This is a genomic window from Helicobacter sp. TUL, assembly GCF_002287135.1.
Taxonomy (GTDB): domain Bacteria; phylum Campylobacterota; class Campylobacteria; order Campylobacterales; family Helicobacteraceae; genus Helicobacter_F.
Genome location: NZ_NESU01000010.1, coordinates 1 through 57,671, shown reverse-complemented (window position 1 = coordinate 57,671; position 57,671 = coordinate 1). Strand labels below are relative to the sequence as shown.

Annotated in this window: 54 protein-coding genes (1 of these 54 running past the window's edge); 23 read left to right on the top strand and 31 right to left on the bottom strand. The window is 38.4% G+C overall.

Annotation, left to right across the window (positions count from 1 at the left end; genetic code table 11):
• The 5 genes in view from B9T66_RS05850 to B9T66_RS05830 are tightly spaced (at most 29 nt apart) and all read left to right on the top strand, a layout consistent with a single transcriptional unit that may run on beyond the window.
• Positions 1-54, top strand: the 3' end of a protein-coding gene (locus B9T66_RS05850) for a hydrogenase small subunit (RefSeq protein ID WP_095628053.1). 1,104 nt of this gene lie to the left of the window's left edge; the window shows 54 of its 1,158 coding nt (coding positions 1,105-1,158); its start codon lies off the left edge, out of view; it ends in the stop codon at positions 52-54.
• A 15-nt stretch (positions 55-69) separates the two neighbouring features.
• The gene (locus tag B9T66_RS05845) at positions 70-1,797 is read left to right on the top strand and encodes a nickel-dependent hydrogenase large subunit (protein WP_095628052.1); all 1,728 of its coding nucleotides are present in this window, start codon (positions 70-72) and stop codon (positions 1,795-1,797) included.
• Between the two features lie 12 nt (positions 1,798-1,809).
• Complete coding sequence (gene cybH, locus B9T66_RS05840) at positions 1,810-2,556, top strand: Ni/Fe-hydrogenase, b-type cytochrome subunit (protein WP_095628051.1); 747 nt, start codon at positions 1,810-1,812, stop codon at positions 2,554-2,556.
• A 4-nt stretch (positions 2,557-2,560) separates the two neighbouring features.
• A complete protein-coding gene (locus B9T66_RS05835) occupies positions 2,561-3,112 on the top strand; it encodes a HyaD/HybD family hydrogenase maturation endopeptidase (protein ID WP_095628050.1) in 552 nt (183 codons plus the stop codon).
• A gap of 29 nt (positions 3,113-3,141) precedes the next feature.
• Positions 3,142-4,881 (top strand): hypothetical protein, encoded by a 1,740-nt coding sequence (locus tag B9T66_RS05830; RefSeq protein ID WP_095628049.1) that lies wholly within the window; start codon positions 3,142-3,144, stop codon positions 4,879-4,881.
• A gap of 3 nt (positions 4,882-4,884) precedes the next feature.
• Here the strand turns inward: B9T66_RS05830 and B9T66_RS05825 are convergent, their stop codons facing one another.
• Entirely contained in the window at positions 4,885-8,517 is a 3,633-nt protein-coding gene (locus tag B9T66_RS05825) for a glycosyltransferase (protein ID WP_180763347.1), read from the bottom strand.
• Between the two features lie 67 nt (positions 8,518-8,584).
• On the opposite strand from B9T66_RS05825, the gene B9T66_RS05820 reads away from it, so the two are divergent.
• The 3 genes from B9T66_RS05820 (at position 8,585) to hypB (ending at position 11,641) form a co-directional block, all read left to right on the top strand.
• Positions 8,585-9,028 (top strand): low molecular weight protein-tyrosine-phosphatase, encoded by a 444-nt coding sequence (locus B9T66_RS05820; protein ID WP_095628047.1) that lies wholly within the window; start codon positions 8,585-8,587, stop codon positions 9,026-9,028.
• 66 nt (positions 9,029-9,094) lie between these two features.
• The gene (traF, locus tag B9T66_RS05815; protein WP_095628046.1) at positions 9,095-10,906 is read left to right on the top strand and encodes a conjugal transfer protein TraF; all 1,812 of its coding nucleotides are present in this window, start codon (positions 9,095-9,097) and stop codon (positions 10,904-10,906) included.
• Between the two features lie 18 nt (positions 10,907-10,924).
• Positions 10,925-11,641, top strand: a complete 717-nt coding sequence (gene hypB / locus B9T66_RS05810) for a hydrogenase nickel incorporation protein HypB (protein WP_095628045.1) — start codon at positions 10,925-10,927, stop codon at positions 11,639-11,641.
• Between the two features lie 14 nt (positions 11,642-11,655).
• Here hypB and B9T66_RS05805 read toward each other — a convergent pair whose 3' ends face one another.
• The 5 genes from B9T66_RS05805 to B9T66_RS05785 form a co-directional block, all read right to left on the bottom strand.
• Positions 11,656-12,399 (bottom strand): glycosyltransferase family 25 protein, encoded by a 744-nt coding sequence (locus B9T66_RS05805; protein WP_095628044.1) that lies wholly within the window; start codon positions 12,397-12,399, stop codon positions 11,656-11,658.
• A gap of 25 nt (positions 12,400-12,424) precedes the next feature.
• Complete coding sequence (locus tag B9T66_RS05800) at positions 12,425-12,688, bottom strand: HypC/HybG/HupF family hydrogenase formation chaperone (protein WP_095628043.1); 264 nt, start codon at positions 12,686-12,688, stop codon at positions 12,425-12,427.
• A gap of 155 nt (positions 12,689-12,843) precedes the next feature.
• Positions 12,844-14,178: an outer membrane family protein gene (locus B9T66_RS05795; protein ID WP_095628042.1), complete on the bottom strand. Its 1,335-nt coding sequence runs from the start codon at positions 14,176-14,178 to the stop codon at positions 12,844-12,846.
• 128 nt (positions 14,179-14,306) lie between these two features.
• On the bottom strand, positions 14,307-15,260 hold the full coding sequence (locus B9T66_RS05790; protein WP_095628041.1) for an aspartate carbamoyltransferase catalytic subunit: 954 nt from the start codon (positions 15,258-15,260) through the stop codon (positions 14,307-14,309).
• A gap of 20 nt (positions 15,261-15,280) precedes the next feature.
• Positions 15,281-16,330: a CapA family protein gene (locus B9T66_RS05785; protein ID WP_095628040.1), complete on the bottom strand. Its 1,050-nt coding sequence runs from the start codon at positions 16,328-16,330 to the stop codon at positions 15,281-15,283.
• A 173-nt stretch (positions 16,331-16,503) separates the two neighbouring features.
• On the opposite strand from B9T66_RS05785, the gene B9T66_RS05780 reads away from it, so the two are divergent.
• From B9T66_RS05780 to B9T66_RS05770, 3 genes are all read left to right on the top strand, one after another.
• A complete protein-coding gene (locus B9T66_RS05780) occupies positions 16,504-17,787 on the top strand; it encodes a citrate synthase (RefSeq protein ID WP_095628039.1) in 1,284 nt (427 codons plus the stop codon).
• Complete coding sequence (locus tag B9T66_RS05775) at positions 17,729-19,171, top strand: aldehyde dehydrogenase family protein (protein ID WP_219350218.1); 1,443 nt, start codon at positions 17,729-17,731, stop codon at positions 19,169-19,171. Before B9T66_RS05780 ends, B9T66_RS05775 begins: the two co-directional genes overlap by 59 nt.
• A 107-nt stretch (positions 19,172-19,278) precedes the next feature.
• On the top strand, positions 19,279-20,439 hold the full coding sequence (locus tag B9T66_RS05770) for an FtsW/RodA/SpoVE family cell cycle protein (RefSeq protein ID WP_095628037.1): 1,161 nt from the start codon (positions 19,279-19,281) through the stop codon (positions 20,437-20,439).
• Here the strand turns inward: B9T66_RS05770 and B9T66_RS05765 are convergent.
• Positions 20,436-20,906: a tRNA (cytidine(34)-2'-O)-methyltransferase gene (locus B9T66_RS05765; RefSeq protein ID WP_095628036.1), complete on the bottom strand. Its 471-nt coding sequence runs from the start codon at positions 20,904-20,906 to the stop codon at positions 20,436-20,438. The genes B9T66_RS05770 and B9T66_RS05765 overlap by 4 nt on opposite strands.
• A gap of 92 nt (positions 20,907-20,998) precedes the next feature.
• On the opposite strand from B9T66_RS05765, the gene B9T66_RS05760 reads away from it, so the two are divergent.
• On the top strand, positions 20,999-22,270 hold the full coding sequence (locus B9T66_RS05760) for an Opr family porin (RefSeq protein WP_095628035.1): 1,272 nt from the start codon (positions 20,999-21,001) through the stop codon (positions 22,268-22,270).
• A 2-nt stretch (positions 22,271-22,272) separates the two neighbouring features.
• Here the strand turns inward: B9T66_RS05760 and B9T66_RS05755 are convergent, their stop codons facing one another.
• Entirely contained in the window at positions 22,273-22,941 is a 669-nt protein-coding gene (locus tag B9T66_RS05755; protein WP_095628034.1) for a uroporphyrinogen-III synthase, read from the bottom strand.
• An 11-nt stretch (positions 22,942-22,952) separates the two neighbouring features.
• Positions 22,953-23,468, bottom strand: a complete 516-nt coding sequence (locus tag B9T66_RS05750; RefSeq protein WP_095628033.1) for an HdeD family acid-resistance protein — start codon at positions 23,466-23,468, stop codon at positions 22,953-22,955.
• Between the two features lie 216 nt (positions 23,469-23,684).
• Here B9T66_RS05750 and feoB point away from each other — a divergent pair, with 216 nt between their 5' ends.
• The 3 genes from feoB to B9T66_RS05735 all read left to right on the top strand — a co-directional run bounded on the left by feoB (position 23,685) and on the right by B9T66_RS05735 (position 29,038).
• Positions 23,685-25,565 carry a ferrous iron transport protein B gene (gene feoB, locus B9T66_RS05745; RefSeq protein ID WP_095628032.1) on the top strand — a complete coding sequence of 627 codons (1,881 nt, stop codon included), beginning with the start codon at positions 23,685-23,687 and terminating at the stop codon, positions 25,563-25,565.
• 64 nt (positions 25,566-25,629) lie between these two features.
• Entirely contained in the window at positions 25,630-27,630 is a 2,001-nt protein-coding gene (locus B9T66_RS05740) for a glycosyltransferase (RefSeq protein ID WP_095628031.1), read from the top strand.
• The gene (locus B9T66_RS05735; protein WP_095628030.1) at positions 27,623-29,038 is read left to right on the top strand and encodes a glycosyltransferase family 9 protein; all 1,416 of its coding nucleotides are present in this window, start codon (positions 27,623-27,625) and stop codon (positions 29,036-29,038) included. Before B9T66_RS05740 ends, B9T66_RS05735 begins: the two co-directional genes overlap by 8 nt.
• Here B9T66_RS05735 and B9T66_RS05730 read toward each other — a convergent pair.
• Genes B9T66_RS05730 through folE form a run of 11 tightly spaced genes read right to left on the bottom strand, consistent with a single transcriptional unit; the run spans position 29,035 to position 37,581 of the window.
• The gene (locus tag B9T66_RS05730) at positions 29,035-30,702 is read right to left on the bottom strand and encodes an autotransporter family protein (protein WP_095628029.1); all 1,668 of its coding nucleotides are present in this window, start codon (positions 30,700-30,702) and stop codon (positions 29,035-29,037) included. The genes B9T66_RS05735 and B9T66_RS05730 overlap by 4 nt on opposite strands.
• Positions 30,686-31,015 (bottom strand): hypothetical protein, encoded by a 330-nt coding sequence (locus tag B9T66_RS05725; RefSeq protein WP_257874627.1) that lies wholly within the window; start codon positions 31,013-31,015, stop codon positions 30,686-30,688. The genes B9T66_RS05730 and B9T66_RS05725 overlap by 17 nt, the downstream gene beginning before the upstream one ends.
• Entirely contained in the window at positions 31,015-31,632 is a 618-nt protein-coding gene (gene hisG / locus B9T66_RS05720) for an ATP phosphoribosyltransferase (RefSeq protein WP_095628027.1), read from the bottom strand. Before hisG ends, B9T66_RS05725 begins: the two co-directional genes overlap by 1 nt.
• Positions 31,629-32,276 carry a type III pantothenate kinase gene (locus tag B9T66_RS05715; protein WP_095628026.1) on the bottom strand — a complete coding sequence of 216 codons (648 nt, stop codon included), beginning with the start codon at positions 32,274-32,276 and terminating at the stop codon, positions 31,629-31,631. Before B9T66_RS05715 ends, hisG begins: the two co-directional genes overlap by 4 nt.
• Positions 32,276-33,289, bottom strand: coding sequence for a plasminogen-binding protein (locus tag B9T66_RS05710; protein ID WP_095628025.1), 1,014 nt, complete (start codon positions 33,287-33,289; stop codon positions 32,276-32,278). Before B9T66_RS05710 ends, B9T66_RS05715 begins: the two co-directional genes overlap by 1 nt.
• Before the next feature lie 14 nt (positions 33,290-33,303).
• The gene (locus B9T66_RS05705; protein WP_095628024.1) at positions 33,304-33,918 is read right to left on the bottom strand and encodes a hypothetical protein; all 615 of its coding nucleotides are present in this window, start codon (positions 33,916-33,918) and stop codon (positions 33,304-33,306) included.
• A 21-nt stretch (positions 33,919-33,939) separates the two neighbouring features.
• Positions 33,940-34,392, bottom strand: a complete 453-nt coding sequence (dut, locus tag B9T66_RS05700) for a dUTP diphosphatase (RefSeq protein WP_095628023.1) — start codon at positions 34,390-34,392, stop codon at positions 33,940-33,942.
• 9 nt (positions 34,393-34,401) lie between these two features.
• Positions 34,402-34,893, bottom strand: coding sequence for a transcription elongation factor GreA (greA, locus tag B9T66_RS05695; protein ID WP_180763346.1), 492 nt, complete (start codon positions 34,891-34,893; stop codon positions 34,402-34,404).
• Positions 34,894-34,948: 55 nt separating this feature from the next.
• Entirely contained in the window at positions 34,949-35,602 is a 654-nt protein-coding gene (locus B9T66_RS05690) for an HAD family hydrolase (protein ID WP_257874626.1), read from the bottom strand.
• Entirely contained in the window at positions 35,602-36,975 is a 1,374-nt protein-coding gene (locus tag B9T66_RS05685; protein ID WP_257874625.1) for an MATE family efflux transporter, read from the bottom strand. Before B9T66_RS05685 ends, B9T66_RS05690 begins: the two co-directional genes overlap by 1 nt.
• A gap of 48 nt (positions 36,976-37,023) precedes the next feature.
• Entirely contained in the window at positions 37,024-37,581 is a 558-nt protein-coding gene (gene folE / locus B9T66_RS05680) for a GTP cyclohydrolase I FolE (protein ID WP_095628021.1), read from the bottom strand.
• 65 nt (positions 37,582-37,646) lie between these two features.
• Between folE and B9T66_RS05675 the strand changes: the two genes are divergently transcribed.
• The 3 genes from B9T66_RS05675 to recG are packed head-to-tail and all read left to right on the top strand — an operon-like array spanning position 37,647 to position 41,829.
• On the top strand, positions 37,647-38,777 hold the full coding sequence (locus tag B9T66_RS05675) for a tyrosine-type recombinase/integrase (protein WP_308201221.1): 1,131 nt from the start codon (positions 37,647-37,649) through the stop codon (positions 38,775-38,777).
• 39 nt (positions 38,778-38,816) lie between these two features.
• A complete protein-coding gene (gene gap, locus B9T66_RS05670) occupies positions 38,817-39,830 on the top strand; it encodes a type I glyceraldehyde-3-phosphate dehydrogenase (protein ID WP_095628020.1) in 1,014 nt (337 codons plus the stop codon).
• A 13-nt stretch (positions 39,831-39,843) separates the two neighbouring features.
• Positions 39,844-41,829, top strand: a complete 1,986-nt coding sequence (gene recG / locus B9T66_RS05665; protein ID WP_257874624.1) for an ATP-dependent DNA helicase RecG — start codon at positions 39,844-39,846, stop codon at positions 41,827-41,829.
• A gap of 2 nt (positions 41,830-41,831) precedes the next feature.
• Here the strand turns inward: recG and B9T66_RS05660 are convergent, their stop codons facing one another.
• The 9 genes from B9T66_RS05660 to B9T66_RS05615 all read right to left on the bottom strand — a co-directional run bounded on the left by B9T66_RS05660 (position 41,832) and on the right by B9T66_RS05615 (position 50,001).
• Positions 41,832-42,158, bottom strand: a complete 327-nt coding sequence (locus B9T66_RS05660) for a hypothetical protein (protein ID WP_095628019.1) — start codon at positions 42,156-42,158, stop codon at positions 41,832-41,834.
• On the bottom strand, positions 42,158-43,210 hold the full coding sequence (locus B9T66_RS05655; protein ID WP_095628018.1) for a lysozyme inhibitor LprI family protein: 1,053 nt from the start codon (positions 43,208-43,210) through the stop codon (positions 42,158-42,160). Before B9T66_RS05655 ends, B9T66_RS05660 begins: the two co-directional genes overlap by 1 nt.
• A 259-nt stretch (positions 43,211-43,469) precedes the next feature.
• Positions 43,470-44,009 carry a hypothetical protein gene (locus tag B9T66_RS05645; protein WP_095628016.1) on the bottom strand — a complete coding sequence of 180 codons (540 nt, stop codon included), beginning with the start codon at positions 44,007-44,009 and terminating at the stop codon, positions 43,470-43,472.
• Positions 44,010-44,060: 51 nt separating this feature from the next.
• A complete protein-coding gene (locus B9T66_RS05640) occupies positions 44,061-44,531 on the bottom strand; it encodes a hypothetical protein (protein WP_095628015.1) in 471 nt (156 codons plus the stop codon).
• A 64-nt stretch (positions 44,532-44,595) separates the two neighbouring features.
• Positions 44,596-45,351: a hypothetical protein gene (locus B9T66_RS05635; RefSeq protein ID WP_095628066.1), complete on the bottom strand. Its 756-nt coding sequence runs from the start codon at positions 45,349-45,351 to the stop codon at positions 44,596-44,598.
• A 29-nt stretch (positions 45,352-45,380) separates the two neighbouring features.
• On the bottom strand, positions 45,381-45,674 hold the full coding sequence (locus tag B9T66_RS05630; protein ID WP_095628014.1) for a hypothetical protein: 294 nt from the start codon (positions 45,672-45,674) through the stop codon (positions 45,381-45,383).
• Between the two features lie 44 nt (positions 45,675-45,718).
• Entirely contained in the window at positions 45,719-46,534 is an 816-nt protein-coding gene (locus B9T66_RS05625; RefSeq protein ID WP_095628013.1) for a hypothetical protein, read from the bottom strand.
• 313 nt (positions 46,535-46,847) lie between these two features.
• On the bottom strand, positions 46,848-49,409 hold the full coding sequence (locus B9T66_RS05620) for a molybdopterin guanine dinucleotide-containing S/N-oxide reductase (protein ID WP_095628012.1): 2,562 nt from the start codon (positions 49,407-49,409) through the stop codon (positions 46,848-46,850).
• Positions 49,410-49,425: 16 nt separating this feature from the next.
• Positions 49,426-50,001 (bottom strand): hypothetical protein, encoded by a 576-nt coding sequence (locus tag B9T66_RS05615; RefSeq protein ID WP_095628011.1) that lies wholly within the window; start codon positions 49,999-50,001, stop codon positions 49,426-49,428.
• 241 nt (positions 50,002-50,242) lie between these two features.
• On the opposite strand from B9T66_RS05615, the gene B9T66_RS05610 reads away from it, so the two are divergent.
• The 4 genes from B9T66_RS05610 (at position 50,243) to B9T66_RS05595 (ending at position 54,889) form a co-directional block, all read left to right on the top strand.
• Positions 50,243-51,697 carry an LLM class flavin-dependent oxidoreductase gene (locus tag B9T66_RS05610; RefSeq protein ID WP_095628010.1) on the top strand — a complete coding sequence of 485 codons (1,455 nt, stop codon included), beginning with the start codon at positions 50,243-50,245 and terminating at the stop codon, positions 51,695-51,697.
• The gene (locus B9T66_RS05605; RefSeq protein ID WP_095628009.1) at positions 51,687-52,685 is read left to right on the top strand and encodes an ATP-grasp domain-containing protein; all 999 of its coding nucleotides are present in this window, start codon (positions 51,687-51,689) and stop codon (positions 52,683-52,685) included. Before B9T66_RS05610 ends, B9T66_RS05605 begins: the two co-directional genes overlap by 11 nt.
• On the top strand, positions 52,685-53,704 hold the full coding sequence (locus B9T66_RS05600; protein ID WP_095628008.1) for an LLM class flavin-dependent oxidoreductase: 1,020 nt from the start codon (positions 52,685-52,687) through the stop codon (positions 53,702-53,704). The genes B9T66_RS05605 and B9T66_RS05600 overlap by 1 nt, the downstream gene beginning before the upstream one ends.
• A 90-nt stretch (positions 53,705-53,794) precedes the next feature.
• Positions 53,795-54,889 (top strand): cation diffusion facilitator family transporter, encoded by a 1,095-nt coding sequence (locus B9T66_RS05595; protein ID WP_374220128.1) that lies wholly within the window; start codon positions 53,795-53,797, stop codon positions 54,887-54,889.
• An 80-nt stretch (positions 54,890-54,969) separates the two neighbouring features.
• Here B9T66_RS05595 and B9T66_RS05590 read toward each other — a convergent pair whose 3' ends face one another.
• Positions 54,970-55,611, bottom strand: coding sequence for a tetratricopeptide repeat protein (locus B9T66_RS05590; protein ID WP_095628007.1), 642 nt, complete (start codon positions 55,609-55,611; stop codon positions 54,970-54,972).
• A gap of 12 nt (positions 55,612-55,623) precedes the next feature.
• Positions 55,624-56,247, bottom strand: coding sequence for a tetratricopeptide repeat protein (locus B9T66_RS05585; protein WP_143429104.1), 624 nt, complete (start codon positions 56,245-56,247; stop codon positions 55,624-55,626).
• 149 nt (positions 56,248-56,396) lie between these two features.
• On the opposite strand from B9T66_RS05585, the gene B9T66_RS05580 reads away from it, so the two are divergent.
• Positions 56,397-57,656, top strand: coding sequence for a CCA tRNA nucleotidyltransferase (locus B9T66_RS05580; RefSeq protein WP_095628006.1), 1,260 nt, complete (start codon positions 56,397-56,399; stop codon positions 57,654-57,656).
• Positions 57,657-57,671: the final 15 nt, after the last annotated feature.

The window sequence follows — 57,671 nt, the reverse complement described above, 5'->3', positions numbered from 1 at the left end:
GTAGGCATAGCTGCTCATGCTGTAGTTAGCGCCATAAAGAAAAAACAAGATTAATCTTAGGAGAGAATGATGACAAAACGAATCGTAGTTGATCCAATCACAAGAATCGAAGGGCACTTGAGAATAGAAGTCATTGTCGATGAAAATAATGTTATAAAAGATGCGTTTTCTAGCTCGACACTTTGGCGTGGGCTAGAAACAATCGTAAGAAATCGCGATCCAAGAGATGCTGGTTTTTTAATGCAAAGAATCTGCGGAGTTTGCACTTTCTCACATTATAAAGCTGGAATTGTTGCGGTAGAAAAAGCATTAGGTATCACACCTCCACTTAATGCTATCCTCACACGAACACTTATGAATATAGCACTCTTTTTGCATGATCATGCCGTGCATTTTTATACCTTGCATGGATTAGATTGGTGCGACATTACATCAGCTCTCACAGCGAATGAAAAAAAGGCTTCAGAACTTGCCTTTAAATACACAAAAAACCCAATTTATACTGGAGAAGATGAGCTAAAAGCCGTAAAAGAGCGCGTGAGCAATTTTGTCAAACAAGGTAGCTTAGGACCATTTGCGAATGCGTATTGGGGACATAAAACTTATAGATTCACACCAGAGCAAAACCTCATTGTGCTTTCACATTATTTGCGACTTTTGGAGGTCCAACGCGTCATCGCTCAAATGATGGCAATTTTTGGTGCTAAAAATCCACATCCACAAAGCCTCACCGTTGGTGGAGTAACTTGTATTATGGATATTACCGATCCAACTAGACTTGGTGAATGGCTCACAAAATACAAAGAAGTAGCGGATTTTGTTAATCGTGCATATTGGGCAGACATCATTATGGCAGCAGAAGCCTACAAAGGTGAAGATTCTGTGCTTAAAGGTTGTGGTCTCACAAACTTCCTAAGCTTCCAAGAGATTCAAGTAGGACCTGATGAGTGGTTACTAAGTAGTGGTATTGTTAAAAATGGTGATCTTAGCAAGGTTTATGAAGTAAATACTGACAAAATTACTGAAGATGCTACACACTCTTGGTATAAAGATAATGGTCCATTACACCCATATGATGGTGAAACAAATCCAAATTACACAGGATTTGTTGATGGTGTGTCTATAGGAATTGATGGCAAAGAAGTCAAAACTCCACTTATCAATGAAAATGGGAAATATTCTTGGATTAAATCTCCTCGCTATGATGGCGAACCTATGGAAGTAGGACCTCTAGCAAGCGTGGTTGTAGGATATGCAAAGAAAAATCCTTACATTACAGCTGTTGTTGATGAATTCCTAGCAAAAACTGGACTTACTCCGGCTCATCTCTTTAGCACATTAGGGCGCACTGCGGCAAGAGCAATTGAGTGCAAGGTTATCGCGGATTATGGTATAAAAGCATTTAATGCGCTTGTTGAGAATCTAAAAACCGATAAAAATACTTGCGCGCCTTATAGCATTGACAAAGAAAAAAGCTACAAAGGGCATTTTATCGGCAATGTTCCACGCGGTATGTTAAGCCACTGGGTGAGAATAGAAAATGGCGTGATCAAAAACTATCAAGCGGTAGTCCCAAGCACTTGGAATGCTGGACCAATCGATCAAAATGGCAAGAAAGGACCTTATGAGATGAGTCTCATTGGCACTAAGATTCAAGATCTCACACAGCCATTGGAAATTATTCGCCATATCCATTCATTTGACCCATGTATCGCGTGTGCGGTGCATGTTATGGATACCAAAGGCAATAAACTTAGCGAATACAAAGTTCAGCCTTCTGCTTCAGGATTGCGCTAGAAAGGAGACATTATGCCAGATACTATTCCTTTTGAAAAAAAAGAGTTTCATGTCCATAAGGAATTCTCGGGACTTACGAGAATCTTCCATTGGATTAGAGCCTTTAGCATATTTTTGCTTATTGCAACTGGGTTTTATATCGCATATCCGTTTTTACATGCAATAGGATCATACGAAGTGGTTACTGTCGGTAATCCAGAGATTGCATCAAACAATGTCAATGCGTTTGTAGGCTATCTCAATGCTTATATGCGAAGTTTTCATATTATTTTGGGATTTTGTTTGATTGCTATCTCGTTTTTTAGGGTGTATTTGTTTTTCTTTGACAAAGAATCTAAGCCTGAACGCACATCATTCCGACAGGCTATATCACCAAAATGTTGGATTGACCAAATTAAAGTTTATCTCTTTATCGGTAAACATCCTCATATTGATGGTGCATACAATCCTTTGCAATTTGCTACATATTTCTTACTCGCAATCCTTGTATTGCTCATATCACTAAGTGGTATAGTGTTGTTTTATAACTCCTATGATGATGGATTGGGTGCAGTGTGTAAAGTGCTTTTTATGTGGTTTGAGAAAATGTGTGGAGGCTTATCAAATGTGCGTAATCTCCACCATATTCTTACTTGGGCATTTATGATATTTATTCCTGTCCATATTTATATGGCGGTTTGGAATTCAATCAAATATCCAAATGGCGGTGTAGATGCGATTGTGAGTGGTATGCGTTACACCGATGATGTAAAAGTGTGAAAACTTGAAGATTCTCATACTTGGCATTGGTAACATTCTCTTTGGAGATGAAGGCATTGGCGTTCATCTCTCCAACTACCTAAAGGTAAATTATACCTTTACCCCTAGCGATCCATCTAATCCAGTAGAAGTAGAAATTGTCGATGGTGGGACTTTGGCGCAAATGCTTATTCCACTTATTACTTCATATGATAAAGTCCTCATTCTTGATTGCGTAAGTGTAGATGGCGCAGAAATTGGCGATGTCTATGCCTTTGACTTTGATGATGTCCCAAATATCATCACTTGGGCAGGAAGCGCACACGAAGTGGAAATGCTCCAAACACTACGCCTCGTAGAAATCAATGGGGATTTGCCACCTGTTCATATCATTGGTATTGTGCCTGAAGTCATAGGTGAAGATACCGCCTTTGATCTAAGTCCCAATGTCAAAGAGGGCGCTAAACTTATGGAATCTCAAGCCATTGCTTATCTTGCAAAAAATGGAGTATGTGCCACCAAAACAAATGACCGCGATCTCCAAGAAATCGCTAACCTTTCTTTCCGCGGATTCTAAGCCCTAAAACATTCTAGCAAGGTTTATGTATGACACAATATTATGATTTTTCTTTTTCTTTACAACCGCCTGTGTTTTCTCCTACACAAATCTTTTTTACACAAATTTTATCCACACAAGCGCAGATTATCGCTAGCCAACATCTCACAGATACAAGCCATACACAATCCCCAGATGAACACACTACACAATCTTGTGAGAAAATCTATACATATGGATTTTATGCAAACCCAGATTTCACACAAGACCAAAAGCCAACATTGCATTTCATCATACATACCAACCAAACACAAGCCCTCCTTGATTTTGCAGAATCTCTTGCTACCACCCTACCACTTTCACTTGGCTTTTCATTTATTGATTTGCAAGTATGTGATTCACTACAATCACTCCAACCAATCACAATCCCAGAATATGAAGCACAAACGCATTTTTACACCGCCACCCAAACGCAAGATTTTCTCTCTGATGAGCATTTTGGGGATTTTAAACTTTTTAGCTTTGCCAAATCTCTCATGCACACGCAAGACATTTCTTCCTACCTCACGACCATACTCCATAATCTCAAATCCAATCAAAGCGTAGTGCTTGACACAGCTAGAGGCTTTAAGGAATGCTCGCTTACGCCATTTAAAGACACGACACAATCGCTTTGTGTAATGTGTGATATATCTAGCCTCAAAACATTTTTCCGCATTCACACAGCGCAAGTGGATATCCTCGCTTCATTTGAAAAGCCATTTGTGTCTCTAGCACCAAAAGAGGTTTTTGCAGATAAATTCCCCTTAGATTCTCATGGGCTTATGCTTACTGCTTTGCCTTATGATGCGATTTTACAGCTTATGAGTGCTTTATTGTTGCGTGAAGAGATCACACACTTTTTTTTACACGATACAGATATGACCCCTGCACGTGTATTCTCACACACACCTAGAGATTCTCACACGCTTTGTGTGAGTGAAAGCGGATTGTTTGTCGATACAGCACAAACCCAATGTGATTTTAAAACCCTTTTACATACCAATCTTGCTCACCACATACGCCAATCACACGATGATTCTAAACCTACCTCAAGTGTGGTATTTTATATAAGCTCTAAACACCCAAGCGCGATCTTACTTCGGACTGGAGAAAGCTTTAAACAACTTTTGGATACAACTTTTGAGGCAAACCCACAATGTCTTATAGAATCTATCCGCACAAATTATAAAAGTGGCGCAGAATTGGTAGAAAACTTTACAAAAAAACTCAATGCCCCACTTTTTGCGAACTTCACAACCACCCCCATACGCACAGATAACCTCACACATATTTTTGGTATCGCTGCCCTGCTTTTAGGTATGCACCCAAACACTGATCTTAATGAAGAGACATTGTTGCAGACTTTGCCTCACGCCTATGATTCACTCCTTGCGTGTGCTAATCAATTTTTGCGATCCAAAGGACCAAGGATTGATTATATTCTCTTGCGCGACACAGATAATACACTCACACTAGATTATCCTAGAATCTTCCGATCTTCGATGAGTTTTAAGTGTGCAGATATGGAAAATATTATCTTAGCCTATGGTTTTATCGATAGTTTTTGTGAATTTCTTGCTACGCTCGTGCGTGATGTGCAAACAAATTATGCCTTTGGGGAAAATCTTGAAGTTTTATTGTGTGGAGATGTGTTTGGGCAAAGCATATTTTTGGAGCGAATCTTGGGATTTCTACCAAAAAATATCACACTCACCCTCCCACAAGATGGCTTTTTGGATTATTGTTGATAATTATAAAAACCTTCGTAGTATAGGCATATGGTAATACAAATGATACTTGCCTCGCATATATCGCACATAAGGCTTAAGCTCTTGTTTAGAAATACCATTACCATACCCACCACTTACACTTAAAAGCTCAAAGATTCGCTTAAAGCACCATGTGATATTGTGTGCATAAAATTTTTGCAAAATGGCAAGATCTTGTGTATTATGATTGTGTGTTGTATCTTGCTTTTTACTTTCTTCAAGATACATAACAAAAAATTGCAAGATCCTTATCCAGCTTTCAAAAGCTTTGCGCCTCTTTTGTGTGTCCATTACTCCTCGCATTGTGGAAGTAGGTGAAAGAAAATAATAATACCACGGCACAAAACTCACATACACATTTTGTGCAACAAGTATGCTTTGTGTGCAAAATGGCACATCTTCATAGAATATACCCTCGATAAATCGCAAACGATGTTTGCATAAAAATGGTGCTCTATATACAAACGCCCAAGCACTTGTTATAAAGCCTCTCAAATTTTGTATAAGCTCGGTTGGAATATATACTCTAGATTCGCGTATGTGTGAAAAAATCCTGTAATCATGGATTGTAGCCTCTGCAAACTCTTGTGTAACATAATGATTGTTATACACACATATATCTACATCATTCTTCTTAAAATCTGTGATAATTATCTCCAAAGCATTGGGCGAAATATAATCATCAGAATCTACAAACATTATATAATCTATCACTGGAATATGTAGAAGTTGTGTATGTATCACATCTTGCAATGTAACTTGCACTTCTTCTACCAAAGCACCGCCTCGCTCCAAAATATCAAGTGCTTTGTTGCGGACACTAGCCTGACCAGCATTAAAAAGCGCATCTACAAAAACAATCCTTTTATCCTTTGATTGGTATGCAAGGCATATGTCACGGCTAGAATCTGTGCTTGCGTCATTAACAAGCACAATCACAAAATTTTCATAGCTTTGAGCAATAATAGAATCTAAACATCGCGCGAGATATGACTCCACATTATACACAGGCACGACTATTCCGATACATGGTTGCGTATTTTCTAGCATAGGTTGTGTGTGCTGTTTGCCTCCTAGCATTTCTTCCCATAAAGGCGCGATAGCTTCCTTGCTAAAATGTTCTTGCACTCTCTTTTTGGCATGCAATCCAAATGTGCTCCGCAAATTCTCATCACACATAAGCTTATGAAGTTTATGTGCGTAATCTTGTATAGCATTATCCGCTACGAGATAGCCTGTGTGAGAATCCACGATAATATCACTAGGACCAGTAGCGACATCAAAGGCTATGGCAGGTAACCCATAAGATCCAGATTCTATAAGCACCATACCAAAACCTTCATAATGACTACTCATCACATAAATACTCGCACTAAGATATACAGATTCTATATCTTTTGTAAAAGGACATACAATAATGCTCTCTTCTAAATTTTTGGCTTGAATTTTAGCTTGTATTTGCTCTCTTATCACACCATCGCCAACGATATGAAGCTTCCACTCACTTGCACCCTCCATTTGTGATACTTGCTCCCAAATATCTATGAGACGCAAAAATCCCTTTTGATCACCATTATCCATTCTGCCCACACTTAGGACAATTTTTTGCGAATAATCCGTGCGTTGCGTGGAGGTTGTAGGAAGAAAATTAGGAATAACCTTGATATGCTTATGAAAAGGACGATACAGAGCAATTTCAGCATAAGAGAGTAGCACGAGTGTATCAAAATAATTATTACGCTTATTATATTTCGTAAAATTTAAATGCAAAATCTTAATATACTTAGTATCTTGATGCTTTAAAAACGGCGTATATGTCCAATCATTAGCAATCACATAATCCACACGATAACGCCACCACACACGCACACTAAGCATAAACTTAAAAATATTTTTGATATAGAATCTCTTGAGTGCGTTTGTATCTTTGGAATTCTTCTCATCTCGTGTATAAAAAAACTTAACACGCACCCTCTCATCTATCGTATAAGGCAAAATAGGATTTGCTCGAAAAAAACTCACAATCTCTACACTATGTCCTAATTGCACAAATAAATTAGCGAGATTCACCACCACGCGTTCAGCACCACCGGTAATACTAACATCACCAATAGTAAGCAAAATACTAGAATGTGCACTAGGAGGACTTTGAAAAATATTTTGTGAATTTCCACGATGTGAATAGGCAGACACTTTGGCACGACAAAACCCCACAACAGCACCCAAAAAAATAAACAATACTTCTAAAATATTGGGGTACAATATATCAAAAACACTTTGTGTACATATCCCTACAAGACATACAAAAGCCCATAATGCTATAAAATCTCTTGTGGTATCTTTGGCATTACTAGCTAATTGTTTGTAACATATATAAAAAACAAATCCCAAAAAAAACAAAATCGCTATAAATCCTATGATTCCATAGCAAAACAACATACTCACAGCAAAGTTATGAGGACTATTGTATCCATTGTGTTTGGGGTTATCGACAGACACATACATTCTATTTGCTTGTTTATCTGTATGCGCTTCATAGTATTGCCAGAGATATTCTCCTATTTGAAACACTCCCACAAGGCGTGGCATAAATGGTGAATCTAAAAATGCTTCAAAAGTAGATTTGCTCATTGCTATGCGCGAAAGTGATGAATGCTCCCAAAAAAACTCTGCTTTACCATTTTTGGTGCTTTGGGGATTGCATAGAGCCCCATTAAAACACCACTTGTCATACTTACCCATTTCCACAACAGGTGTTTGAATCACTTCCCAAAAGTTATCAATCATATGTGCAAAATTATACCGATCAGGAAGTGTTTTTGTCTGTGTATAAACTCCTCCTAGAGCCAAAACTCCGGCAACAAAAACCAAAGGTAAAATCTTGCCCTTATGCCTATAACGCCACACCACAAATGGCACAAACACCATTACAAATGAAGAAACCAAAAAACTCCGCTCACCATTAGCAAACATAGCTCCCAATGTAAGGACAACTCCAAGCACACACAATATCTTTAAAGCCTTATGCTTACAAGCTACCATTCCACTAATGCACAACGCCATAGGAGCCAAAAGCCAAATATTGTATGTAAAGACCGCCTTAAAACCAAATGGCACATGATGAGTTTTAAAGTCATATCGCCAAAACTCTATCAAGCTTCCAACAACATTTACCATACACAACAACCCAAAAATACTAAACAAAATTAGCACATTACGTCGCTTTGCATAGCGGACATACAAAAACACTATCACAAACAATACAAGATACTTAACAATATGCGTATTTACAGACCCAAAGACCTTGCCAAAACTTCGAGGCATAATCTCATCAAAATAGCTAAGAAGCCCCAAAACAATCACCACACCAAAGCTTATAAGCGGTATGCGCAACAAACGCAAATCATCTCTCAACACAAAATGCTTATAAGCAAAAATAATATACAAAACTCCGCCTATCTGAAAAAAGCCCTGTGCTTTAAAATTCGCACCTAAATCAAGTCCAAAACCATACAAACAAAGCCCTATACCAAACAACACAAGCACAATTTCCTCATAATAACGAGGCATAAAAGAAAAAATCTTATTTTTCACAATATTTTGCATTTTTTGCATACGCATACCTACCCCAAAACCAAAATTAAAGCTACAATTCTATCTAAAAAATCCTTAGGAGCATACTATGCACTCTATCTTATTTGTTTGTCTAGGCAATATCTGCCGATCGCCACTCGCAGAGGGAATCGCACGCGAAATGATTAAGCAAAAAAATCTCGCTATCAAAGTAGATTCTGCTGGGACAAGCGGGTGGCATATCGATGAGCCACCTTGCGAGGGATCGCGATTGGTAGCCAAAAAACACGGCTTTAGTATCGATGATTTACGTGGCAGACGCCTAAGCGTGTATGCTGATGATTGCTTTGATCTCATCATCGCCCTAGATTCTCAAAATTATCGCGACATTCTCGCACTAGGCTTTGATCAAACAAAAGTCCGCAAATTAGGGGATTATGGATTAGGCGGTGCTGATGTGCCTGATCCTTATACATACAAAGATATGGAGGGCTTTGAAGCAGTGTATGCGATGATAGCCAAGGGTGTGGGCAATATTTTGGCAGATCTCTAAGCCTCATTTAATCCACGCTAAAGTAAAATCGCCACCAACAAAGCACAATGTATTGGGGAGGGTATAATGCAATTATTCTCACACATTAGGATAACAACACGCTTTATATATATGAATCTTTGCTTTCTTGCTTGTATACACACAAGCTTTGCTCTAGGGTTTGGCTCTATGGGGCAAGTTTCTAGCTCCATAGGCGGTGCGGGTGTGGCACTCAAAAACTCCGCGTGGGGTATCTACTACAATCCCGCGCTTCTTGGTGCAGACAGACGCACGAAAATCGGCTATAGCTTTGGTGCACAGATTCAAGAACAAAATCTCTTAGAAATCGCGACCAACATCGATGGAATCACAAAGATTAGTAGCACACTAGGCGATAAGCTTTTGGGTGGTGCGGTAGCTGGTGGTGCAGTTACCATAAATGGACAATCTGTAGGTGGGGTGTTTGGTGATACGCTACAAAATCTCTTTGGGTCAACAAATATTGATCAAAGTGCCATTGATAAAGTTGCACAAGATATAGGAGTTACTTGCAATACCGGTTGCAATAACTTAGGAGACCTAGCTACTGCTATACAAGGTAATCAAAATGGTGCAGCAGAAAACCTCAAAAATAAACTTATCGATGCCGCAAATGCTGCTGGTGCACCGCCACTGCTCACTGGAATCTTAGGTAGCATTGATCCAAGTGGGCTTGATGAACTTCTAACTTCTATCAAAAATGGTAAGGTTGATTTTCAAGACATCATAAGCACAGTAGGAGGGATCACCATACCAAAAGGTGCAGATTCAGATATCGATCAGCTTCTCTCTGCGTTTGAAACAATGCAAAAGGCGATAGAGAGCAACGAAATAAGTATCATCTCACAAAATGGCTTAGTGCTACAAATCGGTGGCAGACAACCCACAAGAAAAATAGAAGCCGATGGCATAGGTGAAGTAACCGTGCAAGAAAGTGATAATGGACGCGGTGCGGTGGCTATAGGTATCTTGCCCCAAGTTTTTGCAAGTATTTCAGCAGAAATCAACTCAAAACATCGCAGACTCATCGTGGGTATCGGTGCTGGATGTGATATCAAAACTGGAAATAACTGCACCTTTATAGAAGCTAAACCGGGTGGCGATGGTCTTACTTTAGATGTGGTAAATGGTGGAACTGGTAATGGTCAGAGTGAATATCTTAGTAGCTCTATTCTCACAGGTAAACATACACCCTATGGCGTTGTGTTAGGGCTTGTAGAAATACCTATAGCCTATGGACATACCTTTTATACACGCGCAGGTGATATAAATATAGGGATTGCGCCCAAATTTATCCTTGCTTCTGCCTATCGCTACAACACGCCTATTAGTTTCTCTGAAACACCCAATATCAAATTTGATACCAACACGATGCAAATGACACAAACATTTGGGCTTGATTTGGGTTTGCTCTATACACCTGCATTTTTGCCCAATCTCAACATAGGCTTAGTCGCTAAAAATCTCAATGCACCAAAAATCAATCTAAGCGGAAGTGATGGGTATGTGCGATTGACCCAACAATTGCGCGCAGGTGTCAGCTATGAAATGCTAAACTTCCTAACTCTAGCGCTTGATGTCGATGTATTGCCTAATGACACGCTCTCAATCGCCAATCCCAAAAGCCAAATGGTTGGCGGTGGTATCCTCGCGGATTTTACATTTATCGATTTTCGTATCGGTGCTATGCGCGATCTCTATAGCAAGTCAGGAGAAGGCACAATCCTTACAACTGGTGTGAATCTCTTTGGATTCCTTGATGTGAGCGTGCAATATGGACTAGGCAAAAATGTTACACTCTATGGTTTTAATGTCTCAAACTATATGGTATTGCGTGTGGGTGGGCAGTTTAGCTTCTAAACTATGAAAGGAAATGCTATGCAACAATCTTTAGAATCTAATCCTACACTTAACCCAAAAAGTGTCGCGGTAGCCAAACGCATACTTTCGGCAAATGATAAAAAAGCCAATGAATTGCGGGAGTTTTATAAAGAGCATAATCTCTATGTGCTAAATTTTATGAGTTCTCCAGGTAGTGGCAAAACGACATTTTTAGAATCTCTAAGTGCGTGTGAGGATTTTAGATTCTGTGTGTTGGAGGGAGATTTGCAAACAAATCGCGATGCGCAACGCTTGGAGCAAAAAGGAGTGAGCGCGTATCAAATCACCACTGGCGAGGCGTGTCATCTCGAAGCGGTAATGGTGGAGCAGGGTTTAGCAGAGCTTGCCAAGCGTTGTGATTTGCATACATATGATTTTTTGGTAATCGAAAATGTCGGCAATCTCGTGTGTCCAGCAAGTTATGATTTGGGCGCAGCGCTTAATGTGGTCTTTCTCTCCACACCGGAGGGCGATGATAAGATTCTCAAATATCCAAGTATGTTTTTGTGTGCAGATGTCGTCGTGGTTTCTAAGGCGGATTTGTGCGAGGTGTTTGGATTTGATATAGAGCGTGTGAGAGAGGATCTCGCACGACTAAAAAAAGATGTGCCACTCTTTTTACTTAATAGCCGAGATAGCACAAGTGTAAGCACACTCAAGGACTTTTTTATCCAATGCAAAAACAAGGGGCTATATAGTAAGCATATTTTTTGAGACTTAGCCTCTGTCTAAAACTTCTTAAAATGCGTGAGACAAAAGAGAAATTTATAAATTTGCAACCCAAAACGCGAAATTTCGCGCGTGATTTTTGTCAATCCCTTGGCTTTGATTTCAGCCCTATCAGAAATGTCTGTTGATGTTTGATCTTCTGCTAACAAATAGGGCATACTTACCAAAATCCAAACTTTGTGAATATAAAACATATCCATATAATCATCTACAGGAAAAACCCACTTCCCAGCATACGCAAGAAACTTCCTTGCCCCAGAAGGCGTGAGATAATACCCTTGTGTCCCAGAGCAAATTTGTGTCGTTGAAATAATATGAGGCATACTTGTAGGTTTATAAGATTTGAGTGTGCGTAACGCCATAAGTCGCACATACTCATAATTACTTTGCACAATCTCTAGCACACCGTGTGCAAAATGTTCGCTAAAGCATACATCATCTTCTAAAATGATACAGGGCTTATCTTCCTGTGCGCATTTCTGCCAAAGCGTATAATGAGACGCAAAACACGCTAATTCACCCTCGCTAAGCACCTTACCTCGTAGTAATATACACAAGCGATGATTGTAGTGCTTTTCAAATCGTTTATGTTCTTTGGCTTTTGCGTCGATTGCCTCAAAAAATTCAAACTCCAACACTTCACGCAAAAAAGGATATGTATCCAGCAGTGTAGCTATTCTTGAATGCATTGTGTTATAACGATCCTTGGATCGCTTGAGATTAATAATAAACACTTTTACCATATATGCTCTTATTATGTAATTTTGCTTAGCGATTGGCTTCTTGTAATTCTCGCTCTTCTTCTTCCATAGATTCTATAATCTCTTCATAAAGTTTGAGACTTTCATATGCGGCTTGTTCATCTATTTTGTTCATCACAAAACCAATATGCAACAACACCCAATCTCCAATCGCTAATTCTCCGTCAAACAAATCCAATCGCGCCTCACGCTTGACACCTAGCGTATCGACCATGGCGACATTAGCAACTCTATCTATTGAATCTACTTTGGAAGGTATAGCAAGACACATTATGTATTCCTTATATCAAAATAATGTTAGATTCTAACATAAGTTTATTGTATTTTTTGTAAGCTCGTATGAAAAGAATAGAAGTTAAGAAACATATATAAGCAATAGATTCACCATAGTGAATCTATTGTTAAAAAGTCTAGCGCATATGCACATTAAAATGTATGTGTCATATAGAAGAATATATGGCTACGATCATCGGTGCGGTTTGCAGTAAGCTTTTGCCCAACGATTACCCCTTGAAATGGATTATATCCTGCTTTTGTTGTATCGCTAAACCACTCAAGCTTACCACCGATTTTAAAGTCTTCGCGGATTTTATAGCCCAAATTTAGCGCTACGCTCTGCTCTGCACTTCTAGGAGAATTTGTCCCTCGTGCCAACACTTGCCAATTAAATGCACCATAAGTCGCACCCATATAGCCATAGCCTGTGAAAGCATCTTTACCAACCATATCTGAAAGGCTTTGTCCTATATCATATGCTCCAGCTGTCCAAAAATCTACGACTGAAAGCACAGGGTTACCATAGCGTCCGATAAGCTCATTGGCATTGCCAAAGTTTTTGTAAATCCCTACACCAAAATTGAAGTTATTTACATCAAAGCGTTGATCAATCCAAAGTGTCGCTGAGCTTGAATTAATCACTCCCCAATCTCTTTGACCACTACCTATGCCATCAGGATCCTTAGGATTTTTAGGATCAGCACTTGTATCAAGACCATCAAAACTACTTAATGCCTGTGGGAAAAGTGTGCGCACACGCGTTAATGATCTAAAACCAGAAAGCTGAAAATCTGTATTTGTATCGTATGTGAAGCTAACGCCCGGTGCAGTTACTTTGCTATCAACATAATATGAAAATACCGAGGTTTTAAATCCACCAAAGGTAAGATCAACCCCTGCGGCAAAAATATCTTTTTTTAGTCCATGCACACGATAAAAGTCTAAAAACCATTGATTATATGCAAATGCCCTCCTATTAGACCAAAAACCCCATAGCTTAAATGCGCCTGATTGGATATAGCCCTCGGCACCTTGATTATATCCACTAAACCATTCACCTACCTTACCAGACTGATAACGACCTGCCTTGAGGTAAAGATGTGTGCCTTCATAGCTTAGGTAAGCATTTTGGATCATATAGTTTTGCACTTTTCCTTTATCCCAACTATACCCAAAATACGAAGCCTGCACTGGAGAAGCATTAAAGCTATAACCACTAGCTGTAAATCCTTGTGTAGAATCAAATGCTAAACCTGCCAAACTTCCACCTAAGCCAAACGCAAATCCAGCCCCAAGATCTGCCTTAAGATTGAGTTGAGAAAATAATGTCGTGAAGCTATCTGTAGGAGCTCGACCTGTAGCTACATCTGGAGTAACATTATTAAAACCCCATTTTGTAAAAGTCTCTGCTGACCCACTTATTGTGTAATCAAAAGCCTGTGCACTTGCACATACCAACGCCAAACTAAGCAAACTTTTTTTCATCTGCACCCTCCTCTTATAATTGTTGTTGTAAAAATTTAGGGAAGTTTCATTATAGCACAAACCCTCGTGAAATGTAGATTCTATTTACAGATATGAGGATTTGTAGATATGGCGTGGCAAGATTGTGACTATGCGATCAAAAAATCAAGTGCTGCCATACGCACACATACACCATTTGTTACTTGCTCAAGCACCTTAGATCGAGAATCTTTAAGCACCTCATCATCAATATCAATATTACGATGCACAGGTCCAGGGTGGAGAATGATACAAGGATTGTTACCCACAATCTCTTTGGTAACGCAAAAGCGTGACGCATAATCTTTTAGCGACCCATAAATCACCTGATCGTGACGCTCTGTTTGGGTGCGTAAGCTCATAATCACATCAACTTCTTGCGCTATGGCTTTGAGATTATCACTTGTGCGTAATGAAGTTTGAGGCAAAAAATGTGGTGGTGCTACAAGAATTACTTCCATACCAAAACGCGTCAGTAACTCGATATTGCTATTTGCTACGCGAGAATTTACCACATCACCCACAATCGCTATTTTTTTGCCTTTTATAGAATCTAGTGGCGCAAAAGGAGCGATAGTATCTGCGTTTTTAAGAGTTTGTAATTCCTCTAAGCCAAAATGCTCAATAATAGTCAAAAGATCCAAAAGCGCTTGGGTTGGGTGAGAATGCGCTCCATCACCTCCATTGATAATAGGACAATTTACATGCGCACTAAGATAATATCCTGCTCCTGCATTTCTGTGGCGTATGATAATCGCATCTGGATTCATTGCATTGAGATTGGCTGCGGTATCTGAAATCGTCTCACCTTTGGAGGTAGAGCTACGCGACACATCAAGGCGTAAAATATCACCGCCAAGATTTTTTACTGCTAATTCAAAGCTTGAGAGAGTGCGCGTGGAGTTTTCAAAAAAAATGGTGATCACATTTTTGTGTTTTAATGGTTGGTGTGTGGGAGTTTTTGACATAAGGAGTTGCTTATAATGTAAGGCATTATGAAAAAGCGTGATAATCTCTTGTGTGCTAAAATCGCTCGTGCGGATTAAGTGGCGTATATCAGACATACAAACTCCTTTTAGATTCACTATTTGTGAGATTTGCTTTTGGGCTTAAACTCTGAAAACAAAATCGCATTATACTCTTTTTGGATTGCTTTATAATTTGGCAAAAGTGTCTCATTGAGTTTGCTAAATGGATATAGGCGGACATTTTTGCCTTGTGTAGAATGCGTGTAGATGAGTTCAGATTCTATATTGTCAAAAATGATCTTACCTTCTTTAGTTTTATGCAGACTAAGCCCAATGAGAGCTCCAATATTTTTTGCCAAGCCCTTTTGTCCGGAAATAAAATTCCCTAAACTATATGCAACAAATGTATTATCAATAATTTCGATAGGCTGAATGACATGAGGGTGATTGCCGATGATAATATCCACACCATTATTGGCAAGTAAGCGCGCAAACTCGCGTTGCTCTTTGCTAGGAGTTGTCTCATACTCTATCCCCCAATGCATAGACACAATAAGCACATCTACCTTATCACGCACTGCTTTAATATCCTCAAGAAGCATTTGTTTAGTATAAACATTGACAAGATATTCCTTACCCTCTGGCAGGGGAATACCATTTGTCCCATAGGTATATGCAAGCATAGTATATGTGATACCATTTTTGCGCATTATGCGTGGTGTAGCGCGTGATTGTTTGCTTTCATAACTTCCTGCGGTAAGCAAATCACTAATGTTATGCTCTTTTGTCCGCCAATACTCTAGCATAGCACGCACACCTTTTTCGCCTCGATCAAGCGTATGATTATTTGCAAGACTTACAAGATTAAACCCCAAAGCCAACATTGCATCGCCAAATTCTTGTGGGGAATTAAAATTTGGATAGGTGCTAAGCCCAAGTTGCGTGCCACCTAAAATTGTTTCTTGATTATAGAATCTCACATCATAAGATTCTACCAATGGTGCGATAGATTCTATCATTGGGGCAAAATCATAACGATCTTGCGTAAAGGCATCATCATACACACTCTTATGCAAAAGCGCATCACCAACCATAACAATCTTTAGTGAATCTGATGCCACTAGATGTATAACACAACACGCAACCAACAAAAAGATTTTTTTCATCATTATCCTTACAATCTCAATAATGCTATAATGCTTACAATTATAACACACTAAAGACCAAAGCTTTACTTTTTGAAAATGTTACATAGAAGTTTAAAAATATTTTAACTTCTATTTAGAAAAATATGTAAGACTAGATAATGTTACACTTAAAATCACCTAAGGAGGCAATTATGGGAACAATCACTCTCACTAACAACCAAACAAACGAAAGTTTTGAATTTGAGCTTATTGATTGTAATCGCGGACCCCAAGCAGTAGATTTTTCTAAGCTTTTTGAGCGCACAAATATTTTTAGCTACGACCCTGGTTATGGTAGCACAGCAGGATGCAAAAGCACGATAAGCTATATTGATGGCAAAAATAGCCAATTGCTTTACAAAGGTATCCCTATCGAAGATATTGTAGAAAAATACCGCTTCACTGATGTGTGCAAACTGCTTCTGACAGATTCACTACCAAAAGACAAAACAGAATCTGATGAATTTGACTTAGAATTACGCCATAGAGGATTTTTACACGAAGGACTTGTGAATATATTCCAAGCTTTCCCAGATAATGCACATCCTATGGCAAACCTAAGCTCCGCAGTCGCCGCACTATCAACTTTTTATTTTGAGCATAGAGATATGCACAAAGAAGAAGATTATCAAATAATGGCACGCCGTATCATTGCCAAAATCACAACGCTTGTAGCATTTTCTTATCGTAATTCAATCGGCGCACCTTTTATTTATCCAGACATCAATCGCTCATATGTTGAGAATTTCCTCTATATGCTTCGCGCATATCCACATGGCAAACTTAAGCACACACTAAAAGGTGAGCAAGAAATCACGCCATTAGAAATTGAAGCACTTGATAAAATCTTTAGTCTGCATGCAGATCACGGACAAAATGCCTCTACAACCACTGTGCGTAATGTTGCCTCAACAGGTGCGCACCCATATGCGGCAATTTCAGCAGGAATAAACGCACTATGGGGAGCAGCACACGGAGGTGCGAATGAAAAAGTGCTTATCCAGCTCAATGAAATAGGAGATGTCAAAAATGTGGCAAAATTCGTAGAGAGAGCTAAAGACAAAAATGATCCATTTAGACTTATGGGCTTTGGACATAGGGTCTATAAAAGCTACGATCCACGCGCAAAAACTATCAAAAATCTCAAAAACGAACTAGATAAAAAAGGTATCAAAATGGATCATCGCTTAAGCGACATAGCCGAAAAACTTGAGGAAGTGGCACTAAGTGATGATTACTTTAAGGCTAGAGGTTTGTATCCAAATGTGGATTTTTATAGTGGTATTATCCTTACAGCGCTTAAAATTCCTGTATCTCTTTTCACGCCTATTTTTGTTATAGGTAGAATGCCAGGTTGGTGTGCGCAACTCATTGAACATGTCAAAGATCCTACTACGCGTATCACACGACCGCGACAAGTGTATGTGGGCAAATAATATTCAAACTCTGCGTGAAAATAGCAGAATCTACAAGCCATTGCAGGAGCGCTTAAATGCGCTCCAAAGCTTAAAGCGCACACTCCAAAAATACGAATCTCAGATTTTAGAAGCATTATACAAGGATCTCCACAAACATCCGACTGAAGCGTTTCTTACAGAACTTTTTCAAGTCTATGAAGAATTAGAATTTATGATCACAAATCTACCAAAGCTTATGCGTCCCAAAAAAGCCAAAACACCACTGACACATTTTGGCTCAACAAGTAGGATATATGCACAAAGCTATGGAGTAGTCCTTATCATTTCGCCATGGAATTATCCGCTAAATCTCTCACTTATTCCGCTTATAGGAGCTATCGCTGGTGGAAATTGTGTCGTGCTAAAGCCATCTGAATACAGCACGCATACTTCGGCATTGCTTGTGCGTATCATAGAAGAATCTCTAGCACCAAATCTTGTTCAAGTTGTGCTAGGAGATAACAAAATAGGTGAAGCATTACTCCAAGAAACATTTGATTTAATATTTTTTACCGGCAGTGTGAATGTAGGGCGTATCGTAATGCAATCTGCTGCCAAGAATCTTACGCCTGTGGTGCTTGAGTTAGGAGGCAAAAATCCTTGTATCATCACACAACACGCAGATATTGACACTGCGGCAAAAAGAGTAGCGTGGGGAAAATTCCTCAATGCAGGACAAACTTGCATAGCTCCAGATTATCTTTTTGTGCAAGAAAATATCTTGGAGGAATACATACAGGCATTAAAACAATGGACAATCAAATTTTTTGGCGCAGATCCCAAACAAAGCCCAAATTTTGGGCGTATCATTAGCCCAAGGCATTTTGCTCGGATACAAGCTCTTATGCAACAAAGTATGCAATCTAGTGCTACACAACACAAGATCCTTGGTGGCGAGCTAGATTCACAATCCTTATATGTCGCTCCAACGATATGCATCATACAACCCACCAAAGAACACCCATTAATGCAAGAAGAAATCTTTGCGCCTATCTTGCCTATCATACCTTTTAAAAAACTTTGTGAATGTCTCGCGTTTAGCTCGCAGTTTCCTAAACCATTGGCAAGTTATATCTTTACCAAAAATTCACAAGAAAAGACATTTTTTCTACAAAACTTTAGCTTTGGCAATGGCTGCATAAATGATTGCATTACACAAGTGGCAAATCCACACCTACCATTTGGGGGTATCGGCAATAGCGGTATGGGAAGCTATCATGGCACACAAAGCTTTTTGACATTTACGCACCAAAAAAGTGTGATAGAAAATCACTTTGAGTTTCCCCTACGATATCCGCCATTTAAGCAAAAGCTTTTTGGATTAGATTTTATCAAGCTGTGCAAAATGCTTATCCGTTTTTAGATTCTCTGTAAATCTTCTCTCCCATACAAGACAGAGAATCTTACAAAAACTAGAGAATTTAGCTACAATTACGCCTTAAAGCTACGATCACATATTTAAGGATATTCTTGATTCACTTACGACTTTTTTTTATCGTTGTGTTGCTCTCTAGCATAGGCGTGGTAGTGTGCTATTCATTATCCGTATATCCGGTTGAATTTTTTGGCTATGGGGAATTTCATTTTTTCATACGGCAATTTTTTGTTGCATGTGTAGGAATCCTGCTTATGTGGGCTATTGCTCAACTCAATCCAGATTCTAGTTTTAAAAAAATTGGTTGGTTTTTATTCTTTGCGTCTCTTGTGCTTATGATTGGTATGCATTTTTTACCAAGCTCTTTGGTAAGCTCCGCAGGAGGAGCAAAACGATGGATAAAACTTCCTAGCTTTTCACTTGCCCCATCGGAATTCTTTAAAATTGGCTTTGTGTATTTTTTGGCATGGAGCTTTTCTCGCAAATTTGGTATGCACACGCCTCTTAGCCTCAAAGATGAGATTAAACTCTTTATTCCTTATTTCTTTTTGTTTTTGGTAGCGGTGGTGCTTATTGCTGTATTGCAAAATGATTTGGGGCAAGTGATTGTCCTTGCGCTAACACTTGGCTTTATGCTACTTTTTGCTGGGGGTAGCTTGCGATTTTTGGGGTTATTGTTTCTTATTACAATCAGTGTAGGACTTATAGCGATTATTACAAGCCCTCACCGCATTATGCGCGTTAAGCTTTGGTGGGCAAACGCACAAGATTCTATCTTGGGTTTGCTCCCACAAACTTGGGCGCAATCCTTGCGTATTGAGAATCTCCCCGAACCATATCAAATCTATAATGCCACCAACGCAATGTATAATGGAGGTTTTATAGGCAATGGCTTAGGCAATGGACTTATTAAGCTAGGATTTTTAAGTGAAGTGCATACCGATATGGTTTTAGCTGGTATTGTTGAGGAATTGGGCTTTGTAGGATTATTTTGTATCGTTTTAGCTTTTAGCGCAATGATTTTTTGGATTTTTAAAATAGCTAATAGAATCCAAAACACGATGTATTATCTCTTTTGTGTGGGAGTTGGGTTGCTTTTGGCATTTTCTTTTATCATCAATGCCTTTGGTATAGCTGGAATTACGCCTATCAAAGGTATTGCTGTGCCATTTTTGAGCTATGGTGGTAGCTCATTACTTGCAAGTTGTCTTAGTCTAGGGATCGTGCTAAGTATCGCGCGTAAAGCAAAAATCTAGCACAATGCCTCAAAACCCTTAGTCTGTCGCAATGCCTCATACAACACCGCGCCAACACAAGTAGCGAGATTCAGACTACGAGCTATAGGCGCCATAGGCAATCTATAAGTTTGTGAAGAAAAAGAATGCAAGATATGCTCATCTAATCCAGCGTCTTCACGCCCAAAATACAAATAACAATCACCCTCAAAGTTTGCCTCATAATGAATCTGCTTGGCTTTGGTGCTAAAGAAAAAATGATGTGCTAAATCCACTGGATAAGTATCCCAAAAATGCGTGAGATTCTCCCATTCTCTGACTTCCAAATGCTGCCAATAATCAAGTCCTGCACGCTTGAGCTCTTTTTGTGTTGTGCGAAAACCTAAAGGTTTTATAAGATGCAACATAGATGCAGTAGCGACACACAAACGCCCGATATTGCCTGTATTTTGTGGAATTTGTGGCTCAACAAGCACAATATGAATCATAAATACACTCCTGCTGTATAATAGTTATTTAGCTTTTTATGTAAAAACCGATTTTATACACGGATAAATCGGAAGAGAATCTAAGGACATAAATGATAAAAAAATTTTTTTGCTCTCTAATATGTATAGGCTCTACTCTAGCATATGACACAATCGATGAAGCTCTCCAAAATGGTATCTCAAATGGTGATGTCGTGCTATATGGCTCTAACACTAATATAAGTGGCGCAGGACTTGTGCCAAATACTGGAAGTGATCTTAGCAACAACGGCTATGTAGCAGGTAGTATAGGTTTAGCATATCGATCAGGATTCTATAAAACTTGGCGTTTTATGGTTAGCTTTCGTGCTGCACAAGCTTTTTTTGAAGCAAATGAAAATTCTGTATGGCTTAATGATAGCAATTCGCCAAATCGGACAGGATCTGTAGGTGATGCGTCAAAAGATTTTTATTCCAACTATCGCGCTATGCTTGGGCAATCATATTTAGAATATTTTGATGGTGATACAAGTGTGCGGACAGGGAGAATCTTTGCCAAAAGCGAATGGGCAGATCGCCTTATTGATGGAGTATATATCCGCAACAAATCCCTAGAAAATACCCTTATTGAAGCGTTTTGGGCAAAATCAAGCGGTTATGTGCAATACAACAAAATGACAGGTATGTATGCCATAAATCCATATACTAATACAGGTCTCACAAATGTGAGCATTCAGCACACACTTTGGGATCTTTTATCTCTTAAAGTGTATGGAATCTTTACGCCCTCCATATTCAATGCAGTTGGATTCAAAGCCGCACTCAAATATGAGGTTTCTAATTCCTATATGGGGGCAAGCACAAACTTTACAACAAGCTTTGAGGGATCAAGGAGCTTGGTAAATAACACGACAGGTAATGGATTTGTGTTTGACATACGAGCCTTTGTTGGTGTCAAGGATTTTATCCAAAATATGCGCAATGGCTTAGAAATAAGCGGGGGCTACATAATGAGTGGCACAAATGGCATAGGCAGTCTTAATATCATTGGTAATAATGTCAGTCCATTTTTTATGTGGGGTGGTAAGGCATTTTTGCTAGGTAGTGATGTCGCACTTGCGTTTGGAAAAATAAACTTTAGCATTGATAGAATCTCTCTAGCGCTTGTGTATGGTAGCACAAGATTCCATAATCCCTATTCAATGGCTTCATTTAGCAGAATCCAAGGAGTTTATGATCGTGTCAATGAAGTAAATTTCTTATTAGAATTTGGCACGAGCGAACACTCTTCACTCTTGCTTAATGTCCTAAATACACACGGCGGAGATATGGTGTATTATCCACATACAACAGCAGTGAATCTAGGCGTAAAACTCGCATTCTAGGATTATGGTATTTTTTGTGCCAAATCTCTAGCAAGCTCTATACAACCATCAATACTCTGTGTGGGACTTACAAATGCCATAATTTCAGGATCAAATGCACTAAAAGTAGTCATACCAATGGCTACTGCTACATAATTTGGATCCCAACCAAAATTTTGCTTAAATGCTATAAACGAGCTTGGGGCTGTAAATATTAAAATGCTATTGCTCTCTGGCTTAAGCGTAGAATCAAGTTGTAGTGGTTCATTAGCATACGCAATACACTCTTTAAGGTCAATGTGTGCTTCTAATAATGTTTCATTCAGTTTTGAAACAATATGTCGTGCGCGCATATAAAGTGGTGCTTTGCCCTTTAAAAGCTGCACAAGATCTTTTGCAAAATTTGATCCATGCGCATCACTTCCGATAAATGCGATATTTGCACCATATTTTTGCAATTGCTTTGCGCTACTACCACCTATTACATAACTTGGTATTTCTTGCCATTGTGCAAGGGCTGGATTATCTTGAGCGCATTGTGCAAGGGCTGCAATTGCGTAGCGAGAGGTAAAAATAAGGCTATCTCTCCCCTCTAACACATCACTAGGAATCTCCCCAAAGCGAATCCCACTTACAATTAAGCTCTTTACTTCTTTGCTAGGACGAGTCCCCACAAGCACAATTTCTCTCATGTTGGTTTGCCCTACCTAAAGCCTTTCCAAAATACCACGCTTACTACACCACACACAATGAGTGTCAATCCCACAGCAAAACTCAATAAAAAGGCTAGAATTTCTGGGAAACGTATAAATATAAGTCCCAAAATCACACAAATCACACCCAAAACCATCACAGAGCTAAAGGCATTATGACTCATCGCGCGCATCGTAAATGCAAGAATAATCCATATTACACCCTTAAAAAGCACCCAAAATGCAATTACCAAAGGAATAAAACTCTCCCCTATTTGTTCATTGCTAAAAAGTAAAATAAGCGCCAAAACAATAGATACAATCCCATCAAAAAGCACCCAACGCGGTCTATAAAGGCTCTGAAAAAAATAATAAATAGACACAATCCCCATTGCACACATCAAAAGCGCGGCAAAATAACTTAGCGTAAGCATTGTCCTATCAGGAAAAATCATACATATCACACCAAGCATAATCACACATATGCTACACAAAAGCCACAACATACGAATAATTTGTGTTTTCATTGTATTTCCTTACATATAAAACTAGATTTATTCTAGCAAAATTCTGTAGAGTTAAGACTTTTTAAAGTAAAAAACCTTGTGTCATTGCAAAATTGTAGAGTATTTTTACACGACTTAGCTTAAAAACACAAACAACCTCCCAAAAATTAAAATAATAATAATTCCTATATTATCTTTGTGTGCTATAATCCCCTCACAAATTTTGTAAGGAAAGGTATGCAAACACTTACTATTGCGCTTGTGGGACAACCAAATGTCGGCAAAAGCTCACTCATTAATGCCATATCAGGTGCTAACCTCAAAGTAGGGAACTTTAGTGGAGTAACCATAGAAAAGACACAAACGACTATCACATACAAAGGCTACACGCTACATTTCATTGATTTACCTGGACTTTATAGCCTTAATGACTATTCTCTTGAAGAATCTATCACAACCAATTTTTTGCATAATAGCCATTATGATCTTATCGTGAATGTGCTAGATTCTACAAATCTTGCGCGCAACCTCGCCCTAAGCCTCCAACTGCTAACACTCAATCACAAAATGCTACTTGCCCTTAATATGAGCGATGAAGCACAAAAGGAAAATCTCACACTAGATACACAACTCCTAAGCCAAAAACTTGGCATAGAATGTATCACAATAAGCGCCAAACACAAATACAATATCACCGAACTTTTAGAAAGCATTATCCGCACTCTTACGCATAACCAACCTAGCGACGCACAACGCGCATTTGCCACATTAGATTCTCATCATGCAAGCACTCAAGCCTTAACTTTAGCAAAAGCTTGCATTACACAAAATACTGCCACAAACTTCACCCAAAAATTAGATTCTCTTTTGCTTCATAAAGTCTTGGGGTTGCCTATTTTTTTGGTGTTTATGTGGTGTATTTTTCAGCTAACATTTAGCCTTGGTGAATATCCAAAAACATGGATTGAATCTAGCATGGATTTTCTCGCACAAACTCTTAAAGATTATATTCCTTATCCTGAACTTGGATCATTACTTGGCGATGGGATACTTTCGGGAGTAGGTGCGGTGCTAAGCTTTTTACCACATATCCTTATACTTTTTTTGGGCATTGTGTTTTTGGAGGGCACGGGTTATATGGCGCGCGTGTCCTATCTCCTTGATGGAATCTTGCGACACTTTGGCTTGCATGGTAAAAGCTTCATACCCCTTGTGAGTGGCTTTGGCTGTTCGGTCCCAGCATTTATGGCAACTCGCACACTAAAAAACCCCATAGATAAACTACTCACACTTTTTATCATCAATTTTATGAGCTGTAGCGCAAGATTGCCTATTTATACGCTCTTTGTTGGGATATTTTTTAGCGCCAATGTCGCTGGGAGCGTGTTATTTGGAATCTATATTTTAGGGGCAATTATAGGGCTTGTGAGTGCTAAAGTCTTGCGTCTTAGTATTTTTAAAGGCAAAAGTGAGCCATTTGTCATGGAAATCCCAAAATACCGACTCCCAAGCTTTAAACTCGTAGCACTTAGTGTCCTAAACAAAGCAAAAATGTATCTAAAAAAAGCTGGTGGATTTATCTTGGTTGCATCGATACTGATTTGGTTTGGGACTAACTATCCAAAAGATTCTACACTCATAGATTCGTATGAAACACAAATCGCACTTACACATTCACAAGAAACGCAAGATTTACTACAAAAAGAACTCGAATCTAAGCTTTTGGAGCAAAGCTTTTTGGGAAAAATTGGTGAAGCAATTACGCCTATTTTTGCACCTATGAATTTTGATTGGCGGTTATGCGTTAGTCTCCTAAATGGTTTGGCGGCAAAAGAAGTTGTTGTGTCATCTATGGGTGTGCTCTATGCATTGGGAGAAGGACTTGATGAAGAGAGCGTAAGCCTGCAAGAAGCCATTAGGGCAAATGTAAGCTTTCCTAGCGCGATAGCCTTTATTTTGTTTGTGATGTTTTATAATCCATGTCTTGCCGCGACTATTGTCTTTACCAAGGAAGCCGGAGGGTGGCGCTATAGCGCAATGCTTTTTGTTTTTACAAGCATTGTGGCGTATGTGTGCGCGTTTATAGGATATTTCATAGCGTTGGCATTGGGACTTTAACATTCCTTTAAAGCATTTAGCTTATAATTGCAACCTTTATATAAAATCTTAGATTAGGAATGACATGGCATTGAGAGTTTTGCACCTTAGCACAAGCGATGATGGTGGTGCTGGGAGAGCGTGTGTGCGTTTGCACACTGCGTTGCTACAAAATGGGGTAGATTCTATTTTGCTTGTGCAAAATAAAACAAGTGATTGTGTGCAAACTCTACGCTTAGCTAAAAGTAAATTTCAAAAGATTATTGAGAAACTTCGACCTGCTCTTGCGTCATTGCCACTTATGTTGTATCCCAAACGCCACAAAGATATTTTTTCACCAAATATCGCTTGTTTCCCACCACGCAATAGACTATTATTAAAAACTATCATGGAGCTAAAACCCGATGTTATTCATCTGCATTGGATAGAATCTGGTTTTATTAATGCTAGTGATTTACTTGCTATCTCTAAGCTTAATATCCCAATGATATGGAGCTTGCATGATGCTAACCCCTATACAGGTGGCTGCCACTACGTGGCAGCCACCTGTATAGGGGTTAGCACTCATTGCAAAAAATGCCCACTTTTACACGCAAAAAATCCCTATGATCTTAGTTTTTTTACCTTTAAACATAAACATAACGCATACAAAAAAATTCAAAACTTAACAATCAATGGGCTTAGTCGCTGGATTGCTGATTGTGCCAAACAAAGTGTGCTTTTGGGTGACAAACCTGTTATTAATCTACCAAACCCTATTGATACCAATATCTATACACCTATCGCAAAGCCTCTTGCTCGAGACCTACTACATCTACAAAAACCTAAAAAGTTTATTGCCTTTGGTGCCATTGGCGCTACATCTACACCCCGAAAGGGCTATAATGAACTTAAAAGCGCTCTAGATTCTATGCCAAATAAACATTCCCTTGTTTTACTTGTCTTTGGAGCAAGTGAAGGGGAAGAAATAGCAGGAATAGAAACACATTTTGTAGGATTTTTACACGATGACATATCATTGCGCCTTCTCTATAGTGCTTGTGATGTAATGGTTGTTCCAAGCCATGCAGAATCCTTTGGACAAACCGCAAGTGAATCTCTTGCATGTGGCACACCAGTTGTAGCATTTGATACCACAGGACTAAAAGATATTATCACACACAAACACAATGGGTATCTCGCAAAAGCCTTTGATACAGAGGATCTCAAAAATGGGATTCAATGGGTTTTAGACTTAGATTCTGCAAGTTATACACAAATTGCACAAAATGCTAGAACTAGTGTCGTGCAAAAATTTGATGCACCAAAAATCGCCAAAGATTATGCACAAGCCTACCAAAGACTACTAGGGGGGGGGGTAATAGATACCCATATTGCAAAACTACTCTTTGCTACCAAGCATTCTTATATTATAGGGTTTGGTGCAATCGGTGGCGATGCAGTAGAACGCAAAGGTTTTACCTATCTCAAAGAAGCTTTATCTATACTTCCAGAAACACTCAAAACAAACATACAAATTATTATATTTGGCAAATCCTCGCAAGAAAAAGAGATTACCGGTATCAAAACACATTTTTTAGGTATGTTGCATGATGATACGACATTAAACCTTGCGTATAACGCGTGTGATGTGTTTATCACTCCTTCCTTAGCTGAAAATCTTAGTAATGCCATTATGGAATCCCTTGCTTGTGGCACGCCAGTTGTAGCATTTGATATCGGCGGCAATGGTGATATGATACATCATAAATCTAATGGTTATCTTGCAAGATCTCATGATAGCAAGGATCTCGCACAAGGAATAGAATGGATATTAAACTTAAAACCCAATGACTACGCCTCTATTAGCTACAATGCACATAAAAGCGTAGTACATACATTTGCACAAGATCTTGTAAGCAAACAATATATCAAAACCTATACATCTCTAATAGGGGGGGGGGATAATGTAAAGCTTCTTTCTCTGTATCTTCCTCGGGAAAAACTCAAACAAACATATTTACCTACAAGATTACATTACACTACTCGCGCTCACGACACCAAAATCTCTATATCTCCTCTTGCCTTGGAAGTGCATTGTGCTTAATATTTTATTGGGCAATCGTTGCAAAGCCAAAGATATAGAAACACTTCTTAATACACTTCATGCTATTGCACCCAATACACAACCTTATACACTCTTTAGTCCTTATACATTTGACAAATTTCCACAAATACACGCCACTAATTCCGCACAAAAATATGATTTTATTTACCTCCCAGATTCTCTACAAGCGCAAATGGCAATATCTGAACAAATCCCATATTTTATGGGAGCTTCATATACTTCTTTTCTAAGAAAAATCGCTAGATTCTGCAAGCACCTTGTGTATCGTTGCATAGATTCTGGCATAAAATTAACTACCAAACCCACAAAACAAAGAAAACTTGCCATAATCCGAACAGATGCTATTGGTGATTATTTGCTTTTTAGAAACTTTTTACCCCTCTTTACTACACATTATGGTAAGGTTACCCTTGTTGGTAATATCGCATATAAAGATCTTATAACGGAATTTGATAGCCCACATATCATAGAATTTATCCCTATTCATACGACAAAATTTCAAAAAAATATTTTTTACCGCATAAAAACTCTCAAGTATTTACACACTTTTGACTTTGAAACACTTATAAATCCGATCTTTAGTCGCGATTACCTTAGTGAAAGTCTTGCTAAATTTATTTGTGCAAAACAAAAAATTGCCTCTGTTGGCGATACAAGTAATATATCTTATCGCTTAAAACTACACTTTGACACAATATATAATACTCTTATATCAGCAGATTCTCGTATTCTTTTTGAATTCTATCGAAATGCAGAATTTATAAAAGGATTAATGCCTACTATATCGATCCCTTCATACACGCTTGCACTCGATCATACCAATATCCAAGAATTTATGCTACCAAAACGCTACGCGGTTTTTTTCATAGGTGCAAGTTCAGCGTTCCGCAAATGGAGTTTAGAACATTTTTATGAAGTAGGAAAATGGCATATCAATCAAGGTTTTAGTGTAGTTATTTGTGGTGGCAAGGAGGATTATGAAAATGGTGAGAGTCTTGCGTATAATCTCAATCAATTAGATAATATAACACAAGAATTAGATTCTAAAGCTATAAATTTGTGTGGTAAAACCTCTCTAGGCGCGTTAGCGCGAGTCGTGTATAATGGCAATCATCTCCTAAGCAATGAAACATCTTGTGTGCACATTGCATGCGCCATTAGACACGACATAAATATTTATGTCGTGTCTAATGGCAATCATCTGTATAGATTTACTCCCTATCCACAAGGGATAGGGAGTAAATACTATAGCATATACCACCCAACTATCGACAAAAATTTAGCCGCTTATGGCATTATCTCAAACTTTTTACAAGAAACAAGTAGGCTTGATATAAACAAAATCACGCCAACACAAGTCATCAACACCATACAAGCCACGCTTTAAAACCCAAACCTTACCCCACCCCAAAAACTAACCATATTCATACGCACAGCATTTTGATATCCATCTTTGGCGTCCATAGCTTGTTTATAAGAGGCATTAAGTGAAAAATGTAAATTCTCTTTATAAGCAATCTCACCACCAACTACAAGATTCACAAAACCTCGTGGCAACACAAAAGCATGTTGTGCTATAGGCAGCGCTGAATCTACGATCTGGGTATAAGCAGTATTTTGAGAAGAAGATACCAAAGCCTCATAAGAAGGACGGATATACAAATAATTCCCTCCAACACCCTTAAACCTATACTCCATACCAAATTCTAGTGTCTGATAAAAGAGATCTACAGCACTCGTATGCACCGGTAATGTGCCACTCTCTTTAAAAGTAGGTTGATGAGAATAATACGCGTTAAACCCAACAATAGGCTTTATAAAATGCATAGGCTTAGGAGCGTGAGAGAGATGAAACACATACCCATAAGAAAACCTAGCACCCAAGGCATGTGGGTTATACGCACTTTGTTGCACACTATCAAACCCCCATAATCCAAAATGCCTACTCATCTGCGAAAAATGCACCATACCATACATACTCATATCAAGTTCGTGATGCGTATCAAAAATCCTACCATACAAATTTGTAAAAAGATATTGCGCATTATAATTAAAGGCTTGTGTGATATCACTTGCCCCACGCATATAACCCAATGCCACACCCAATAGGACATGATCCCCAAAGCGTTTATCTACCCCACCATGAAAACCAAAAAGATTCTGCATGCGTGTCCCAAAAGAAGAAGCACCCACAGACAAATCCACCCATATATCCGCATCGCTTGATTGCGAGGTATCTGCGCGTTGATTAAGACGCAATGCCACTTGTGCATTACTCCCAATCCAGCTCATATTCATTGCGTCATACAGGGCTTGATCATAGGTTTCATTTTGTGTTTTATGCAAAGCTTGAGTGAGTTCAGCGACATTTTGTGGCGCTTCATCAGAAAGAAATGCGCTCACCACGCCCACCCCAAACGCTTGATTATGATTTTTGAGATAACTAAGCAATGCTTGATTATAAGAAGAAAGCGTGGCAAATGTAGCGTTATTTAGTGTGCTAAGATCCGTGTTTTTTGCAGCTTCTGTAAGCTCAAAGGAAACAAACATTGATTTTCTATCATCGCTAAATCCATGTGTTAAGGCAATGTATGGAGCATATGGGGATAAAGTTTCTAGCTCTATATTTACACCATTATCGATGATAGGATTTGTGGTGCTAGAAAGCAGCGTATATTCATACTCACCAAAAAGCACCATACGAGGATTAAGCGAAATAGATGAGCCAGAATCTAGCGTGATAGATTCTGCACTAAGAAATCCAAATTGATGATTGTTTGTGCCAACAAACTCCATCTTGCCAGTATGTGTAAAGCTACCATTGACATTGATAGACGCACCAGATTCTAAGCGTATAGTGCCACTATTACTCAAATCTCCCTGTATGATAAGAGAGGCATTGGGATATAAAGACATTGTATGTGTATTATTATAATTTTGGGAAATTTCTTGGTGTGTGTCTTCTAAAAGTATAAGATCTTCTATACTATCTTGTGCATTAATACTACCAAGCAACACAACACACAAGATGTGCCTAAAACTCAAGCGCATTATTTAAAACCTCTTGAGATTTTTTGAGCGCATCAAGTTTGCGTTGCTCTAGATTCTCATCGACACCTTGAGGGTTTGGAAGTGGGTTTGGCGATTTTTGGGTGGATTGGAGAGTTTTTAATTCATTAGGAAACACGCCACGAGACATTTTGACAAAGACATCTTCGTAATTTTGCTTTCCTACATGATGACGGATAAAAATCTCTCCGCTTTGATTATTATAAATATATGTATCTCCTCCATCGCTAAACATCACCCATTCAGCAAATCCTAATCCTATGCAAAATTGCCAAAAAAGTAACAATCGTTTCACTATTGCAACCCTAATGCGCTACATTTTTTTGTTAAATCTAAAATCTCTTTTTGCTTTTGATAAAAACTCAAAGCATTAGCGATAAGATACGCTGAAGATTCCATAATCACTTCATCAACTTTGAGGTTGTTTTGTTGCATAGTCGTGCCAGTCTCTACAATATCCACAATCCCATCACACAATCCCACCAAAGGAGCAAGTTCAATACTTCCATATAGTTTAATAATCTCAATAGGAATAGCTTTTTTGGAAAAATGCTTATAGGTAATCGTAGGCATTTTAGTAGCAATTTTTATCTGTGGCTTTTGATAATCTATCTCTTTGCCAACTTCTGATCCTATGACAACTTTGCATTTACCTATATGGAGGTTTAGAAGCTTTATGGCGTCATTAAGCTGATATTCCTCAATCACATCAAGCCCCACAACTCCCACATCGGCAGCTTGGTAATGCACATATGTAAGCACATCTTGGCTACGCACAAGCAAAAATCTAAAGCCCCCCTGCTCTAAGATAAGCTTACGATCTTCAAAGGCAAAAGCCTCCCCAAACATCTTAGAAAATAATTCTAAACTTTCCTTGGCAATACGCCCTTTTGGTAGTGCAATTGTTATCATTTTTGTCCTTTGTGTGCCAAAATATAATTTTCATAAGCTTGTTGCATACCCTTAAAGACAATTGTCTCATCAAACATACAACTATGCTCTTGAGATAAAAATCTACTAAAAAACTTCCCATCACCGCCTGTAAAAACAATTTGTTTTCCCTTGGCAGTATCAACAATCATTAATAAAATACTTTTGATGACACCATAGCTAATGGCTGCCTTGGTATTTTGTGGAAGCCTATCAACATCTACGGCAAGATCAAAATCCTGATCTAGCACCGGAATACCCTTATAAAGCCCCCTAAATGTGCTTAACCCCGGTAAAATATAACCACCCAAATGCACACCACATTGCATAACATCCACGGTGATAGCACTTCCAGCATCCACAATAATACCATCTCTGACACCTACGCACGCCGCTACTCTATCAATCCCCATACCACGATAGCCAGTATTTAGCGTGAAGTAAGGGGCGAGATTCACGCATGAACTATGAGAAGCAAGAAGTTTTTTTTCTGATTTTGGATTCACACTGATATAAAAAATTTTGACATCTTGCCTTTTGGGTGAAAGCTTATTTGGACGCTCTTTCCAAATCCTACCCTTATAAAAAAAGTGCAAAAATGTATTGCCTATATCGCAAAAAACCATCAAAACCTCTTATAGAATCTATCATAAAACAAAGTATCATCTGTGTAAAAAATAGGCTTTTTGCTTGGAAGATCGATCTTATAGACTACAGGTAAAAAACTCTCTAAGCTAAGCTCTATGAGATATTTATTTCTCTCTAGTGTATATAGAGTGTTGTTGCGTATCACGATCCCATGCAAACGCGCATATTCTAGATTCACTTCACGCAAAAGCTTTAAAGTGTGATCAAGCTCTAAAATCTTGCCGTCATTATTTAGCACATACAATTTGTCTTTATATAACAACAAATCCCTAAAATCTCCATCATAATTAAATGTCTTGCTATTGTCTATAATTGCGCTAATACGCTTTGTCGTGGCTGCAATCATAAGGTCATTTTTTACCACAAGATAAATGATGTTATTAAAAAATTTATCACTCTGAATCAAAATATCACGCACAAGCGTATTGCTTGGTATATCAAAAATCACAAGCTTACCATCAAGTGTAGGGAAGATGATTTTATCTTTTTCAAACACAGGTGTTGCCGCAAGGGTATTGATTGCCGTAATATTGGCAAGTTTTTGTGAAAATACCTCACGCTTCGTATTAACATCATACACAATCACGCTATTATCCGCACTCACCAAGGCTATTAGTGTATTTGCACTCCCTTGTGGCGATATTTTAGCACTTACGATACATTTCTCAAATGCAAACTCACTTTGGGTTTTGGTGCTAGCATCAATAAACAACAACGCCCCACAACCATCTTGAACAAGATAATATGTGCCTTCTCTACCCAAAAAGCGTTGATTTTGTGTAAGCTCTATATCGATATTGCCAAATGTGTCTAGCACCTCGAGATTCTGTAATAATGCCCCAACTCTAGAGGTAGATATGATAGGGGAAGGGAGTTTATGAGAAAATTCTGCCTTGAGGCTTATATCTTTTGGCTCAAAGTATTGTTTTTGGCTACAACCTCCAAAAATACCAATGCACACCGCCACACATACAACAAGCAAAATTCTCATAACACCAACCCCTATTATTTATAATGGCGCAAACTCTCGCCTATACGCGCAAATTCTGAATTTTCATCTAAAAGCATAAGTTTATCTTTGGCTTCTTGTGTATATCCCTTTTGGAGCAGTATTGCGGCTTCTTGGAGAATAAGCCACTGCTGCAAAGTTTTATCTTTGAGTGGTGGCAAGTTCGCAAGCACTTCATTGATAGTATCCTGATTAGATTCTTCTAACAGAGAATCTAGTGTGTGTGTAATGTCTCGGTATGTCGCAATTTGTGCGATAAGTTCATTATCAGAATCCATAAGTTTTTTTAATGCCTCTTGGCTCGGATTGTGCGTATAGACATAAAAATCATACAGAATTGGAGAATTTTTTTCTAATTTTTCTAAAAGTTCAGGTGTTTGTTCACCACTCAAAAGCTCTGCATATGCCTCATTTGCTTGGATATGTCGTTGTTGTGTGAGATAGCTATCTACCCCAAGATACACCGCCCAAGCAATTATAAGCACCAAAAGCGTAATAAGAGTTTTTTTATATCGTCGTAAAAAAATCTCGAATCTAAAGGCATTTTCTAGAATCTGCCCATCTTTATTGAATTCATCTTTGATATGCGCCAAATCGTTCTTAACACTCATACTATATCCTTTTGTATCAAATTATTGCTGATATGTTCCCTTTTGTCCCACACCACTAGAGCCAAAGCCCCCTTCTCCACGCTGTGTTTGTGTGAGTGATTGTGTTTCTTCAAACTCCGCTTGATATACCTTGCATACCACACCTTGCGCGATTCTATCTCCTGCTTGTATGACAAAATCCTCATTAGAATAATTAATAAGCAAAACCTTAATCTCTCCCCGATAGTCGCTGTCCACTGTGCCTGGAGTATTTAGCACGCTTATGCCATTTTTTAGAGCCAAGCCACTTCTAGGACGCACTTGCACCTCATAATGAGATTCTATCTCAAATGCCAAGCCTGTAGGGATTAAGGCACGATCACCAGCCTTTAGAATATGTGAATCTAAGCTATGTAAATCAAATCCTGCACTATGTGTTGTCTGATATTGAGGAATGATCGCATTTGGGTGAAGCTTTTTTATCTTGATATACATACAAACGCCTTAATCTTGCAAACTAAAAGGTTTATAACACACCTCTAAAATTTCAAACTCACTCTCGCCCTTTGGCAACATAATTGTTACCTCATCACCAACTTCCTTTCCTATGAGGGCGCGACCTACAGGAGAAAAAACAGAAATAAAGCCATTTTGCGGATCACTCTCTATCGTGCCTACAAGTGTGTAAGCAAACTCTTTATCTGTCTCAAGATCCACAATCCTTACATAAGAGCCAAAACTCACCTTTTTATGCTCCAATGTGCTAGGATCTATTACTTGTGCGTTAGCAAGCATTTTGCTAAGCTCGGCAATACGAGATTCTATAAAGGCTTGTTGTTCTTTGGCTGCGTGGTATTCAGCATTTTCTTTCAAATCCCCGTGCGATCGTGCTATATCAATTTCTTTGACAATATGTGGGCGTTGCACTTCTTGAAGATCCTTGAGTTCTGCGCGAAGCTTTTGGTAGCCATATTCTGTCATTGGTTCTTGTGTCATTATGCAATACTCCAAATTTTTTCCACAATCATAACAAAATAGCCTAAAACTGCCATTAAATCCCCAAACTTCTATGGATCTCACGCACTGCCATTAAGCTATCTGCGCATAATGGCACATTATACGCCCCAAGTGCTTCTTGCTTGCCATATCCGCACAACACACCTACAGCAGATATTCCTGCGCCTTTAGCAGATTCTAAATCAAGTGTGGTATCCCCTATCATATACTTGTGTGCAGATGATGCATTTGGAAAATGCTCCAAAGCCTTGAGGATTGGTTCAGAATCTGGCTTAGGCTTAGACACAGATTCTATACCTATCACACATCTAAAATATTCGCCCACACCAAGACAATCAAGCAATTTTGCACTAAAATCCCCACGCTTTGTAGTTACCACACCCAAATCCGCAAAACTCTTAGCAAACACAATTGCCTCTTTGGCATTTGGAAGTAATGTCGTGCCTGCCTCCATTTTAGCACGATAAGAGATTCTATAAGCTTGCACAAAATCCCCAACTTGTGCCTTAGGTATCCCAAAAGCCAAAAACATATCCTCTAGCGTATGTCCGATAGTAGCCTTTAGTGAATCCAAGCTTGGAGTCGGATATCCAAATGCAGACATTGCTTCACAAAAACTCGCATAAATTGCCTTTGTAGAATCTATTAATGTCCCATCAAGATCAAAAAGTATGATTACTTGCTTCATTATGCTTCCTTATGGTGGTGTGCGATTGTAGCCTTGCCCAAACTCCCACGCCTAAACTCAAAAATCATCACGCCAAGCGTTACAAAACTCGCACACACAAACGATAGAGGATAGCTCCACCACACGCCATCTAAGCCCCAGATTCTGCTAAAAATCTCAAGCAAAATCACGACAAACACAAGATTAGTGGCTATGGTTACAACAAAAGAGCTTAGCGGTCTTTGGATAGATTGCAAAAAGATTGAGCTCACAAGGTTAAAGCCCAAAAAGATAAAGCTAATAAAATAAATATGCAACGCATAAACCGCAGAATCCAAAAGATGCAAACTATCATCACGCAAAAATAACCCTATAAGCAAGGTATCAAAAAATCTTGAAAACACATACAACACAAGTCCGCTTAGCGTCGCAAACACAAGCACAAAAAAATAAATTTTTTTCACACGCCCATACTCTCTAGCACCATAATTAAAACTCGCTATAGGTTGCACGCCTTGCGCACAAGAAAGAATCACCGTAAAAACCACAATACCGCTATACATCAAAATGCTATAGATTGAGAGTGCGTCTGTCCCACCTAGTGTTTTAAGCGTGCGATTAAATAGTAACATCACAGCACTCACGCTAAGCTCTGCAAAGCTTTGTGGTAGCCCATTGCGCATCGAAGCAAAGATGGATTTTATCTTAAAGATTTTGATAAAATAAATCTTGCCTTGCTTTAAGATAAAATGACTCAACAAAATACACATACCAATGCCATGCCCAAGTATCGTAGCCAACGCTGATCCTGTGATTCCAAGCTTAAAAACAAACAAAAAAAGATAATTAAGCACGATATTACTTGCCGCACCTACAATCATCGCTACCATTGCAAGTATAGGGCGTTTATCATTGATAGCAAATACATCAAGCAAGGGATGTAAAACGATGATACACGCACCTAAAAATGTTACATGCAAATATTCCACTACATAGCTATGAATCTCTTCATTTGCCCCTAAAGCATAGGCTAGAGATTCTGTAGAAAAAAACAAGATTCCACCAAGAATAATGCTACTTGCTCCAGCAAAATAACACACCGAACTAAACATAATCCGCGCACGATGCTCTTGCCCTCTACCTAAATAAAAAGACGCGATACTTGCCGCTCCCATACCAAAAAGTAACTCAAAAGCAATTAGCACCGGAAATACAGGCCAACACACGCCAATAGCAGCTAATGCTTCTTGTCCCAATGCCTTGCCTACAAATGCACCATCAACAACAGAATATGTCGAAAGTGCGATCATTGCACATAAATTTGGTATAAAAAAATAAAAAAATAAACGATACAGGGAATCTTTGCCCATATCAACATTTTTTCTCATCATCATTATTGCCTCCAAAAACCTTATAAATGTAAGAAAAGTATTATCAAAATATTATTTAATAAGCTGCATAAATTCCGTGCGCGTTTTAGAATCTCGCTTAAATAATCCTCGCAACGCACTTGTGATGATTTGTGGATTCTTATGCACGCCACGCATACTCATACATAAATGCTGCGCTTGGCATACCACTATCACGCCCTTTGGTTGCAGGGTTTCTACAAGGCATTGCGCGATTTGCTCTGTTAGTCGCTCTTGAATCTGCAATCTACGCGCAAAACTCTCCACCAAACGCGCCAATGAGCTAATCCCAGCAAGATACTTATCAGGTATGTAACCAATGCTAATATGTCCAAAAAATGGTAGCAAATGGTGCTCACACATCGAATAAAATTCAATATCCTTTGCAATCACCATTTCATCACACAATCCCTCTTTAAAAGTCGCACCCAAAAGCTCTTGGGGGTTTTGTGAGTAACCACTAAAAAGTGTCTGAAAAGATTCTAAAATCCGCTTTGGTGTGTTTTTTAAGCCCTCGCGATTTGTATCTTCGCCTATATGCTCACATAATTTTGCAAAAAATTGCTCAAATTCTTGTAATACCTCTTGCATACATAACCCTAAAATGTGATAAAAATGTGATTATATCAAGATGTGGCTAAATTGTGGTATCAAATATGCTAGAATCTCCCAAGCAAACCAAACACAATAGGCAACATTTTATGCAATATCCTTTAGAATCATATTCCACTTTTGAACAAAATTTACTTTGCTGGATGGGACGCTTTGTGCGCTGGAAAATAAACACGCTCTCCAATCATCAAGTGCGCGATAAAGAAGCAATCCTACAATGCCTCAAATCCCTTCACACTGCCCCACACACTATCCAAGAACTCCTCTTTTTATGCAAAAAAGCACGAAATGCCGGATTAGTAGGGATAAACCTCTTTAGCACTCCATTACATAAACTTTATGAATATCTCACCTCATTGCAATTAGATTCACTCACGCGCATTGATGAAGAATTGCTTGTTGATTTTTTGAGTGTGTATACCTCTAAACTTAGCGATGCGAGTAAAAAAAATTATCGCATTGTGCTTATTGGATTTTTTGGCTACATCGATAAACACAATACCTACAATCAAGGATCGTTTGTATTTGGGATAAAGCTTGCTATCCGACACATTGTCAGTCAAGCTAGCGGGCAAAAGCTCCCCACATATCTTGATGAAAACGAATTAGAGCGGTTTTTGGAAGCTATTGATACAACGCCACTTCCTATACATCGTATGGCACGAGATAGGCTTATTATCAAAGTGATTATCTACACAGGTATGCGCGTAAGCGAAGCACTTAGCCTACGCACCAAAGACCTTATTCCACAGCACGACATTTGGATGTTTCAGATACGAGGCAAAGGCAACAAAATGCGTGTAGCAATGATAAAAAAAGAGAAAATAGATTCTCTTATGCACCTTTGGATGCAAACACGCAGTGAAATTGCTCTACATACAAACATAGAAGATAACCTTATTTTTTGCAACAACAAAGGTGGGAAACTCACACAAGCACGAGTATATCAAGTTTTGGGAGAGATTCTAAAATATGCTGGAATCAAAAAAGAGAAAATGGGCGCACACATGCTTAGACACACATTTGCTACAATGCTATATAGCAAAAAACACGATCTTGTGCTTGTCCAAGAAGCGCTAGGACACGCTAGTTTAAATACGAGCAGAATCTACACGCACTTTGATAAGCAACGACTTTTAGAAGCCGCAAATGTAATGGATGATTTTGAAAAGTAATGTGCTAAAATTCCACCCACAACAAAAAGCGAGGGAGCAATGACAAAAATAGCTATAAATGGGCTTGGGCGACTAGGTAGAAGTATCTTTCGTGCTGGAGTTATGCGTGATGATATAGAAATTATTCTCACACACGACATCGCGCAAGGTGCTATGATAGCTCATCTATTAGAATACGATAGCGTGCATACAAGCCCTTTGCGAAATGTTACTTACACACAAACAAGCGATACCACAGGAATCATATCTTTCGAATATGGCACAAAAACCTACAACACAACGCTTATAACCAATGTAGCAAGGGAAGACTTGGACTTTAGTGCTGCTGATGTGGTGATAGAATCTAGTGGAAAATTTCTTGATAGTGCGAGTATGCAGACACATATACAAAAAGGTGTCAAAAAGGTGATTATTTCCGCTCCCGCAATTGATGATACCCCAACATTTGTGCTTGGTGTCAATCACGCACTCTATCAAGGTGAATCTATCATCTCCAATGCTTCTTGCACAAGCAATGCGTTAGCGCCCATTGCAAAAGTGCTAGATTCTATATTTGGCATAGAATCTGGAATCTTAAGCACAATTCATAGCTACACATATGATCAAAATCTCCTTGATAATGCCCACAAAACCGACAAACGCCGCGCACGCGCTGCTGCCCAAAATATCATACCCACAAGCACGGGTGCAGCAAAAGCTCTTTACAAAGTCCTTCCTCAACTCAAAAACAAACTCCACGGACATAGTGTGCGTGTGCCTGTGGCAGATGTATCTATGGTAGATTTTAGTGTCAAACTCCGCCAAAACCCAAGCGCAGATTCTATCAATCAAGCGCTCATAGAGGCTTCAAACAACGAATTATCAGGGATTTTAGCTATCGATGAACATTTTAGGGTAAGTAGCGATTTTATTGGCAATACATATAGCGCGATTGTGGCAAAGGATCTTACATTTGTGCTTGAAGGTGGTATGGCAAAAATTATGGCTTGGTATGATAATGAATGTGGCTATGCAAACAGAATCTTAGATATGGCACGATACATTACAAACTAAGCAAGGATCTAGCTTGGATTTTTTGCAACAAGCCAAACTTCAGCATATCCTCTCTTTTCTTGCTTCTAGCAAATCCGCGCATACCCAAATCTCCCAGATTCCAAATATAGACTTTAGCAAACTTACAGACATACACACGCTTTTTGATCTTATACTAAATCCACCCAAAAATTACCAAAACAAGACTCTACTTCCGACACTCACGCATAATGCTATTGGCGCTGTGCGTGTAGAGATTACACAAAGCGCAAAGGCAGGGTTTGGCAAAAAAACATATCTTAAAATCCTTGCACACTGCCTAGACTTCACCCAAACTCTTCATATGACGCTTTTTCACCCAAAACCATTTATGTATAAAAACTTTGCAGAAGGCACACAATGCGTGGTGTATGGAAAACTTGAGCAAAAAGGTGCTATTTGGACAATCACGCAACCAAAAATCATACATGATTTTGGTGCTATCACACTAGAGTTTAAAACCACTCCCGCCAAAAATAAAATCCTTAATGCCCTCTGTGCGCTTATCACGCACGATACTTTGCGACAATGCGGCATTATAGAACCCTATGTAAGCGCAATATATGAAATTTTTCACCCCGCACAAGAATTTGTGCGTGCATTTGCACATCACAATGGATATTTTGGCGTGTATCAAGAAGCCCTAAAATTTGTCGAGATATGGCATCATATCCTTCGCTTACGCACCAAAAATCTCCATTTCCAAGCAAGTTTCATCTGCAATGGGGATACCAAAGCCTTTATAGATTCACTACCATTTACACTTACACAAGGTCAGCACGAAGCTATAGAATCTATTGCCAAAGATCTCTCATCGCACACTGCAACGCGAAGACTTATTATGGGTGATGTGGGTTGTGGCAAAACCATAGTCATCTTAAGCGCAGTGATGATGACATATCCACACAAATCTATCCTAATGGCGCCTACAAGTATTTTGGCTAAACAACTCTATGAGGAAGCAAAAAAATTTCTCCCACCATATATAAAAATCCAACTTATCACCGCCCAAACCAAAGATATATCGCACACGCCAAAACACACACAATCTAGGCTTTTTGCACAAACCACACATTCGGATACTGCACACGACACAGATATGTTTGATGCGGATTTTATCATAGGCACTCAAGCAATTTTGTATAGAGATTTTGATTACACCAAATTTGCACTTGTGATGAGTGATGAGCAACATAGATTTGGCACTAACCAACGACACAAACTAGAAAAAATGTTTTCTACCACCACACGCACCAAGCCTCATGTATTGCAATTTTCTGCCACGCCAATCCCGCGCACATTTGCCATGATACAAACACACTACATACAACACACTATCATCAAAGATCTACCATTCAAAAAAGACATACAAACAAGCATTATAGGAAAAAGAGACTTTCCAAAACTCCTTGTGCATTTACAAAATGAATTTACAAAAGGACATCAAGCAATCATCATTTATCCGCTAGTAGAAGAAAGCCAACACATTGAGTATCTCTCACTTTCGCAAGGACAAGAATTTTGGCTCAAACATTTTGAGGGCGTATATGTAACTTCAGGCAAGGACAAACAAAAAGAAGAAGTATTAGAGGAATTTGCCCAAAAAGGCAATTTACTTCTTGCTACCACGGTTGTAGAAGTAGGAATCTCACTCCCCAAGCTTAGCACGATTATCATAGTCGCACCTGAACGACTAGGACTAGCAACGCTACATCAATTACGAGGCAGAGTAAGTCGCAATGGGCTAAAAGGCTACTGCTTTTTGTATACAAACACAAAAGATACTGCGCGCTTAGAATCTTTTGCCAAAACACTCAACGGCTTTGAGATTGCCCAACTAGATCTAAAAAATCGTAATAGTGGGGATTTACTAAGTGGCACAAAACAAAGTGGCAATGAATTTAAGTTTTTTGATCCTAGCAGTGATGAGCATATCCTCTCTAAAGTCAATGCCCTTATAGATTCTCAAACTTCAGTATAAATCTATAATTGTCTGCAATATCTACCGATGATATGTAATGGCGTGCCTTTTCTCTTGTAAAATATATTTTTCATAATCAATAAATCTTTCATATACCACACCATATTGCAAACAAAATAACCCATATACAAATAAATAGAAATAATAAAACCACCAACAAACTCACCCAAAATAAAACAAAAATTAATAAATCCTTTTGTATGTTTGACACTATTTAATAAATAAAGACTTAGGGTATTAAGAAAAGGCAATGCACCAAAACCCTCAACAACTTTAAGAAATTTAAAGAGATCTTCTAAATACTCCGTATTTTTTGTTGTTTCAAACATCAATCATTTCCTCTTGTATAAGTACATTTTAACTCTCTTTCATTACCTTCTAAAAGATAAATGCGTGTTTCTGGATAGGTAGAATTCTCATCATGAATAAATCTCTTATTCCATAGGGTAATATAATTTTTTCCTTTAAACTCCATAGCATTATAGGATAAATAGCTTAGTATAGGAATTTCAGAGTTAAATTCTGCTTGTTCTGATATTCCTGAAATTTTATTGCTTGGCAGGGCATATGTAGTAAATGCTATGTGAGGCACTTCGTTAAACATTACAACTTGATAACTAGTTTTTTCTCCATGAAAATGCAAATCATCTCCATAGAGTTTATCACTTGCTTTTGCATCTAACTTACCATTTTTATATATCCAAAGTGCACTAAAATATTCCCCATCTGAAAGAATTACATTATCTAACACTCCATCATTATCAATATCAATTTTTCTTTTATAGACTCTAGGAGGACTGATATAAGAACTTTCTTCTTTGATAGCTTTTGCTATTTCTTCTTTTATAATCTCTCTTTTTTCTGTGCAATAATGATAAAAAACGCCATATTTATTATTTGCTCCAAAAGCACAAAAACCTATACTAAAGGGAGGATTGACAGAGGGGGGAACTTCTTGCCATTTATTCTCATTAAATCGATCTTTTCTTGCATATTCACATAATTCTTTGTTGTTAGAATCTAGCACTTCTCCTAGAAGCTTAAGTAGTTGTGTAATGCGTTTTTCATAAGCACCTGTTATAGAATTAACCTTATCCAAATTTTTAATAAAAGCTCTTTGTGAATCTAAAAGATCTTTTAATCTTTTTTCTTTATCAGGAAACTTAGAGATTTTTAATTCTTTTCTTAATTGTGTATAGATTTCAGCCATATAGCGATCTAAATTTTTTAACTCCCCACTTTCATCATTACATATTATCTTTTCTGCTTTTGTGCTAACTTTAGCGCAATCAAAGCTAGGTTTTGCTTCTTTTGGGGATTGTGCATTAATACTAATACTTAGCATTAAGAAAAATCCTAAAACTACTAAAATCTTTTGCATAAAAACTCCTTATAACTTCAATATGTTATCTTAATCTGCTAATAAAACAACGCATATTATTCCTGTAATCCATAAAATTTTAGCGAATTTTTACATTTGATTTCTTGTTTCTCGTCCTTCTTTCATGTCTTTTGGGATATATAGCTTTACACTCCAGAGTGGTATCTTTTTTCTTATTAGCCTTTGTGTGTTGTTTATCCTTGCTTCAAAGATAGAATCTGTGTTGTTGCATTGTAATTTTGGTATTGCACTCATGTATCTATTTTGTCTCATACTCTTGCAAAAATTTTATGATTTTTTCATAATTTTGTATTGCCTTAGAATCTCCCTTAGCTTTAGCTTCTTGGAGTTTTTGGGTGGCATAGGTTGGTAGAGAATATTCTTGCAAAGCATCATCGCTTATTGTTGCATTAATATCTATAACATCATTTTTAAGCAAAAATTCCAAAGCCTCAAAGTTGGCTTTGTCTATTGCCTTTTTCTCAAATGTTGGCTCACCAATTATGCCATTTAGAAATGCCATATTATGCTCCTTATCTTTTTGCAAAGCTTGATACAAATAGCTTAGTCCATCTATATCACTCTTATCAATCATCTCTATGATAATATAAGCAGTCTCAAAGGCATAGGATTTATTGCCTATGGCGTTATTGTTCCACTGATAATTCCCCCATTGTTTCTCCCATTTTTTATACAGGCTCGATTGGATTTTGTGAGTTTGCTGTGTAGGTGTATCAATAGAATCAGCCCTAGCATACCCAAACAATAAAAAAACAAGAAAAAATATTGTATGTTTCATACCTAACTCCTTCATTTATTTTTTAATAATCGCAAAGATTCTGCAATCTATTCATTGTTCAATGCAAGATTCTAATTGTGAAAGTAGTTCTAAAGAATTGCCATCAAACAAAAAAGTTTCTTGTTTGCAACCTGTATCACCGATAGTTTTCACAACCAAAAGTCGGCTATCATTTTTACTGAATAAATCATTTATTGTCTCTTTGCCATTTACATCTGGGATTGTATTAAATGAACTTAAAATCTTGAGGTTATCCTCTCCATTTTCCACATTTAACATCGAATAGAATCTACAGCCTGTTCCGCAACTATGAGCAATTATGGAATATTTGCCCGCAAAATTAATGCTCAAATCAACTAGTTTGTTATTTATATCTCTACACTCTCCATTGCTGCATTGATAATCTTTTGGGATTTTATGCTCCCCTTGATATATTGTCGCAGGATATTCATCAAATTTTTCCAAAAGCTCGTTGGCATTTATAAGTGAAATGCAAAACAAACACGCAATTAGTTTTTTCATATCAACTCCTTTTTTGTAGGCTTTTAAATTCCTCATAGCTTAAATTTGTTGTCTTAATTGACATTTAGTTTCCTAATAATGCATTAAGTTTTTTATCTTTTGTAAAAGCTTGATATAGCTTGTCATAGTATATTTTGTATTTTTCCACTGCCTCATCAAAAACATCCTCATTTGCCTCATTAATCCGAACATCTACAAGAAAGTAATTCCACTGCATAATGCTGTAAGCCATAAAATCTATAATAATGTCCTTGGTAGTGTTTTCAAAAAAATTACTAAATAGATTATAACTAGGCAAAAACTCTATATCTGCCACATCATAGACTCCATTAACATTTATAATTGGGACAATAAAATCTTCCATTTTTTCATTAAAGCCCCATTTTTCTCTGTTGGCTTCTGTATCTATCATTTTAAACCCTAGAGTAGCAATAGCTTCTAAATAAGTTTGTTTTATGCAATAATTGAGATAATGTTGTTCAAAGTTTTCTTGTTGTCTTGCCTTAAGTGGTGCAACAAAATAGCAACTCCATATATTTCTATGCTGCATAACGGATTTATTAAAATATTTTAGTTGTTCTCTTGTCTCCTGCCCTTGCTTGGTATCCTTTGGGATACTCTTTAGGATTGAAAAATAGAGTTTAGAATATAGCCTATCTAGATTCTGTAATTCCCCACTAGAATCTTCATATATTATCTTTTCTGCTTTTGTAGTTGCTTTGACACAATCAAAGCTAGGTTTGGCTTCTTGTGGGCTTTGGGCATTGGCACTAATGCTTAACATTAAGAAAACTCCTAAGACTATTAGAATTTTTTGCATAAAGCCTCCTTTAAAACCCATAATATTCATCATTGCTCCTTGATAAACTCCATAGTCCAATCTGGATTAGTCTCCGCACCACAAGATTCAAAAATAGATAAACTTGTATTGCAAGATTCTATTGCATTCAAAGGATTTTCTACTCTAAAGCCCTTTTGTGTTTTTTGCAAGGTTAGCTCACATATTTTTTCTGCATTATGTTCATCTTTGGTTTTTAATCGCAAAATGGCTTCTTTTGGGGAAAGTATTTTTAGAGATAGCATTCTATCATCTTTGCGTATTTCACAAGTGGCATATTTATGCAAAGTTTCATATTCAGCCAAGCAACCTTCATTATTGCAATCCAAAAAGCGGAAAATTTGTTGCTTTAATTGGCATTTAGTTTCCTTAAATCTATATTTTGAATAAATCTATCAAGTGGTTGAATAACTCTAGTTTGCATTTCATCTAAATTAAATTCACACTCTCCATTTGTGCATATATACCCCTCATCTTCAAAAACACATACTTGAGTATAGCGACTATTTGAGCTTAATTCTTGCAGTGCTTTGGAAGCCTCTATAATGGCTTCTTCATATTCTTTTGAAAAAAACCTACTATACAATTTAAAACGAGCCAAACCTTTAATCGAAAAAATATCAAGTATCATATTGCCCTCACAAGTATAAAAAGTATCTTTATCTATGAGAGAACTTGTATCTACGATAGTATTAGTGCTAAGCAATAGAATCCCCATTTTATAAACCCTTGCTATACAGGGCTTATAATGATGTGTTTTGATACCAAAATGGACTGAATTCATATTTTCGTATATTATTCCGTTTTCGCGTGCTATGCTAAATGTTTCCTCAACTTCTTTTGTATCATCATTTTTTGCCAACAAAAAACAACGCATATTATCCCTATAATCCATAAAATTTTTAGCAAATTTTTGCATTTGCTTTCTCACCTCCTGCCCTTGCTTTGTGTCCTTTGGGATACTCTTTAGGATTGAAAAATAGAGTTTAGAATATAGCCTATCTAGATTCTGTAATTCCCCACTAGAATCTTCACATATCATCTTTTCTACTTTTGTAGTTGCTTTGACACAATCAAAGCTAGGTTTAGATTCTTGTGGGCTTTGGGCATTAATACTTTGGCTTAGAAACACCATAGTTAAAATAATAAAGAATGTTTTTGTCATTTGGAATCTCCTTTTAGTTTTTATGTTCTATGGATATTATTTGCTAAAGCACTCATAGATTCTACTCACTCTTAACCTCTCCGCCCTTAACTACTAAACCTTTAGAATCTTATATCACATTTAAATCCCTATATACATTATAAAGACTAGGAAATAAAATCTCACTAAAAGTTTTATATATGTGGGTTAAGTAGCTCAAATCGTAACGTAATGCTTAGATTCTCTTAGAGATTCTCTTGTGTAGGTTTTGTATGATATTTCACTAATGTATCAGACATATGAATAAAGTCCGCGTGTAAGCGGACTTAAAAATTTACGCACCTTTTGGTGGCAAGAATGCAGTATTTTCTGGTGGTGTTCCTGTGTATTTTTCAATATTTACCAATGCTGTGCAGGCACTATTACCATTGGCAAGTTCAGAAGTTGGTATATCCATTGTAAGAACATTTGCACTACCATTTTTGCATAATGTATTAGCCTCGCTTGCATCACTTGGATCATACCACGCACCCTCATAGATTCTCACCACGCCCTCATCTACAATATCACTAACTACAGCTCCGGCAAGAATTTGTCCGCGTTTATTAAATACACGCACAAGATCGCCATTTTGGATATCTTTGGCTTTAGCATCTGCTGGATTAATCCAAATAGGCTCTCTATTAGCTACTGCATATTCATCTCGCAATCTTGTATTAGCAAGCTGTGAATGCAATCTCAAACTTGGATGTGGGCTAAGAAGTGCAAATTCCGCAGGTTTATCCTTCATGCCTTTCCATTCTGCTGGCTCAAACCATTGTGGGAATGCCTTACAATCTTTGTAATTCATTTTTTCTATAACTTCAGAATAAATTTCTATCCTACCGCTAGGTGTGCCAAGAGGATTTAAGATAGGGTCTTCTCTAAAATCTGCATATCGCACAAAATCAAGTCCTTCTGGTGTCGCATCAAACACAAGTGGTCTATTAGCACTCCAAAATGTTTGAAAATCTGGCATTGGGTTTCCATCAGCCATTACCACACCAGCCTTTTGTGCATTTTGATAGGCAGCGTTATAAAACTCCTCAATCCAATCCATTTCTGCTTTGCCCTCTGTGTATTGCTCACCAAATCCACAAGCCTCCGCCAAATCCGAAAAGACTTGATAATCACTTTTTGCTTTCTCAAGTGGTGCAACGACTTGCTTCATAGGATTTATATTCATATTAGAATAATCCCCACTCATCGTGATGTCATTGCGCTCATAAGGCGTCGTGATAGGGAATACAATATCTGCCATTTTTGCTGTAGGTGTCCAATACATATCATGCACGATAATAGTTGTTGGTTTTCTCCATGCTGATAGAAGTGCATTTGTATCTTGGTGATGCACAAAAGGATTGCCACCAGCCCAATACACTAAATCAATCTCTGGATATTTGATTGTCTTGCCATTGTATTTGATAGTTTTCCCTGGGTTTGCAAGCATATCAGTAACACGAGCTACAGGAATAGAAACTGCCGAACCATCGCTCAACCATTCCGCACCACCACTTGAAACTTTACCTATTGATATACCACCGACTACAGGTGCATTTGTTGTTGGTGCTCCACCATTGCTATAATGATAGCTAAAGCCAAAACCACCGCCTGGTAAGCCGATTTGTCCAATCATAGAAGATAAAACTACAAGCATCCAATGCGCTTGTTCTCCGTGGTGTTGGCGTTGCATATTCCAACCACCCATAATCATTGTGCGATTCTCAAAAAATACTTCGGCAAGCTCTTTGATTTTTTCTTCACTTACGCCACAAATATCAGACGCCCACTTAGCATCTTTAACCACACCATCAGTTTTGCCCTCTACATATTTTTGGAATTTTTCAAATCCCTCTGTATAGTCTGCAATAAAATCTTTATCATATTTATTTGTAACAAGCATTGTATGAATAATACCCAACATCAACGCTACATCGGTGTTTGGCACAACTCTAATATGTTCTGCTTTGCTATCAAAGTATTGCACGGTAGAGCTTTTTGCAGGATCTATACAAATGATTTTTTTGCCACTATCGCGAAGTTTTTTAAGGTATTCTAAGCCTTGATTATCATTTGATGACCACGCGATTCTTAGGGTATCAACAGGATTTGCCCCCCAAATAACTACGACTTTAGAATGCTCTAAAACCAATGGCCAAGAAGTTTGTTGCTCATACACTTCCAATGTCCCAAGCACATGAGGCATAATCACCTGCGCAGCACCTGTAGAATAATCTCCCAAACCGCCTACAAAGCCACCACCAAGATTCAAAAATCTATGAAGCAATGTGCGTGCATTGTGCATATTTCCGCTTGATTTCCAGCCATAAGAACCACCATAAATTGCTGTTGGACCTTTGCTAGATCGCACACGCTTAATCTCATCGCTCACTATTTTTATAGCTTCTTCATAGCTCACCTCAACCCACTCATCAGCACCACGCAAAGCATTATTCCCTGCTTGTTTTTCTAAGTAGCTTTTTCTCACCATAGGTGCTTTTATTCTGTTTGTGTATTTACCATCAACCAAATCTGCTGTTACAGCTTGGAGAGGATTTTCTTCTAATCCGCTAAAAGCGTTTTGACTTTTGACAATCTTGCCACCTTTGACGCTTACTTTTAATGCCCCCCAGTGTGCTGCCGTATATACATCACCATCAAGCACTAAATCTGTGCTAAAGTTTGTGATATTTTGCACATCAGTTGTCGTAGATGAAGAATCTCCACACCCAATCCAAGCACCACCAATAAATGGCACGGTGCTAAAAAGCCCAATTGTTCGTAATGCACTTCTTCTGCTACTATCAACAGAATCTACGCTTTTTGTTGTTACGCTTCTTTTATTTGTGTTTTTCATACTACCCTCCTTAATGTTATTTCATATCTTTGGCATTTTTTTGCAAATATTCAATCACAAGTTGATAATCTTTTTTATCAATCGCTGTGCGTCCTGCCATTGATTTAAACATACTAGGCCATTGATTAGCGGTATATTCTTTCACAGAATGCAATCCATGACACATAGAACAATTTTGCTCATACATATCTTTTGCTTGAGCCAAAAGTCCATTAATATCATCACTTAAAGCATCATCTTCGCTCCATGCCTCAATTTTGACCTTATTATATGTCTTGCCATCAGCTTGCACAGAAGATTGTTTTTTTAGCGCAATGCCAGAATCTTTTGTAAGCCCTACACTTAAGATTCTTTTGCCAGGCACAAAATATACTGCTAGATTCGAATTAGCATCAGCATAACCCTCCACAGCTAGTAGCACTCTACCATTTTCTTTTTTGATAACCTGCACTTCTGTGGTTGGTAACAATTTCCCCACGACTTTTGAATCCTTAGAATCTACATAGAGATTCTTTACTTCCGTAGCATATTGTGCAGCATGTAGTGTTGCCATAGCACACAAAACACCGCATATTATTGCTAGTTTTCTCATAACACCCTCCTAAAAAATGTTGAAAGTTTATAGATCATTTACAATCTATACTTTATGTATTATATCTCTCATATTTTGGTATGTATCCAAAAGCCCAAAAAGTTATTTTTGTATAAATTTAAACATAATCTAAAAAGTAACATTTTTTCAAAATTTTGCATAAAATTAAAAACACATATTGTGTTTTAAAAAAAATGAGCTATAATGTCTGAAGTTTATCTCACAATGACAAGGAGTAATAATGAGCAAGAAGACAAAAATAATTTCTTTCAATGCGTTTGAAATGAATTGTATTTCACATCTAAGCCCTGGGCTTTGGCGATACCCAAACGATCAAGCCCTGCATTATAAGGATATTGAATATTGGCAAAACATAGCAAAGATTGCAGAACAAGGACTTTTTGATGCGGTATTCATCGCTGATGTGCTTGGTGTCTATGATCTCTATGGTAGCAACGATATAGGCGCTCTAAAAACTGCCCTACAAGTCCCTGTTAATGATCCTACACAGCTTGCAGTCATAGGAGCAAGTGTAACTAAACATGTAGGTTTTGGGGTTACTGCTGGTGTGCCTTTTGAGCATCCATATCCATTTGCAAGGCGTCTTAGCACCCTAGATCATCTCACAAAAGGACGCGTAGGGTGGAATATCGTAACTGGCTACCTACCAAGCGCAAATAAAAATATGGGGGCTAGTGAATTACCACATGATGAGCGATATGAACTTGCTGATGAATATATGGAAGTTATTTATAAATTATTAGAAGGTAGTTGGGAAGATGATGCGGTGATCTTGGATAGAGAGAGTGGCGATTTTGCAGATCCTAGCAAGATTCACCACATCGGACATCATGGCAAATATTTTGATGTGCCCGGAATCCATCTTTGCGAACCAAGCATACAACGCACGCCGGTGCTTTTTCAAGCAGGAAATTCCACACGAGGACGAAAATTTGCAGCGACACACGCCGAAGCAATATTTATAGCACCACCAACTAAAGAATATGCAAAAATTGCTATCAAGCAAGTAAGAGACGCACTTTTAGCTGCTGGTCGTGATCCATATAGTGCTAAAATTTATTGTCTTGCAACCATTATTACAGATTCAACCCAAGACTTAGCACAAGCAAAATACAATGATTTGCTCAAATACGCTAGCACAGAAGGGGCGTTGGTGCTAAACTCTGGGTGGCTTGGGGTAGATTTAAGTCGCTATAATCTTGATGATCCACTTACCAATATCAAATCAAATGCTATGATTGCACAGGTAGAAGCTTTGGACAACTCCACAACAGAATCTGGTAAGGTATGGACGCTAAGAGATCTCATAAAGCTCACAGGCATAGGCTGTCAAGGACCGAAGTTTGTAGGATCGCCATCGCAAGTGTGTGATATGCTACAAGAATTTGTCGCATATAGTGATGCTGATGGATTCAATCTAGCCTATGCTACCACGCCAACAACCTTTAGTGATGTAGTAGAGTTTATCGTGCCTGAACTGCAAAAACGCGGCGTCTATAAACAAGAATACACACAAGGTAGTTTGCGACATAAACTTTTCGGCAAGGGAGATAGATTGGGGCATGATCACATTGCCTCACAATATCGCGTTAATGGTGCAAAATCAAGTATCAATGATTATGCAGGAACAGGTAGAAGACAATTCACAAAAAAGGATATAGAATATGTTATTTAATACTCTCGCAACAAACATTTACATTATTCACGAAAATGATGAGTGGATACCGCCATTTGCTCAAGCTTTTGAACGCGCAGGAATTAAGTTTGGAGAAATCTATCTCACACAAGGCGGCATAGATTTAGATTCTCCACCACCACAAGGCGTATTTTGGAGTAGGCTCTCTGCCTCAAGTCATACGCGCGATCATAGCCTTAGCAAAGAATATGGGCGCGCGGTTTTATCATGGCTAGAATCTTATGGACGCCGTGTGATAAATGGAAGCAGTGTGCTAGAACTAGAAGTAAGCAAAGTGCGGCAATACCTCGCACTCAACAAGGCAGGATTCCGCACACCAAAAACAATTGCAGTTTTTGGTAAAAATGACTTGCTTGAATGCGCAAAAACATTGCAAACGCCATTTATTACCAAACATAACCAAGGTGGCAAGGGTCTAGGTGTGCGACGCTTTGAAAGCATAGAGGAATTTAAGGAATATATAGAATCTAGCGCATTTGAGCCACCAATTGATGGCATTACGCTTTTGCAAGAATACATTAGGGCAAAAGAATTTTATATCACACGCATTGAATTTATCGGAGGAAAATTCCATTATGCGGTGCGTGTGGATACAAGCAATGGTGCTTTTGAACTATGTCCCGCAGATGCCTGTGATATAGAACGCACCAAAGCCCTTCCAGAACTTGCTGGTGGTGCGTGCGATGTAGGTGGGGTGGATAAATTCTCCCTACGCACTGATATAGATTCAAATACGCCACTTGTGCAAAAACTTGAAGGCTTTTTGCAAACACATAATATAGCAATTGCGGGTGTTGAATTTATAGAAAGCGTAGATGGTGAAATAGTCGTGTATGACATCAATACCAACACAAACTACAACTCCAAAGTAGAATCGCATCTACGAGAGCAAAACAAGCAAGGTGCGGCTGATAGAGTTGTAGAGTTTTTACACAGTGAGTTAGAGAAAATACAAAGGAGTAAGTGATGAAATTTGGGTATTGGACACCGGTTTTTGGAAGTTGGTTACGCAATGTAGATGATGATAGCACACAAGGCACATGGGAGTATTGCAGGAATCTTGCACTCAAAGCCGAATCTCTAGGCTATGTCCTAACACTTGTCCCCGAGCTTTACTTAAATGACATCAAAGGACACAAAGCCCCTGCGCTTGATGCATGGGCAGTAGCCAATGGATTGGCGGCAATCACAAAAAGCATAGAGATTCTAGCAGCCCTACGACCACAATATCACCAAGTAGCATTGACTGCCAAGCAAATCGCTACCATTAGCCAAATCTGCAATGATCGCTTTAGTATCAATATGGTTTCGGCATGGTGGGAAGAAGAAGCGAGGCAATATGGCATAAACTTTGATGGACACGATGATCGATACACGCTCACGCGTGAATACACAGAAGTTTTGCGAGGGTTTTGGGAGCAAAGCCCCCTAAATTATAAAGGCAAATATTTTGAATTTAGTAATTCTTATAATGAGCCAAAACCTAAAAAAACTCCTCTTGTGTATGCTGGAGGTGAAAGCGAAATCGGTAGAAATGCAATCACACAATTTGCAGACAAATACCTTATGCACGGAGGCACACTAGAAGAGGTGCGAGAAAAAGTTGCTGATATGAAACGACGCAAGACAGAAGCTGGATTAGCGCCATTTTTGGGCTTTGGTATGGCAGTGTATATGATTGTGCGTGATAGTGAGCAAGAGGCAAAAGAAGAGTTAGATCGTATCACAACTATTAAAAATTATGCCGAATATGAAAATTCCTATAAAGATTTTACAGGGAATTCAAATCTTGATGTAGAAGTCTCAAAATATGATTATAGCGTGTCTAATAGAGGACTAAGACCTGAACTTGTTGGCACACCAAAACAAGTCGCAGAAAAAATCCGCGCCTACAAAGAAGCTGGTTTAGATCTTCTTATTGTGCAATGCGCAAATATGCAACAAGAGCTAGAGTATATCGCTAAAAAGGTATTTCCACTGCTATAGTCGCCCAAAAAGCGACTTTGCAGCCAAATTTAATAGCTATGTAGGTTGTGTAGCTTTGGCTATAATGCACCAAAACCTTAAAGGCTTCATATGCAAACACACACTTCACAAAATGCACATATTTCTCGCCATTCTTATGGCACAAAGATTAGAAAACATAATCCTATGCACCAAGATTCTCACGCACAAAACCACGATCCACAATCTCACTCCACACAATCCCAAAACCTAGAACACAAAGCACGAATTTTGGCACTCAAACATACATTTGCCATAGATTCTAAAAAAGCCGCACAAAAAGAACAATATGTCTTAAAAATCTCGATGTATAGTGCATTACTTCTTGCAATATTTGGTATTGGTTTTGGAATCTTTGTCAAATCTATGGCAGTGGTCTTTGATGGTTTTATCGCACTTATTAGTGTAGGGCTTGGGGCATTGTCTGTTATCACTTCTCGCTATATCTACAAAGAAGATGATGATGTGTTTCAATATGGGTATGTGCGTTTTGAGCCTATGGTCAATCTCTTTAAATCCCTTGTGCTTGTTTTTGTATGTGTATATGCCTTTATCAATGCGCTAGAAAGCCTGATACATGGTGGGTATGCAGTAGAACTTGGTGGAGCGATTATTTATAGTGTATGTGCATTTGTGTTTTGTGCTGGTTTGTTTTTTTACACGCTACTATATACAAAGATTTTAGAATCTGATCTCATCAAAGTTGATAACACAGAATGGAAAATTGATTGTGTGCTCTATTTGGGGGCATTGTGCGCCTTTGGTGTGATTTATTTTGTGCTTAGCCCACATAATGCCTTTGCTATGTATGTTGATCCTTTGTTATTAGCAGTGCTTTCTTTATTGTTGTGTATTGCACCCATTCGCATAGCAATTGCAAATTTCAAAGACCTTATTATGGTGGCGCCAAGCGAGATAGATTCTAAAATCACAGATATTATGGAATCTCTAAGCAAAGAGTTTGGCTTTAGCGATTATGACACGCATGTAGCAAAATCAGGGCGATTTTATATGGTGGAAGTCAATATTCTGATAGAAAACACATCTAAGCCGATGACAATGGCAGAGTTTGATTGTATCCGAGAAAGAATTGAAAAAGCTCTTGAGATTCCAAGTTATAAAATTTGGCTCTCTGTGAGTTTTACCGCAAACCCAAAATGGTTATAACACGCTACATATACACCACATCTATATAATCGCAGAGATTCTAAAAAAGCACGATATAAAATCTCCACGCATTATGCGACTTATAAAAGCGACTTATATGCCTCACAACCCTCTTGCAATGACAAATCACAAGCTTGTCCAAAAAAGCTTTTTGCACTTTGTTTATTTTTATCTACACCCTTGCCATAGAGATACATTCTACCAGTATTAAGACACGCTACCGCACTCCCACCGATACACGCTTTTTCATATAATATCGCAGCATAACTAGCATCTTTGCTTACCAAAATACCATTTTCTGTCATACGCGCGAGATTATTACATGCATCAGGCTCACCACGAGAACACGCCGCTTGATAGAATCTAAAAGCGACTTGATAACTTTGTCGTATGCCTAAGCCCTCTTCATATAATGCACCAAGATTATTACACGCCTTAAGCACACCAGATTCACATGCTATCTTATAAAATTGTGCGGCTTTGGAATACCACTTTGCTTTCCCATCGCCTTTGGCATACATCACACCAAGCTTATAACAATCTACACTATTGCCCACTGCACAAGATTCTCTAAACATCTTAGCGTTTTGAGAAAATTGCGGAGATTCGTGCGCGATAGAACTTTCATCAGCAAGTTGAGAGGTTTTTTGTAGCACTTTCTCACCACATCCACTACCTACAAGCAAACACGCCACACACACAATATAGGTAATCTTTTTCATACTTACCCTTTTTTACTCAAGATTGAGCTTTTTAAACTCATCGCACCCAGCTTGCAAACCAAAATCACAACTAAGCCCATAATATTCTTTTGCCATGGCTCTATCTTTTTTGATACCATTCCCTGCATAAACCAAAGCCGCAAGATTATAGCAGCCCTTGGCACTCTTTCCCATACACGCATCAGTATAATACAGCCCTGCTTGTGTATAATCTTTTTTCTCTACACCATAGCCATTTTCAAACATCACGCCTAGATTATTACACGCATCGGCATTGCCACCCTTACACGCCTTATCATATAATTCAAGGCTTCTTTGATAATCCTGACGCACACCCTCGCCACGATAAAACATCACACCTAGATTATTACACGCCGCCATTACATTTGCATTACACGCTTGCTCATAAAATGCCACGCTTTTATGAAAATTTTTAGGTGCATTTTCTCCATCACTATACAAAATACCAAGCTGATAACACGCTCCAGAATCTCCATTCATACAAAGCCTCTCAAATCCTTGTAAGGCCTTTTTATAATTGCCATTGATAAGATCTTGCATACAATCTTCAAAACTTTGTGCGTTAGCAAACATACATAGCCAAGCAAATGCTGATATAATCTTTGTGATCTTCATCTCTTAAGCTCCTAATTTGACCCTTATTGGCGCTATTGTAACCAAAAACCATAGCAAACAACATTAAATCGTAATTTTTTCTAAGTCTTAAATTGTATAATACCCACATACAAGCCTACCACCAATAAATAATAAGCATAGGAGCAAATGTGTCAAACACGCCTATTATATATCCATACCATATCACTCTACCACAAGATTTGAGAGAAATTTTACAATGCCTTCAGGCTTGTGGTTATCGCGCGTATGTGATTGGAGGCTGTGTGCGTGATAGTTTGCTTGGTGTATCGCCAAAAGATTGGGACATTGCTACCAACGCGCACCCAAACACGATTTGTGAGATATTTGCACACAAGCCAAATCTCAAACTCATACATACAGGGGCAAAATATGGCACTATAGGCGTATGTATCAATGCAACTTGTTATGAGATTACCACCTTTCGTGGCGATGGAATCTACCTTGACTCCCGCCACCCAAATTGTGTGCAATTTGTAGAGCACCTTTGCGAAGATGTTATGCGTCGAGATTTTAGTATAAATGCCCTTGCGTATAGTGAATCTGAAGGGGTATTAGATTATGTCAATGGCGTGCAAGATCTTAATCATAAAAGGCTTGTGTGTGTGGGTGAAGCACACATACGCTTTGGTGAAGATTCTCTTAGAATCTTGCGCGCAGTGCGCTTTAGAGCAACCTTGGGCTTTGTGCTAGATTCACACACAAAAGACGCACTCTTAAGCCTTTATCCACATATCGCGACTTTACCTGTGGAGCGCATACGCCTAGAACTTGATAAAACCCTAATGGGTGCGTATGTCGGTGCAAGTTTTCAAGAATATATAGAGGTTTTTGCATATCTTTTTGCCCACCTTGTTAGAGATTCTTATGCGCATTTTGGCTCCGCGCTCCTTGAGAGTGTAGCGCATATACATCTTTTGGATTCACTTGAACTCCGTTATGTATGGCTACTGCATACCTTACCTCATGATATAAGGACTGCAATTATTGAGAATCTACGCTTTAGCAATAATCAAAAAACCCATATTTTCTCTCTTTTTGCCCTCCTCTCTCACGCACTACCAAACGATGATCGTGCTATTCTTAGGTTACTCTCACACTTTGGCGCACAAAATGTATGCGACGCATTAGAACTTTGGACGCTACTATATGGGGATTTAGGTATGCTACCTAAACAAGTGCATACTCTGGCAAAACACGGGTGTTATGAGATAAAAAGCCTCAATATCAATGGAGAAATCATCAAAACACTTGCGGATATACACGAAGGGAAAACAATAGGAATTGTGCTACAAACGCTCCTTGATGAAGTCATAGAGCAAAAACTCACAAACACAACACATTCTCTAATCCAACGCGCACAAAAGCTATTGCGCCAAATACAAGGCTAAATGTGTGTTACAAAA

Coding starts and splice junctions, on each gene's coding strand:
- B9T66_RS05705 (WP_095628024.1), bottom strand. CDS start 33,918: ATGAGTGTTAAGAACGATTTGGCGCATATCAAAGATGAATTCAATAAA.
- B9T66_RS05620 (WP_095628012.1), bottom strand. CDS start 49,409: ATGAAAAACACAAATAAAAGAAGCGTAACAACAAAAAGCGTAGATTCT.
- B9T66_RS05685 (WP_257874625.1), bottom strand. CDS start 36,975: ATGATGATGAGAAAAAATGTTGATATGGGCAAAGATTCCCTGTATCGT.
- B9T66_RS05825 (WP_180763347.1), bottom strand. CDS start 8,517: ATGCAAAAAATGCAAAATATTGTGAAAAATAAGATTTTTTCTTTTATG.
- B9T66_RS05740 (WP_095628031.1), top strand. CDS start 25,630: ATGGCATTGAGAGTTTTGCACCTTAGCACAAGCGATGATGGTGGTGCT.
- B9T66_RS05830 (WP_095628049.1), top strand. CDS start 3,142: ATGACACAATATTATGATTTTTCTTTTTCTTTACAACCGCCTGTGTTT.
- B9T66_RS05820 (WP_095628047.1), top strand. CDS start 8,585: ATGCACTCTATCTTATTTGTTTGTCTAGGCAATATCTGCCGATCGCCA.
- B9T66_RS05710 (WP_095628025.1), bottom strand. CDS start 33,289: ATGAGAATTTTGCTTGTTGTATGTGTGGCGGTGTGCATTGGTATTTTT.
- B9T66_RS05625 (WP_095628013.1), bottom strand. CDS start 46,534: ATGACAAAAACATTCTTTATTATTTTAACTATGGTGTTTCTAAGCCAA.
- B9T66_RS05635 (WP_095628066.1), bottom strand. CDS start 45,351: ATGCAAAAAATTCTAATAGTCTTAGGAGTTTTCTTAATGTTAAGCATT.
- B9T66_RS05765 (WP_095628036.1), bottom strand. CDS start 20,906: ATGATTCATATTGTGCTTGTTGAGCCACAAATTCCACAAAATACAGGC.
- B9T66_RS05775 (WP_219350218.1), top strand. CDS start 17,729: ATGTCAAAGATCCTACTACGCGTATCACACGACCGCGACAAGTGTATG.
- B9T66_RS05805 (WP_095628044.1), bottom strand. CDS start 12,399: ATGGTAAAAGTGTTTATTATTAATCTCAAGCGATCCAAGGATCGTTAT.
- cybH (WP_095628051.1), top strand. CDS start 1,810: ATGCCAGATACTATTCCTTTTGAAAAAAAAGAGTTTCATGTCCATAAG.
- B9T66_RS05615 (WP_095628011.1), bottom strand. CDS start 50,001: ATGAGAAAACTAGCAATAATATGCGGTGTTTTGTGTGCTATGGCAACA.
- greA (WP_180763346.1), bottom strand. CDS start 34,893: ATGACACAAGAACCAATGACAGAATATGGCTACCAAAAGCTTCGCGCA.
- dut (WP_095628023.1), bottom strand. CDS start 34,392: ATGTATATCAAGATAAAAAAGCTTCACCCAAATGCGATCATTCCTCAA.
- hypB (WP_095628045.1), top strand. CDS start 10,925: ATGCAACAATCTTTAGAATCTAATCCTACACTTAACCCAAAAAGTGTC.
- B9T66_RS05750 (WP_095628033.1), bottom strand. CDS start 23,468: ATGAAAACACAAATTATTCGTATGTTGTGGCTTTTGTGTAGCATATGT.
- B9T66_RS05675 (WP_308201221.1), top strand. CDS start 37,647: ATGCTAGAATCTCCCAAGCAAACCAAACACAATAGGCAACATTTTATG.
- B9T66_RS05595 (WP_374220128.1), top strand. CDS start 53,795: ATGCAAACACACACTTCACAAAATGCACATATTTCTCGCCATTCTTAT.
- B9T66_RS05795 (WP_095628042.1), bottom strand. CDS start 14,178: ATGAAAAAAAGTTTGCTTAGTTTGGCGTTGGTATGTGCAAGTGCACAG.
- B9T66_RS05640 (WP_095628015.1), bottom strand. CDS start 44,531: ATGAAAAAACTAATTGCGTGTTTGTTTTGCATTTCACTTATAAATGCC.
- B9T66_RS05845 (WP_095628052.1), top strand. CDS start 70: ATGACAAAACGAATCGTAGTTGATCCAATCACAAGAATCGAAGGGCAC.
- B9T66_RS05755 (WP_095628034.1), bottom strand. CDS start 22,941: ATGAGAGAAATTGTGCTTGTGGGGACTCGTCCTAGCAAAGAAGTAAAG.
- folE (WP_095628021.1), bottom strand. CDS start 37,581: ATGCAAGAGGTATTACAAGAATTTGAGCAATTTTTTGCAAAATTATGT.
- B9T66_RS05660 (WP_095628019.1), bottom strand. CDS start 42,158: ATGTTTGAAACAACAAAAAATACGGAGTATTTAGAAGATCTCTTTAAA.
- B9T66_RS05645 (WP_095628016.1), bottom strand. CDS start 44,009: ATGAAACATACAATATTTTTTCTTGTTTTTTTATTGTTTGGGTATGCT.
- traF (WP_095628046.1), top strand. CDS start 9,095: ATGCAATTATTCTCACACATTAGGATAACAACACGCTTTATATATATG.
- B9T66_RS05605 (WP_095628009.1), top strand. CDS start 51,687: ATGTTATTTAATACTCTCGCAACAAACATTTACATTATTCACGAAAAT.
- B9T66_RS05590 (WP_095628007.1), bottom strand. CDS start 55,611: ATGAAAAAGATTACCTATATTGTGTGTGTGGCGTGTTTGCTTGTAGGT.
- B9T66_RS05600 (WP_095628008.1), top strand. CDS start 52,685: ATGAAATTTGGGTATTGGACACCGGTTTTTGGAAGTTGGTTACGCAAT.
- B9T66_RS05790 (WP_095628041.1), bottom strand. CDS start 15,260: ATGTCTGATATACGCCACTTAATCCGCACGAGCGATTTTAGCACACAA.
- B9T66_RS05760 (WP_095628035.1), top strand. CDS start 20,999: ATGATAAAAAAATTTTTTTGCTCTCTAATATGTATAGGCTCTACTCTA.
- gap (WP_095628020.1), top strand. CDS start 38,817: ATGACAAAAATAGCTATAAATGGGCTTGGGCGACTAGGTAGAAGTATC.
- B9T66_RS05610 (WP_095628010.1), top strand. CDS start 50,243: ATGAGCAAGAAGACAAAAATAATTTCTTTCAATGCGTTTGAAATGAAT.
- B9T66_RS05585 (WP_143429104.1), bottom strand. CDS start 56,247: ATGAAGATCACAAAGATTATATCAGCATTTGCTTGGCTATGTATGTTT.
- B9T66_RS05730 (WP_095628029.1), bottom strand. CDS start 30,702: ATGCGCTTGAGTTTTAGGCACATCTTGTGTGTTGTGTTGCTTGGTAGT.
- B9T66_RS05690 (WP_257874626.1), bottom strand. CDS start 35,602: ATGAAGCAAGTAATCATACTTTTTGATCTTGATGGGACATTAATAGAT.
- B9T66_RS05785 (WP_095628040.1), bottom strand. CDS start 16,330: ATGAAAAAAATCTTTTTGTTGGTTGCGTGTTGTGTTATACATCTAGTG.
- B9T66_RS05800 (WP_095628043.1), bottom strand. CDS start 12,688: ATGTGTCTTGCTATACCTTCCAAAGTAGATTCAATAGATAGAGTTGCT.
- feoB (WP_095628032.1), top strand. CDS start 23,685: ATGCAAACACTTACTATTGCGCTTGTGGGACAACCAAATGTCGGCAAA.
- B9T66_RS05780 (WP_095628039.1), top strand. CDS start 16,504: ATGGGAACAATCACTCTCACTAACAACCAAACAAACGAAAGTTTTGAA.
- B9T66_RS05715 (WP_095628026.1), bottom strand. CDS start 32,276: ATGGTTTTTTGCGATATAGGCAATACATTTTTGCACTTTTTTTATAAG.
- hisG (WP_095628027.1), bottom strand. CDS start 31,632: ATGATAACAATTGCACTACCAAAAGGGCGTATTGCCAAGGAAAGTTTA.
- B9T66_RS05655 (WP_095628018.1), bottom strand. CDS start 43,210: ATGCAAAAGATTTTAGTAGTTTTAGGATTTTTCTTAATGCTAAGTATT.